Source organism: Parafrankia colletiae (assembly GCF_001854655.1).
GTDB lineage: Bacteria > Actinomycetota > Actinomycetes > Frankiales > Frankiaceae > Parafrankia > Parafrankia colletiae.
This window is the reverse complement of sequence record NZ_MBLM01000160.1, coordinates 1-48,400: the sequence shown is the minus strand read 5'-3', so window position 1 is coordinate 48,400 and position 48,400 is coordinate 1. Positions and strand designations below refer to the sequence as shown.

The following is a 48,400-nucleotide window of genomic DNA, read 5'->3' as shown; positions in this document are numbered from 1 at the left end:
GCACAGATGCCACGCCGCCACGCCGTACCAACCCACCAGCCAGCACCAGCGGAAGATCAACCATCCAAGATCGACTTAAGCTTCACGGCATTGGGTCCTGGTGCGGGGACTCCCACCGGTCTGCGGGTTTCCGGCACCTCGATCGTGGATCGCTCGGGGGCGCCGGTGCGACTGCTCGGCGTGAACCGATCTGGTACCGAATACGCCTGTATCCAGGGCTGGGGGCTGTTCGACGGCCCCAGCGACGACGCCTCCGTGGCGGCCATCGCGTCCTGGAAGGCCAACGCTGCGCGGATCCCGCTGAACGAGACGTGTTGGCTCGGTATCAACGGCGCGCCCGCGCAGTACTCCGGCGCGGTCTACCGGCAGGCGATCGTCGATTTCGTCGGCCGGCTGAACGCTCACGGTATGGCGGCTGTTCTCGACCTGCACTGGGCTGCTCCGGGGACGGAGCATGCGACGGGTCAGCGGCAGATGGCCGACGCCGACCACGCCCCCGACTTCTGGCGGTCGGTCGCGACGACGTTCAGGGGAAACTCGTCCGTCCTGTTCGACCTCTACAACGAACCCCACGACATTTCCTGGGCCTGCTGGCGTGACGGCGGCGACTGCGGCATCGGCTACCAGGTGGCCGGTATGCAGGACATGCTCGACGCTGTCCGCAGCACCGGCGCCACGAACATCGTCCTGGCAACCGGCAACGGCTGGGGTGGTGACCTCACCGGCTGGCTGGCGAACAGGCCGACCGACCCGACCGGCAATCTGGCCGCGGGCTGGCACATGTACGACTTCGGCGGGTGCGTGACGGTGCCCTGCTTCGACGCCCAGATCGCGCCGGTCTCCGCCGCCGTCCCGCTGGTCGCGGGCGAGTTCGGAGACAGCGACTGCAACCACTCCTTCAGCGACCAGACGATGACCTGGCTCGACGCCCACAGTGACAGCTACCTGGGCTGGGCGTGGAACACCCACGACTGCAGCGGATTCCCCGCGCTGATCAGGGACTTCGCAGGCACACCGACCGCCTACGGCGAAGGCCTGCGCAACCACCTGGCCTCCCTCAGATAACTCCTCCCACCCGGCGAGCACCGGCCCCCTGCGTACCGGGTGGGCCGGTGCTCGCCAGTCCCTGGTCCCCGGTCGCCTGCGCCTCGGGTCGGCCGCGAGGAAATGGTCGACACTCCCGCTGCACGCATCTCGCCGCGAGAAAGCGGTCGCCGGACACGGCGCGGCTCGTCGGCGACGTGGCCTTTTGCTGCTGCCGTCGCTCTGACTGCCCGCACCCGAGAAGCAGTGAGGCAGGCAGAATTCTGTTCTGCTGTACCGGTGCCCGGCACGCCTGGCACCTTGGTGTCGGCAGCGGGGTGAACTGAACGACATTAGATCGCGTCGACGTAAGAATGGGGACCTCCTGGTCCGGAGAATTCGGTGGAGGTCCGATGAGATATTCGCGATTACTGGGTAGGCGCGTTACCGCGCTGCTCGCCACCGGGGCATGCGCTGTTTCGGTGCTGGCGGTCTGCGCTCCGTCCGCACACGCGGCCCCGAGGGCGGGCGCCGTCGCGTCCCCGACGATCACCGTGCCGGCGGCCGGTAGCCACGGCTTCCCGTTCCAGGCGGAGGAACCGGCGCTTCTCGCCGCCAAGGGGTATGTGGAGCGTGAGTTCCTGTTCGGTGGCACGGCTACCGCCTACAACAGGAACGGCGTGTTCGGGTCGGATGGGCGCTGGCAGGTGACTCCAGGCACGCAGGCTCCCTATCAGAGCCGCATGCTGGTCCGTTATCCGGCGGACCCGGCGAAGTTCAACGGGACCGTCCTGGTCGAGTGGTTCAACGTCAGTGGCGGCATCGACGCGCAGGTGGACTGGACGACCATGCGCGAGGAGATCCTGCGCTCCGGCTATGCCTACGTCGGAGTCTCCGCCCAGCAGCTCGGCATCAACGCGGCGGGAGAATACCCCGGCCTCAAAGCCTGGGACCAGGCTCGATATGGAACCCTCAACCACCCTGGCGACCAGTACTCGTACGACATCTTCTCGCAGGCGGCGCAGGCACTGCGCACTCCGAACGGGCCGAACCCGCTGGGAACACTGAAATTCAGGAAACTGCTCGGGGTCGGCGAGTCCCAGTCCGCGATGCGTCTGACGACCTACGTCAACGCGGTGGCTCCGGTGGCCCGGGTGTACGACGGGTATCTCATCCACAGCAACATGGCGGTACCGACGCCGCTGAGCGCCGACCCGTCCGAAAGGATGCCCAACCCGACTCTCATCCGCACCGATCTGAGGGTGCCGACCTTCGTCGTGCTGACCGAGACCGACATGACGCTCCATGTGACAGCCCGGCAGCCGGACTCGGCGACTGTGCACACCTGGGAGCTCGCCGGCACCTCCCATGCCGACCAGTGGCTTCTCACCACCGGGCAGCCCGTGTACGAGCGCATGTTCGGCAAGCCCGTTCCGCCCCGGGACTGCGGGGCGAACACGGCGCCGATCAACGATGGCCCGGCGCACTACTCCCTGAACGCCGCACTGTCGGCCATGAACCGGTGGATACGCGGCGGGCCCGCGCCGGCCACCGGCGCGCTCCTCGCCATGGAGGGCAGCACACCGGTCCGTGACCCCGCCACCGGGCTCGCCCGCGGCGGCATCCGGCTTCCTGACGTCGCGGTGCCCACCAGGACCCTGTCCGGACAGCGCTACGCCGAGGGCCTGGCGGCGCTGTTCTGCGGACTGTTCGGTGCGACCGATCCATGGAACGGCGACGCCGACCCCTGGGACAGGCACAACGCGGGCGACCCGTCCAACCCGACCGCGCCGCAGACCGCGGAGCCGGTGCTCAGCCAGCTCTACCCGACCCACGCCGACTATGTGAACAAGGTGCGGGCGGCGGCGTGGACGTCGGTGTTCCGCGGTTTCCTGACGCCTGCGGATGCCAGGACCATCGTCACCGCGGCCAGTAACTCCACCATCGGCGGCTGACCGGGCCAGCGGTACCTGGAACCCGGCCTGCGACGGTGGGCCGCCGGCAGTCCACCGTCGAGGGCCGCCGTCCGGCCGCGGCGTTCACCCGTGCCGGGCCGCGGGGACGCCGCCCGCGAGCAGGTCCGCGCCCTGCCCCTGCTCGACGACGGTCCCCTCGCGCAGGACGACGACGCGGTCGGCCGCGCGGATCGTGGCAGGTCGATGTGCGATCACGATCGTGGTGCGGCCGCGGCGGACGGTGCGCAACGCTGTCTGCAGCGCGCGCTCGTTCTCCGCGTCGAGGTTGGAGGCGGCTTCGTCGAGTATCAGGATCGGGGTGTCGCGCAGCAGCGCCCGGGCGATGCCGAGGCGCTGCCGCTCGCCGCCCGAGAGCCGGGCGCCGTTCTCACCGACGTGGGTGGCGTAGCCCTGCGGGAGCGCGGCGACGAACGTGTGGGCGCTGGCGGCGCGGGCGGCCGCGACGAGGTCGTCGTCGGTGGCGTCGGGCGCGCCCAGCCGTAGGTTGTCCGCAACCGAGGCGTCGAAGAGGTGCACGTCCTGCGGCACGACGCCCACCAGGCGGCGCAGGTCCTCGAGGCGGTAGTCACGCAGGTCGTGCCCACCGATCGTGATCGAGCCCGTGTCGACGTCCCAGTGACGCAGGAGCAGGTTGGCGCAGGTCGACTTCCCTGCCCCCGACGGGCCGACGAGGGCGACCATCTCGCCGGGCCTCACCGTGAACGTGACGTCATGGAGCACCGGACGGTCCGCCTCGTAGCCGAAGACGACCCCGTCGAAGGCGACCGAGCTGTCCGCGGCTTTCGGGGAGACCGCGGCCGTGTCGGGGACCACCGCGGGCTGTTCGATCAGCGCGAGGACCCGGTGGGCGCTCGCCCGCAGCGGCGCGAGAGAGGCCGCGATCGCCGTGGATTCGACCACCGGACGTAGTGCCCCGGCGACGAGCATGACCGCGAGTGCGCCGGTCGCGATGGTCACCCCACCGCTCCCGGTGCCGGCGGCAGCGGTGACCACGATCATCAGTGTGAGGATCACCGTCGCGGCGGTGAGCAGGTCGGTCACCGCGGTCTGGGCACCTTCGGCGCGGGCCTGCCGGCGTTGGAGGCTGATGTAGCGGCGGGTGCTCGCCGCGACGCGGTCCGACCAGGAGTCCACCCGGCGGGCGAGCAGGAGCTCGGTCATGCCGCGCACGCCGTCCACGACGTCGGCGTTGAGCACGCCGAGCGATGCGCGCAGGTCGGTGGCCCGCGCGTCCGCCCACCGGGCGAACAGCGCCGGCAGGACCGAGACCGCGAGCACGCCGACGGCGAACACGATCGCGACCAGGGGGCTGATCGTCGCGAGGGCGACGGCCGAGGCCGCCGAGACCAGGGCGGCGGCGAACGCCGTCGGGGCGAGATGGGCGAAGAACTGTTCCAGGAGCTCGACGTCGGCCATGGTCACCGCGGCGACCTCGCCGGTCCGGCGACCCTGCAGCCGGTGCGGGGTGGAGCGCTCGAGGCCGTCGTACACCCCCAGCCGCAGCCCGGCCTGGTGGCGCCAGGCGAACGCATGGGCGTAGTGCAGGTTCACCCATTGACCGGTGGTCGCCGCGACGAACCCGGCGAGCAGGGCGAGGCCACCGGCCCGCAGATCGGCGACGGATCGACCGTCACCGGCGGCGCCGACCACCCACCCGCCGGCCGCGGCCGCGACCACCGCCCCGGCGTACTGGGCGACCGCGCCGATCAGGGTGACGGCATAGAGCCCGCGGTTGCCGGCCCGCCGCAGCACGTCGAGGAGCGGGCGGCGGGAGCCCGACCGGAATGTGGGGTTCATGCGGCGGTCTCCTGGGCGGTGACGAGGCGGTGGTAGGCGCCCCGCGCGGCGAGAAGTGCGGTGTGGTCGCCCTCCTCGACGATGCGGCCGTCCGCCATGACGATGATCCGGTCGACGTCGCGCACCGTTGACAACCGGTGCGCGATGACCAGCGTGGTGCGGCCGGCCGCGAGTGCCTCGAGTGCGGTGTGGATGGCTGCCTCCGTCGCGGCGTCGACGTTCGCGGTGGCCTCGTCGAGGATGAGAATCGGGGCGTCGGCGAGCAGCGCCCGGGCGATCGCGAGGCGTTGGCGCTGACCGCCGGACAACCGCCCGCCCGCCTCGCCGATGACGGTGTCGTAGCCGGCGGGCAGCTCGCTGACGAACGCGTGGGCGCCGGCGGCGGCCGCGGCCCGACCGAGGTCGGCCTCGCTCGCGTCCGGCCTGGTGAGCAGCAGGTTCTCGCGGACCGTCCCGTTGAACAGGTGGGTGCGCTGGGACACCATCGCCACCTGCGACCGCACCTGGTCAACCGGCAGCGTGCGGATGTCGACGTCGCCGATGCACACGCGCCCTGCTCGGGCCGGGCCGGCCGTGCCCGGCGTCGACGCCCGCGGTTCGGGCATCTGCGGTTCGGGCGTCTGCGTGGCGGCTGCCTGCGGGTCGGGCCTCGGCCGGTCGGGGTCGGCGAAGCGGACGAGGAGGCTGGCCAGTGTTGATTTGCCCGCGCCCGAGGCGCCCACGATCGCGACGCGCTCGCCAGGCGCGATCCGCAGCGAGACGTTGCGCAACGACGGCGTCCGTGCACCGGGATAGGTGAACGTGACGTCCTCGAACGCGACCGCCGGTGCGGCCGCGAGCGCGGGGCTCGGGCCTGGGGGAGTGGTGCCGCGCGGGGCGGCGGGTGTGCTGCCGGGCCGGACGTCGGGTGCTGGTGCCTCGAGGGCGAACAGCGCGTCGAGGCGGCGGGCGGCGCCGGCGGCGTCATAGGTGGTGTGGAACGACTCGGCGAGTACCGCTATGGGCCGCAGCGCCTCGGCGGACAGGACCAGGGCGAGGAAGGCCGCGTGCACCGCCAGGCCGCCGTCGGCGAGCCTGGATCCGGCAGCCCACGCGACGGCCGCCATACCTCCGACGATCGACGCTGTGAAGATCGCGCCCGCGATCAGCGCCACCGCCATCTCACGGACCCACGTGGCGATGAGACGCTGACCGAGGACGTCCAGCTCGTCGCGCCGGCGCCGGCTCGCCCCGAACACCTTCAGCGTCGCCATCCCCTGCATCGTGTCGAGCACCGCCGACCCCAGTGCGATCGTCGCGGTCATGCGCTCGTCGCTGCGGTCTCCGATCACGCCGAGCCACAGCTGGGGTCCGGTCACCGCGGCGAGCGCGAAGGCCAGCACGACCAGGCCCAGCCAGCCATCGGTCACCGTCAGTGCGACCACGGCGCTCAGTGGTGTGCCGATGCCGGCCACGAGCGCGGGGATGTATCGGCTGAAGTAGCCCTCGAGGGCTTCGACGCTGTCGACGAGGGTCGCCGTGACGTCACCAGCCCGGTCGCCGGCGAGGTGGACCGGGCCGAGCTCGGCGACCTTGGCGAACGCCCGCTCACGGATGGCGATCTTCGTCGCGCCGGCCGTGCGCGCCCGCGTCTCCTCGGCGGCGAACAGCAGGGCCGCCCGCGCGACGACCAGGCCGATGATCCAGCCGAAGCGACCTGCCTGGTCGGCGACCCCGTCGCCACGCAGGATCGTGACCAGGACGTCGGCGAGGAGGAACGCCTGGGCGACGTAGGTCGCCCCCACCGCCAGCCGGATAGCCGTGGTCGCGGCAGTGAGAGCGCCAGCACCCCGCGCGTACCGCAGGATTCCCGCCACGGTCGCACCTCCTCGGTCTGATGTCGCCGAGCTGTCGTCCCGGCGCTCCGACTGTGACCGACTGATGGTCAGTCAGTCAAGATGCGGCCATGAGAAGATGGCGGCGTGCCCCGCACCAAGCCGCCTGACGTACGCCGCAACGACCTCCTCGACGCAGCCGAGGAGGCGTTCCTGGAACGGGGGATCGGTGCGACCACGGTCGACGAGGTGGTGGCCCGCGCGGGCGTGGCGAAGGGCACCTTCTACCTGTACTTCCGCTCGCGCGACGAGCTGATCGCCGCGGTGCAGCGCCGCTTCGGCGAGGCGTTCTCCGCGCAGCTGGCGGACGCGATCGCGAAGGCCGACAGCTGGACCGAGAAGATCGACAGCGCGGTCCGTGCCTGCTTCCACGACTTCACCCACGCGAAGGACCTGCACGACGCCCTGTTCGCGTCCGTGACCAAGACGGAGAACGACGAGTTCGTCGACACGTTCGCCGACCTCGTCCGCACGATCCGCGAGCTGCTGGCGGCGGGGGTGGAAGCCGGGGCCTACCGGGTCGACGACGTCTCGACCACCGCGCTGCTCCTGTTCAACTGCATGCATGGCGCGTTCGACGCCGTGTGGCAGGCCGACGAGTACCGGGACGAGAGCCGCATCGTCCTCGCCACCCAGACGCTGTTCCGCCGGGTGCTCGGCCTCCCCGACCCCGAACCGGCCCGTACCTGACGGCGCCGGTGAGCTGTCAGGGCACGGGGCTCAGGTCGACTGCTCGTGCTCGGCGGCGACGACGGCACCGGCCTGGGTGCCCTGGCTGGGCAACCGGCTGGTGTCGCCGGCCAGCAGGTCCCGGATCTCGGTGAGCAGCCGGGCCTCGTCACTGATCGCGGGCTCCGCCTCGGGTTCCGGGTGCCCTCGTCGGCGCAGCTCGTTCGCCTTGGCGATCGGCAGAACGACGACGAAGTAGACGGTCGCCGCGACGATCAGAAACGTGAACAGGGCGTTGAGGAACAGGCCGTACCGGAAGACGCTGTTGTTGATGGTGAACTGCAGGCCGGCGAAGTCCGGCTTGCCGCCGATCGCGGCGATCAGCGGGGTGAGCACGTTGTCGACCAGGGCCTTCACGACCGCGGTGAAGGCGGTGCCGATGACGACCGCCACCGCGAGGTCGACGATGTTGCCCCGCATGAGGAACTGCTTGAACCCGGTGAGGCCGGGCCGGATGAGTCGGGTGGTCGGCTCGACGACCCCTCGGCCACGGTCGACGAACCTCCTGAAACCGAACACGGGCGCTCCCTGACCTCCCAAGGGGGACATTCCGGCGGGGCAGGACCTCGGTGGACGCCGCGGTCGGTGCCGAGTCCGGTTATCTCCGGCGGAAGCGGGATCTAACCCGACGGGACGCAGCGTGCCGCGTCCCGGGTCTGACGGCCATCGATCTGGACGGCGTGGTGTCGATCCGGGGTCGGATCGACGAGCGGGACGGCGCGAGGAGTCCGTACGCCGACCACCGGCCGGTCCGTCTGGGCGTCGATGGCGAGCCAGGTGGGTCTGCTCGACGTCGCAGCGGAACACCGCCTGCTCGATCCGCCGGCGCCCGGCCTCGACGCCGACGTAGGCGTCGGGAGGGGGGTTCCAAGGGAATCTCCCAGCAGCCGGATGGCGGCTCTAGCGTGGGTGCCATGACCACGAAGGCCGAGGTGCGGCAGTTCCTGATCTCCCGCCGCGCCAACATCACGCCGAAGCAGGCCGGCATCCCCGACGGCTTCGGGAGGCGGCGTGTGCCCGGTCTGCGCCGGGGAGAAGTCGCCATGCTCGCCGGGGTCAGCCTCGACTACTACACCCGGCTCGAGCGGGGGAACCTCTCCGGGGCATCGGAGAGCGTGCTCAGCGCGCTTGCCCGGGCGTTGCAGCTCACCGACGCCGAGCGGGAGTACCTGTTCGACCTGGCGCGCACGGCCCCGACGACCGCGTCGGCGCGCAGCCGCAGACCGGTCGCCAGTTCGGTGCGGACCTCGGTCCAACGGGTGCTGGACCATATGACCGTCCCGGCGATCGTGCACAACACCAGCCAGGACATTGTCGCGGCGAATCTCATGGGACGGGCGCTGTACGCACCGCTGTTCGACACCGAGGGTGTGCCGAACATCGCTCGGTTCGTCTTCCTCGACCCGCGTTCCCGGGACTACTTCGTCGACTGGACAGGGGTACGCCGCACGCAGGCGGCGATAATGCGCCTCGAGGCCGGTCGGAACCCCCTGAACACCGAACTCACCGCGCTGATCGGCGAGCTGTCGACCCGCAGCCCGCAGTTCCGTCAGGACTGGGCGCGCCAGGACGTGCACGAGCACCGCACCGGAGTGAAGTCGTTCCGGCATCCCGTCGTCGGTCTGACAGAGGTCGTGTTCGACGTGTTCGAGATGGCCGGCGAAGCCGGCCTTCTGATCGTGACGTACAGCCCCCCGCCGGGCACCGCGACCGCTGAGAAGTTCGCGCTGCTGGCGAGCTGGGCTGCAAGCCGGGAACGCGACGAGCAGCAGGGGCACGGCACTGCGTCCGCACAGATACCGATCAGCACCGTCCCCTCCGCGGCCGTCGACGACTGACTGCCGCCAGCCCCGTCAAAGGAGTCGGTATGACGATCGGACGCCTTCCGCTGCTGGCGGTGGCTGTCGCCTTCCTCGTGGCGGCCTGCGGGTCGGACTCGCCCCCTCCTGCTCCGATCACCGGCAGTGAGGTGGGTGTGGCGGCCCCCTCCGCTGCCGCGTCCGGACTGGTACCGGTGACCCTCGCCATCCCGGCGGGAATGGACGCCGCGCCGCTGAACACGCAGCGACAGGCGCTCGTGCCCCCCGGCTGGACCCTGTCCGTGTTCGCCCGGGTCCCCTCGGCCCGGCATGCCGCCTGGGCTCCGGACGGCACCCTGCTCGTCTCGGTGCCGGAGAACGGCACCGTCACCCGGCTGGAGCCCGACGGACGAGGCACCGCGACCGTGTCCGCGCTGCTGACCGGACTGAACCAGCCGCACGGCCTCGCGTTCGCCGACTCGACCCTGTACGTCGCCCAGAGCGACCGGGTGGACGCCTACACCTACGCGGAAGGACAGGCCACGAACCCGCGCCCTGTGGTCACGGACCTGCCCAACGCCCGCAGCCCCGACCTGCGCGGAAGATACGCCCATGCCCTGAAAAGCGTCGCCGTGGGCCAGGACGGATCGGTCTACGTCTCCGTCGGGTCGACCGGCAACATCAGCGTCGATGATCTGACGGCGACACCACCGCGGGCCTCGATCCTGCGGGTGCCACCGGGCGGCGGGCCACCGGAGCCGTTCGCCGTGGGCGTCCGCAACGGCACCGCCCTCGCCGTCGCCCCCGACGGGGCGGTCTGGACCGCGGTCAACAACCGGGACAACATCCCGTTCCCGTACGACCGCCCCTACGGCGACGACTCGGGATCAGCGCAGGGGCGAGTGATCGACGAGTATGTCCGGGACCATCCGGTCGAGCCCTTCGCGAAACTCGCCCCAGGGCGGAACCTGGGCTGGCCCTACTGCAACCCCGACGCCGACGTCGACCCCGGTGTCCGCGGTTCGCGCCAGGACTTCTCCGACGTGCCGTTCGCCCGTGACGTCCAGCTGAACCCGGACGGCCAGCTGCTCGACTGCGCGGCACTCCCGCCGGTCGAGCAGGCACTGCCCGGCCATTCCGCACCGCTCGGCCTGTCGTTCGTCGACGGGGACCTTCCGGGCGACTACGCCTCCGGTGCACTGGTGGGCGTACACGGATCGTGGAACGCGTCGCCGCCGCGGGCCCCGGAGGTGTCGTTCTTCCCCTGGCGCGACGGCGACCTGGGCGGGCAGCAGACCCTGCTAGGCGGATTCCAGGCCGCGGACGGCTCCCGTTGGGGCCGCCCGGTAGCCGCGATCGCAGGACCCGACAGGGCGGTCTACATCACCGACGACGCCGCCGGCGCCGTGTACCGGCTGACTCCCCCCGCACGCTGAACGAGCCGCGGTGTGCTTCTCGGAGGACGCCGGTGAGCGCGACAGCAGCGTGTAGCGGTACCGGACGGGGAAGTGGCACCTGACGGGGAGACTTCCGTTCACCGCCCGCCTACGATGTTCGCATGAACCCATTGCGCCGGATTCTGCTCGGCGCGGGTCAGCTGCCCGCGCCGTTGCGCGACGCACTCGAAGCGGAAAAGCTGGTTCTGTTGGCGGAGGGCCTGCCCGGATCGATCACCTATCGTCATTATCGGGCGCCCGGGCAGCGGTCCAACTGGCGGAAGGAGGCTGTGACCGGTGCGATTGCGGTGACCGCCATCCGTCTTGTGGTCTGGGCCGGGCGGGGAAAAAACATTGACGTGCCACTCTCCGGGCCGTTTCTGGCCGCGATCGATGTCGGTCTCGAATCCCCGGACCAGGTGCGGTTCGCCTACGACGCCGGGAAGTTCAGTCCGGTCAGGTCCGGCACCGTGGAGGTGCGGCTACGGACCCCCCGGGCCGCCGACGTCGTCGCACTGCTCGCGCCGTAGCGGCGGCGTAGCGGCGGCCGTTGGCCGCGTCCGGTTCGCGGGCCCACGGCAGCCGGTCACCGCGGGCGGTCGGTGCCTCTGGTGAACAGGGCGACGCACAGGACGAGAAGCGGCCCGCAGACCAGCAGCCCGGCCTCGGGGCCGACCAGCGTCCACAGTCCGCCGGCGGTGATCGTCGCGACGACCCGGCCGGCGCTCTGCAGTCCGGCGAGCGCGCCGAACACCGCCCGGTGTGTCTCCGGTGGGGTGAGCCGCCCGGCGCCGGTGTACTCGGCGGCGTCGACCGCGCCGGCGGCCGTGCCGGCGAGCAGGAAGCAGACGGTCATCGTGGTCAGGTCACCCTCGCCGGCGAAGGCGAAACCGGCATAGGCGCCGAGCAGGAGGGCCGCGCCGGTCGCGATCACCCGGCCGGCCCCGAAGCGGTCGGCGAGCCGGCCGCCCCACACGGCTGCGGCGGCGGAGGAAAGGTGGAACAGGCCGTAGAGCACGGCCACCGCCTGGAGCTGGCTGAGTCGTCCGGCGCCGTCGGGCAGCAGTTTGCTGGCGCGCAGCAGCAGAAGCACGGCCGCGATGTTGGACGCCTCGTAGCAGGTGATGCCGAGCGTGAGCCGGCGCAGAGCCGGCTGGCGCAGCAGCGCGAGCTCGGGCCGGGTCTGGGCCGCGGCACCGTGGTCGAGCGCGTTCCGCCCGCTCAGCGTGCCGTGCGCGCTCACCGCGATCGCGGCGACCACCGGGACCAGCGCGAGCAGGATCACTGTCCGCACCTCGACGAAGGCCAGCAGCAGTGCTGCCGCGAGCGCGCCGAAGGCGGCGCCGAGGGCTCCCACGGAGCGCTCGAAGCCGAGCCGGGCGCCGAGCTGGCCCGGAGCGGAGGTCGAGCTCGCCACCTCCAGCAGTGGTGGGGTACCCAGCCCGCGGGCCACCCACGATCCCGACCGGCACGCCCCGGCCTGCCACACGGCGTTGCTGCCGGCCAGGAAGGCGGCGGCCAGCGCAAGCCCGGCGTTCCCGGCAATGGCGAACGGCCCGCGCAGGCCGGGCCGGCGGTCGGCGAGCTTCGTCGCGCCGGCACGGGCCGCGGTACCGCCGGCGCGCCCCGCCGCCTCGATGCCGGCGAGCGCGATCGGCGCGGCGCCCAACGTTCCGGCGATGAACGGTGCGACGACCGCTGTCGTGCTCTCCAGCCCGACGGCGGAGAACAGCAGCGGTAGCCGCGCGTGCGCGAGCGAGGCCGGTCCTTGACCTGCCGCAGCGGCGGGCGGGCTCGTTGCGGGGGCGGCGGGAGGCTTGTTGTCTGCGCGGCCTCGCGGCGCGGCGGGAGGCGAAACCGACACGCCGGGATCGTACGGCGCTTTCCCTCGGCAGGGGACGGGTCCTGCCTTGTCGGTCAGCTGACGGGACTCCGACGAACCTGGGCGCCACCGGCCGACTCCGCCCGCCTGCCCGCGGCGCGGGCCTTCCCGACCGCCGTTCCGTTCCGTTCCGGTCCGGTCCGTCCGACAGCGTGGCGCCGCCACCCGACGGCGGCCCCGACATGGGTTTCCGTGCGACCCGCACAATGCGGCGGGAAGTACGCTGCCCGGAATGCTCCCGGGACGGCACGTTTACGTCGTCATGTGCCCGGGAATGGCCGAGCCACCGCAGGTCGGCCGACCTGCGGATGCACGGTCCGAGGCCGACGTGATGCGACTGTCGGTGCGGTGGCCGGGCACCGTCCGGCTTTGAACGTCTGCTGTCCACGAGTCGCTTTCGACGGCTCGATGTGGGGTGGTGAAAACGGCCTATGGGAATCAGACGAGCCCGTCGACCCCGTGAACCTCATGGAGCCGGCCGGCATCTCTGTCAGGATCTCTGCCGGCATCCCGGCCGCGACCCGGGAACAGCCGGATCCGCCGGTGGTGCCCCGAGCCGTGATGCTCCGAGCAGCGGTATCCCGAAGCGCCGGTGCGGTCGGTCCGCGGTGGTCGGGGTGGGAGCGCTGGTGCTGGCGGCGGTGCTGGCCCTGGGCGCCTGCGGTGGTTCCGGTGCGGGAGGCGGCGCCGGCCCGGTTCGGCTGACCTGGTACGTCTACAACGAGTCGTCCGGTGCGTTCGCGAAGGCGGCCGCGGACTGTTCGGCCGGGTCGAACGGGCGGTACACGATCGGCGTGAACGTGCTGCCGAACGATTCGGACGGGCAGCGCCAGCAGCTGGTACGGCGGCTCGCCGCCGAGGACTCGTCGATGGACATCCTGGCGCTGGACGTGACCTGGACCGCCGAGTTCGCCGAAGCCGGCTGGGCGATGCCCTTCCCGGCGGCGCAGGCCAGGACGCTCACCGACGGGATGCTGCCGGCCGCGGTGGAGACCGGCACCTGGGAGGATCAGCTCTACGCGGTGCCGCTGAACACCAACGCCCAGCTCCTGTGGTACCGCAAGGACCTGGTTCCGCAGCCGCCGCGCACCTGGGACGAGATGCTGACGGCAGCCCGGCGGCTGGCGGAGGAGGGCAAGCCGCACTACGTCGAGGTACAGGGCGCGCAGTACGAGGGTTACACCGTGCTGTTCAACTCGCTGGTGGCATCGGCCGGCGGGCAGATCCTCAACGACGACGGCACCGAGGTGGAGCTCGGCGCACCGGCGGAGCGGGCCGTCGAGGCGATCCGGGCGCTGGCGGATTCGCCGGCTGCCGACCCGTCCTGGTCGAACCAGCGGGAGGACGACAACAGGCTCGCCTTCGAAACGGGTTCGGCCGCCTTCCAGCTGAACTACCCGTTCATCTATCCGTCTGCGCGGCAGAACAACCCGGAGCTGGCGGAGCAGATCGGCTGGACGCAGTGGCCGACGCTGGTGCCCGGGCAGCCGTCCCACAGCACGATCGGCGGTTACAACCTGGCGGTCGGCGCCCACAGCCGGCACCAGGCCGAGGCGGCCGACGCGATCGCGTGCATCACCGGCCGGGACAACCAGATCCGCAACGCGATCGACGGCGGGCTTCCGCCGACTCTCGAGGATCTCTACACCGACCAGAGGTTCATCGACGGTGGCTACCCGTTCGCGGCGGCCATCTACACGGCGCTGCAGAACGCCAGCGTGCGGCCGCAGACGCCGGCCTACCAGAGCGTGTCGCTGCAGATCGCGCACACGCTCTCACCGCCCTCCTCGGCGAGTACCGGCAGGCTTTCGCAGCTGCGCGGGGCGATCGCCGACGCCCTCGAGTCGAAGGGACTGGTGCCGTGACCGTGGCTGTGGACGGAGCGGAGCGCGGCAACGGGCGCGGTTCGCCCGAGACGGAGAGACAGGGGAACGAAGCGAAGAGGCGGGGGAGGCGGGGGAGAGCGCCGCTGTCGGCGCGGGCACGGGCCGAACGCCGGCTCGGCTGGGTGTTGTGCGCGCCGGCGGTCATCGTCATCCTGGCCGTGACCGCCTATCCCGTCGGGTACGCGGTCTACCTGTCGCTGCAGCGCTATGACCTGCGGTTTCCCGCCGACTCCGAGTTCGTCGGGCTGGCGAACTACGGGACGGTGCTGTCCTCGTCGCTGTGGTGGCAGGCCCTCGCGGTGACGGCGGTCATCACGGTCATCTCGGTGGCGATCCAGTTCGTGCTCGGGCTGGCGCTCGCGCTGGCGATGCACCGGGCGATGATCGGCCGCGGCCTGATCCGGACGGTGATCCTGATCCCGTACGGGATCGTGACCGTGGTCGCCGCCTTCGGCTGGCGGTACGCGTGGACGCCGGACACCGGCTACCTCTCCGGTCTGTTCGGGGACGCCGCCCCGCTCACCGAGCAGGTCCAGGGCATCGGCGTGATCGTGCTGGCGGAGGTGTGGAAGACGACGCCGTTCATGGCACTGCTGCTGCTCGCGGGGCTGGCGCTCGTCCCGGAGGACCTGCTGCGGGCGGCGAAGGTGGACGGGGCGACCGCCTGGCAGCGGCTGATCCGGGTGATCCTGCCGTTGATGAAACCGGCGATCCTGGTCGCGCTGCTGTTCCGGGTCCTGGACGCCTTCCGCATCTTCGACAGCATCTACGTGCTGACCGCCGGGGCGTACGACACCCGGTCGGTATCGATTCTCGGCTACGACAACCTGTTCACGGCGCTGAACCTGGGCGTCGGCTCCTCGTTGTCGGTGCTCATCTTCCTCGTCGTCGCGCTCGTGGCGTTCGTGTTCGTCAGGGGATTCGGAGCCGCCGCGCCTGGTGGGGAGGACCACCGCTGATGACCACCGTCACCTCGTCCGCCGCCGCTCCCACCCCTGCCCCCGCCGGCCGCCGTGCGGGCGCCGCCCGGCGCCCGTCACGGGACCGCACCGCGTTGGCGGGCTGGTCGGCCGCGAACCTTGTCATCGTCGCACTGTCGCTGGTGCCGCTGTTGTGGCTGGTGTCGCTGTCCTTCAAGACCCCGGGCAGCATCACCGACGGCCATTTCATCCCGCGGGAGTGGACCCTCGAGAACTACCGGGAGATCTTCGGCGAGTCCCTCTTCACCCGGGCGCTGCTGAACAGTCTGGGGATCGCGCTCATCTCCACCGTGCTCGCGGTGGCACTCGGCGCGATGGCTGCCTACGCGATCGCCCGGCTCGCCTTCCCCGGCAAGCGACTGCTCGTCGGCCTGGCCCTGCTGATCGCCATGTTCCCGCAGATCTCCCTGGTCAGTCCGCTGTTCAACCTGTGGCGCCAGATCGGTATCTTCGACACCTGGATCGGGCTGATCATCCCCTACCTGACGTTCTCCCTGCCGCTGGCCATCTACACCCTGTCGGCCTTCTTCCGGGAGATTCCCTGGGATCTGGAGAAGGCCGCACAGGTCGACGGAGCCACCCCGCGGCAGGCGTTCCTGCGGGTCATCGCCCCGCTGGCCGCGCCGGGCATGGTGACCACCGCGATCCTCGTCTTCATCTTCTGCTGGAACGACTTCCTGTTCGCGATCTCGCTGACGTCGACGGAACAGTCGCGGACGGTTCCGGCCGCCATCGCGTTCTTCACCGGTGCGTCGCAGTTCGCCCAGCCGATCGGGTCGATCGCGGCGGCGGCCGTCGTCATCACCATCCCCATCATCGTTTTCGTCCTGCTGTTCCAACGTCGGATCGTCGCCGGGCTGACCTCCGGCGCGGTGAAGGGATAGGCCCGGCCATGGCGGACATCGTTCTCGACCACGTCACCAAGAGATACCCCGACGGCCGGCTCGCGGTGGACGACGCCAGCCTCTCCATCGCGGACGGTGAGTTCGTCATCCTCGTCGGCCCGTCCGGGTGCGGGAAGTCGACCACCCTGAACATGATCGCCGGCCTGGAGGACATCTCCTCCGGCGAAATGCGGATCGGCGGGAAGGTGGTCAACGACCTGGCGCCGAAGGACCGCGACATCGCCATGGTGTTCCAGAGCTACGCGTTGTACCCGCACATGTCGGTGCGGAAGAACATGGGCTTCGCACTGGCACTGGCGAAAAGGCCGAAGGAGGAGATCAACCGGAAGGTCGAGGAGGCCGCCCGGGTACTCGACCTCACCGAACACCTGGACCGCAGGCCGGCCCAGCTCTCCGGTGGGCAGCGGCAGCGGGTCGCGATGGGCCGCGCCATCGTCCGCTCGCCGAAGGCGTTCCTGATGGACGAGCCGCTGTCCAACCTGGACGCCAAACTGCGGGTACAGATGCGCACCGAGGTCTCCCGCATCCAGAACCGGCTCGGCACGACGATGGTGTATGTCACCCACGACCAGACCGAGGCGATGACGCTGGGCGACCGGGTGGCGGTGCTGCGAGCCGGGCGGATCCAGCAGGTCGGCACGCCGACCGAGCTGTACAGCCGGCCGGCGACCGTGTTCGTCGCCGGTTTCATCGGCTCACCCGGGATGAACTTCGTGCCGGCGACCGTCGAGGAGGGGGAGCTTCGCACCCCCCTCGGGACGATCGTCCCGGACGAGCGGCAGCGGCGGCTGCTGGAAGGCTGGAACGGAACGACGGACGGCAGCCGTTCGCTGATCGTCGGCGTGCGGCCCGAGCACTTCGAGGACGCGGCCCTGGAGCAGGTAAAGGACCGTCCAGGACTGCGGTTCACGGTCATGGTGGACGTGCTGGAGCGGCTCGGCTCCGACAGCTACGCCTACTTCACGCTGGCGGGCGGGCGCGCCCGGACCGCCGACCTGGACGAGCTGGCCCACGACGCCGGCACGGTCGACCTGTCCAGCAGAGCGGAGCAGGTTGTCGCCCGGCTGGACGCGACCAGCCGGATCCGTGAGGGCGAGAAGGCCGAGCTGTGGCTGGACGCCCACCAGCTGCACCTGTTCGCCCCCGACACCGGCCGCAACCTTGATGCCCCGGCCACGGCCTGACGCGGCCGGGGCATGCCGGCAGCCCCACGCAGCCCTCGGCCTCGGCCCTGCCAGGAATGCTAGGGAAGGAGCCAGTCGACGGGTTGGGCACCCTGGCCGAGCAGGTGGTCGTTGGCGCGGCTGAAGGGCCGGGAGCCGAAGAAACCACGGTCCGCGGAGCGCGGCGACGGGTGGGCGGACTCGATGGTCGGGGTGGAGGGCAGGAACGGGCGCAGGCTACGCGCGTCGGCACCCCAGAGGATCGCGACCAGCGGGGTGCCGCGGGCTGCCAGAGCGCGGATCGCCTGCTCGGTGACGTCCTCCCAGCCCCTGCCCCGATGCGCACCCGGCTGGCGCGGCGCCGTCGTCAGCACCCTGTTCAACAACAGCACCCCCTGCCGGGTCCACGGCGTGAGGTCACCGTTCGTGGGCCTGGGCACGCCGACATCCGCGGACAGTTCCTGGAAGATGTTCACCAGGCTGCCCGGTAGCCGGCGCACCTCGGGCGCGACCGCGAAGCTGTACCCGATGGCCATGCCCGGAGTCGGGTAGGGATCCTGCCCGACGACGAGGACGCGGACGTCGTCGAAGGGCTGCTGGAAAGCCCGCAGCACATGCTCGCCCGCCGGCAGGTAGCTGCGCCCCGCCGCGATCTCCGCGCGCAGGAAGTCACCCATGGCGGCGATGCGGTCCGCCACCGGCTCCAGGGCCTTCGCCCAGCCTGGTTCGAGGATGTCCTGCAGAGGTTGTGCCGGCATGGCTGATCACCCTATCGGGGGTGCTGCGCCCCGATGCAGGGTCGTGCCGCGCTGCCCGACGATGCTGCCCGACGATCAGAAGGTGACGCTGCCGGTGGGTGATTCGCCGAGGCGGAAGCAGGTGTCGTTGTCGCGCAGGTAGCCGAAGGCGAACGCCTGGGCGCGCTGGCGGGGCGTGCCGTGGGCGCCGTCCGAGGTGGCGGTCTCGCGGTCGAACCAGCCACGGTCACGGGTGTCGCCGAGGTTGAAGAACAGCAGGGCGCCGGAGAACGCGTCGCCGAGGTCGAGCCGGTCGGCGTCGGTGGCGAGGCGTGCCTGGCTGCCGGCGAGGCAGTCGGCCTGGTTCTCCTCCGCGCGGGACACGACTCCGACGCGGCCGGAAAGGGTGGACGCCCGATGGGCCAGTTCATGCATGATCACGTACATCGGGTAGGACGGGCCGCCGACGTCGTGCAGCTCGGTCATGAAGTCGACGCTGTAGGCGATGGTGTCGTCGGCCGTGCAGTAGAGGGCGTTGCTGGCGAACGCGGCCGGGTCGGATTCGCCGGCCGCGCAGGCGATGGGGGGGATCTCGCCGTCGCGGTAGGCGATGTAGCGGGGCGCCGTCCACTGCCTACCGAGTTCGCCGGTCCAGTAGGTGTTCACCGAACCAGGGCAGCCCGCCGGCTCGGAGATGATCGCCTCGACGTCCTGAACCGTCTCGACGGGGCCTCCACAGCTCCCGGCGGGTGCCTGCTGGTCCGCGGACGCAGCGCCGTCTCCGGCGGTCGTCGACTCCAGCCCGGCGCATCCCGCCAGCAGACTGCTCCCGAGTACAGCGGCGAGCATGCTCGCCAGGACCGTGCGCCTGACCCCCATACCGCTACCGTATGGGCCCAGGCGGACGAATGGTCCGGTTCGTCGGCGCGCAGACAGCTCCGCCGGGCCTCCGGCGGCCGGTCTCGTCGATCGGCTCCGCCGGCCGACCGGCCGCGGCCGAGGCCTTCCGGGCGGCGGGCGACCGTGGTGAAAGTCGATGGCTGGTCGCCTGCCTGGGTTCGCACATCACGTCCGGATTTTGGTTTAAAGGTGGTACTTTGCCGCCATAGCCTGCGTTTTGCCTGGGCGGAACCTCGCGACCAGCGAACCTGACAGCCGCCCGGAATCTCCCGGGAGGAACCATGCGTGCGAAGGGTCCGATCGGTCCGTTAGCGATGGCGGCCGTCATCTTCGTCACCGCGATTGCTGCTTGCTCCACAGTCAGCACCGGTAGCGAGGCGGTCGCCTGTAACAGCCCCGGTGTGTCTGCCGACGAGGTGAGGATCGGCTTTGTTTTCTCGGACTCCGGCGCGGGCAGTGGTGCGCTGTCTCCGTCCCGCGCCGGCGTCGACGCGCGACTCGGGCTGGCGAACGAGGAGGGCGGTATCCACGGCCGGAGGATTGAGTACGTCATGCGTGATGACGAGACCTCGCTCTCTCGGAACGCACGTGCTGTGAAGGAGCTCGTCGGGAAGAAGTCCGTGTTCGGACTCGTCGCCGCCACGGTGACGCTCAACGACGCGATGGTGCAGCTTGACGAGCAGCAGGTGCCGGTTGTCGGGCTGGCCGCCGAGGCCACCTGGGCCGCGCATCCGAACATGTTCAGCTTCATCTACACGGACTCACCCGGGGCCGTTGCCCGCTACGTCGGGTCGACCGGCGGGACCAGGGCAGGCATCGTCATCACCGGCACGGCACCGTCGACGCTGGAGCTCGCGGCGAAGTACACGGACTCACTGCGCGCGGTCGGTGTCGCCTCGGAACTGGTTCCTTTCTCCGCGGCGAGCGACAGCCCCGTGCGCACGGTGCGGCAGCTCGCGGAGAAGGGAGTGAACGCGCTGATCGGACTTTCGACGCTGGATGATCTGGCCGCGATCATGCAGGCCGCTCGCGATGAACACCTGGACCTCGCCGCCAGCGTGGCGCTGAGTGGCTATGACCGGCAGTTGCTCGCCACCACAGGCCCGAAGATCTCCGGGCTGTCGTTTCCCGTGTACTTCCGCCCCTTCGAGGCTGGTGGAGCCGCCATCGACCGTTATCGCGAGGCGGTCGCCAGGTTCGCTCCGGAGATCGGGCAGCCTGATCGACAGATGGCGATGTTCGGCTACATCTACACCGACATCTTTCTGCGGGGCCTGGAGCTGGCAGGCTCCTGCCCGACCCGTGAGGTCTTCATCAGCGCGCTGCGCAACGTCACACATTATGACGCGGGCGGCCTGATCTCCCCGGTCAGCTTCCGTGACAACGCCGGAGAATCCAACCCCTGCGCCGCGATCGTCCAGATCAACGCGGCCGGAGATGCCTTCGATGTGGTCAGGGAACGTATCTGCAGCGACGGCGTCGGCTGACCGGCAGGCGTGGGTCAGGCCGGCGAGGTGGGCTGGCGAGCCGAGCCGAGCCGAGCCGTGGCGTGGCGAGTCGGGTCGGCGACATCTGGCAGGGCGACGCCGGGACGGCTGGACCGGCCCGAGTCGTCCCAGGCGGCCTCCACCCGTCCGCTATCTCATGCAAGACCTCTTGCATGAAATGGCGGGCGGTGCGACTGTCATCGGTGACATCCACTGGTTCGGCACTTCTGGAGGCGGCGTGACGACCTCGGAGCTCTCCGCGGGTCCGATGGACCCCACGCGCGACGACCGCAAGTCGGCGGCCCTGGCAGCCCAGCGTGTGCACGCCGATGCCGGTGCGCGGGTCGTCGGCAACTTCCGGGTGGGCCGTGAGATCCTGCGCAGCGGCCAGATGCGCCAGGCCGGCGCGGGTTCCGACCAGATGAACCCGGATGACGAGTTCTGCCCGGTCTTCTTCCTCGACGGCGACACCCATCGACGGCGACGTACGTCGATCGCCCGCTTCTTCACCCCGAAGGCGATCAGCTCCCGCCACCGCCTGGTCATGGAGCGCACCACCGACGAGCTGCTCACCAGGGTGCGGGCCGACGGGACGGGGCGGCTCGACGAGCTGAGCTACAAGCTGGCCGTCGCGGTCGCCGCGGAGATCGTCGGCCTGACGAACAGCAACCAGGCCGGTATGGCGAAACGCATCCAGGCGACCCTGCTCGGCACCCGGCTACGCGGCATGCATCCCGTCGTCCGCTTCGGGGCGCAGGCCGTGACCGCCGTGCATGGGATCCGCTTCCTCCTCCACGATGTGCGCCCCGCGATCAGAGCCCGCCGGGAGCAGCGGCAGGAGGATGTGATCTCCCATCTGATCGAGGAGGGCTACCCGGACAAGGCGATCCTCATCGAGTGCATGACCTACGCCGTGGCCGGCATGGTGACGACCCGTGAGTTCATCGTGATGTGCGCCTGGCACCTGTTCGACGACGATGCCCTGCGCGCCCGCTTCATCGCCGGCGACGAGGCCGACCAGGTCGCGATCCTCGAGGAGATCCTCCGCCTCGAGCCGGTCGCCGCGATGCTGCACAGGCGCGCCACCGAGGACGCCGACCTGGGAGTGGACGCCGTCAGGGCGGGTGAGCTGGTCGCGGTCAACATCCGGGCCGCCAACGTCGACCCGGAGACGGTGGGTGCCTGCCCGCACGCCCTCGACCCCGATCGTGCCGGCCGGGAGAAGGTGGTCGGCTCCTACATGAGCTTCGGCGACGGCAGCCACCGGTGCCCCGGTGCGCAGGTGGCGATCGCCGAGACCCGGGTGTTCCTGGACGCGCTTCTGCGCCTGCCCGACATCCGCCTCGAACGCGCCCCGGACATGACCTGGTGCGACGGGCTCATGAGCTACGAGCTGCGCGGCGCCGTCGTCACCTGCTCGCCGGCCTGACATCACCAGACCGAGATCACCCGGCTTCGTGACCAGGCGCCTGAACCGTTGGACAGTCAGTCAGGCCGAGCCGGGCCGGCGTGGACGGGGGTGCGGTGAGCGCCGCGGCGGCCATGTCGAACAGGTCGGTGACGTACTCCTCGTAGGAGACGTCGCCGCCGGTGCCTGGAAACGCAGGTTCCCCGGTGCCTGCGGCGCGGAGCTCACCGAACCCGGCGAGTGCGGCCAGGCAGAGGCGGACCAGGTGCGCCAGCCGCAGCGTCCGCAGCGGGCCGGGAACCCCTGCCAGCTGGTCGAGGATCGCCACGGACACCTCGTGCCCGACCGGGCCTGCCGGCCTGCCGCCGGCCCACCACGGGTGACGGGCCGGCGGATGGGAGCTGAACCGGCCGAGGAAGCCCACGTAGTGGCTGCCCGGTCGGCGGGCCTCCTCCGCCAGCGGGCGCATCAGGACGTCGAACAGCCCACGGACGGTCCTGTCCTGGTCGTGGGCGCGGAACGTGGCCAGCAGCTCGGCCCGCCGCCGGTCGAGCGGCGGGACCCGGTGGGCGACGATCGCCTCGAGCAGGCCCCGCTCGCTGCCGAAGTGGTACTGCACGGCGTTGTTGTTGCCGTTGCCGGCGGCCCGGCAGATGTGCCGCAGCGACACAGCTTCCAGGCCGTGCTCGGCGTAAAGCCGTTCTGCTGCCAGCAGGAGCCGCAGCCGTGCCTCCTGGGACCGCGGTCCGGAGGCCGCCATCTCCCGCCCTGAGTCCGTCTCCTGCTCTGAGTCCGTCTCCCGCCCCGCCTCGACCGAGGTCAGCTCCGGCGACGGGACGGGCGGTGAAGGGGCAGACGGCGACGGGACGGGCGGCGACAGGACAGGCCGCGACGGGACGGACGACGATGCTGGCAGCATGACTAACAGTATTCGGCCTGGTGCCCGTCACCCTCGCTCGCCTCGTCGTCGACGACGCCGAGCTCGGTCAGCAGGCGGGCGCGCAGGGCGGTGAATGTCGGGTCGGCTCGGTGGCGTGCCCCGCCGAGCCGGACCGGCTCGTCCAGGGAGAGCCGGCCGTCGGTGAGGACGGCGACCCGGTCGGCGAGCAGGATCGCCTCGTCGACATCGTGCGTCACGAGCAGCACGGCCGGCCGGTGGCGGCGGCACAGGTCACGCAACAGACTGTGCATGCGGATCCGGGTGAGCGCGTCGAGTGCGCCGAACGGTTCGTCGAGCAGCAGCAGGCCGGGGGAGCGGACCAGCGCCCGGGCGAGTGCCGCCCGCTGGGCCTCCCCGCCGGACAGTGTCGCGGGCCAGGCCCGTTCCCTGCCGCCGAGCCCCACCTCGGCGAGCGCCGCGGTAGCCCGGGCGCGGGCGTCCCGGTGCCGCAGGCCCAGTTGCACGTTGTCCAGGACCCTGGCCCAGGGCAGCAGCCGCGGGTCCTGGAAGACGACCGCGTCGCGTTCGGGAACGGTTGCCTGCCCGGTGGCGTCGGAGTCGAGCCCCGCGAGGATGCGCAGCAGCGTGCTCTTGCCCGAACCGGACCGTCCGAGCAGCGCGACGAACTCGCCTGCGGCGATGTCCAGATCGATGCCGGCCAGTACCTCGCGCCCGGCGAACTCGCGACGCACGCCGCGGACGCGCACGGCGGGCTGGGAGGCGCCGTCGCCCGCACGCGCCTGCGGAGCTGTCGCCGCCGGGGCAGCTGCCGCCGGGGCGGTCGCGGTCGGGGTGGGCACCGTTGTGGCGGGGGCGGTGGTCATCTGGCCTCCAGGCCGCGGCGCCACACCAGGGTGCGGCGTTCGAGCAGGCGGACGAGAGCGTCGGAGAGCAGCCCGAGGATGCCGTAGACGGCGAGGCCGACGACGATGATGTCGGTCTGGCCGAACGTGCGGGCCTGGTCCATGAGATAGCCGATTCCGCTGGAGGCGTTGATCTGCTCGCTCACCACGAGGATCAGCCACGAGATCGTGAGCGCGAACCGCAGGCCGACGAGGAACCCCGGCAGGGCGCCGGGCAGGACCACCCTGCGGATCAGCCCGAGGCGGCCGAGCCGGACGGTGTGGGCCAGCTCCACGAAGCGACCGTCGACGCCGCGGATCGCTGCGAAGGTGTTGATGTACACCGGGAACGCGGTACCCAGCGCGACCAGGAACACCTTCACCTCCTCACCGATGCCGAACCACACGATCGCCAGCGGCACCAGGCCGAGGATGGGAACCGCGCGCAGGATCTGCACGGGCGCGTCGACCAGGTCCTCGCCGAGCTGGAACAGCCCGGACACCAGGGCGAGCACCAGCGCGACGGTGACACCGAGCGCGAGTCCCAGCGCGACCCGCCGCAGCGAGATCACCAGGTTGTCTCCCAGCGTGCCGTCGGCTGCCAGGGAGTAGCCGGTGTGCAGCACCGTCCACGGCCCGGCGAGGACGTCCTCACGGATCCATCCCGTGGACGAGCCGACCTGCCAGATCGCCACCAGCAGCGCCGGGCCGAGCAGCCGACGCAGCGACTTCGGTACCGGCCGGCGGGGTGGCCGGTCCGGGTCGGCGAGCGCCAGCGTGACGCTGCCCGGCCCGCCCGTGGCGGGAGCGGCGGCGGCCGCGGAAGCGGAAGCGGAAGCGGTGGGAGCGGTGGCGGTGGAAGCAGCGGCGGTGGCGGTGGGAGCGGTGGAGCCGGGGGCGGCGCCGACATCGTCGGCGCCGCCACGGCTTCCCAACGCGAGCGAGGTCACGAGAACGACCCGCCCTCACGGGCCTCGGACTGAGCGCCGTCGACACCGACCGGGATGTCACCGGCGATGGTGATCCGGTGCATCACCCGGTCGAAGTCCAGGTGGCCGTAGTCGGTCGGGACGAGGTGGGCGGTCGCCCGGTTGTCCCAGAACGCGATGCTGTCGGGCTGCCACCGGAACCGGACCGTGTACGCCGGGGTTGCCAGGTGGTTGAAGAGCAGGTTGAGGACCTGCTGGCTCTCGGTGTTGGACAGCTCGACGATCCGCTGGGTGAAGTTCGGGCTGACGAAGAGAACACGCTCGCCCGTTTCCGGATGCACTCGCACCACGGGGTGGACCGTCTCGTAGCGCGTGCTGGTGAACAGTTTCTGCAGCTGGCTGCTGTCGCCGCGCTCCAGGTGGATCTGGTTCACGTGCACCGCGTGCAGACCGTCGATGAAGCTCCGCAGCGGCTCGGAAAGCGTCTCGTACGCGACGGCCAGATTCGTCCACTGGGTGTCGCCGCCGTAGGGCGGAATGACCACGCCGCGCAGGATCGAGCCCATCGGCGGGTTGTGGACGAACGTGACGTCCGTGTGCCACAGGCTGCGGACCTGGAACCCGCTCTTCAGGCCGGCCGAGTAGGCCTGCGAGTCCAGCGGGAAGATCTCCGGGTGGCCCTCGAGCGTCGGCAGCGTCGGGTGCCCCGGGGTGACCTCGCCGAAGTGCCGACCGAACGCGATCTGCTGGGCCGGGGTGACATGCTGGTCGCGGAAGAACACGACCTTCCACTTCAGCAGTGTTGCCCGGATCTCCGCGACGACCGCGGGCTCGAGCGGCTCCGTCAGGTCGACGCCGAAGATCTCGGCGCCGATGTACCCGGACAGCGGGCGGACATCAAGGCCGACGGCGGATGCGGTCTCGGTCTCGTTCGCGATGGTCACTGCTGGGCCTCCTGTACGGCAGAGTTGTAACGGACGTCGAAAACCTTGGAGATGTCGACCTTCCGGGGAAGGACACCGCTGCTGAAGAAGAGATCGGCCAATTTCTGCGCGCCGCCGATACTGGTCGGGCCGATGGGGACGAAGGTCGACGGCACACTCGTGTCCACCAGCAGCTTGGCGGTGCCACGCGGAACGTTCAGCTGCTCGACGTAGTACCTGTCGATGTATTCGTCGGCGTGGCCGTTTCGCCAGGAGACGGCCTTCACCCAGCGCCCCACGAAGTCACCGAGAGCGGCCTGCTTCGCCGGGTCCGACAGCACCTTGTGCGTCGTGATCAGGTACTGCACGACCGGAGAGGCGTCGGCGCCCTCCACCCTGCGGGCGGTCGGATTGGCCTGCAGGTAGGTCGTGGCGAGCGGCTCGGCCGTCACACCGGCGTCGACGTCACCGCGGGCGAGCGCGTTGGGGATGTCGGTGACCGCCAGACTGACGACGTCGACATCCTTCTGCTGCAGGTCCACGGACTCCAGCGAACGCAGCAGATAGGCCTGCAGAATGGTGCCGGTCGTGATGGCGACCTTCTTGCCCTTCAGGTCCGCGACCGAGCGGATGGTGCTGCCCGGCCTGGTGGCGAGGACCAGCTGCCCCGATGGGTTGTGCCAGGCGGCGATCACCGCGAGGTCCTGGCCGGAGGCGGCGGCGATCACCGGTGGGGTGTCGGCGACGTAGCCGACGTCGACCGCGTTCGCCCGGAACGCCTCCAGCAGCAGCGGGCCGGAGGCGAACGTCGACCAGTCGACGGTGTACGGCGTGCCGGTGCCCTGACCGGACAGGTCGAGGGCGGGCTTGAGCGTCCCCTGGTCACCGACGCGTAGCTCCGTGTCGGCCGGGATGGTCGTCGGGTAGCTGGTTGCCGGTGTGGCCGCCGTGCCGCCGGAGCCGGAGCCGGCGTCCGAGCCGCAGGCGGCCAGTGCGCTGACGGCGAGAAGAGCGGACAGGGCTGCCAGGGCAACCGTGCGGCGCGGCCGACCCCGGCCGGCCCGGAGGGCAGGCGTGAACACAGGACTCCTCGTGGAGGTGGAATGCCGCGCGGCGCCCTGCGCGGTGAAGAGGTGCACCCGAGGGGACGGGGCTGGCGCCTTGACCCGCTCACTGAAGCAGTTAAGTCAGCCGTTTGTCAACTTAGTCGGTCGAGATACTGCCCTTATGTTTCAGGATGATCTGCACGGGGTGCGGCGGGGTGCGGCGGGGTGCGGCGGGTTCGGCCATGGCGTCACCGTCAGCTGAGCTGGCATCGAGAAGCTCGCCCGTTGCCGACTGCCGGCGGGCATGGACAACGCGGCCAGGCAGGGCCGTGCGCTCGACGGCGACGGCGACGGCGGGGGCGCTTGGTGCTTCCTCGCGACAGGCTCGGTCAGGAGAGGACTTCCCCGGAGCCGTGGGCGGACCCGCGTCCGCTGGTTCGGAGACCACCAGGAGCCAGCGGAGCCACAGGGGCAACCGGGGGACAGGCATCCGGGCCCGCCCCCGGACGCCTCCGTTCGCCGTGCCCCGTTCAGGCAGGACGGCTCGTCGCAGGCCGGGTGGGTCGCGTCAGGTGTTGGTCACGCCGGGGTAGGGGGGCTGCGTGGGCGGCCGGTAGTGGCCGTCGACGACCCGCTGGATCTGCTCGCGGAGTTCCTTCTCGTCCGTGCCGGAATCCGTGCCGCTGAGCCTTATCGGTTTGATTCCGGCGAGGAGGCCCGCCGGCTGGTAGTCGCCGACGATGACCGGGACCACCGAGCGGCCCTGCCCGGCGGGGTCGTTGCGCCAGGCCTCCATCCAGACAGCCTGGGCCCTCGGGTGGGCCGCGAGGTTCGCCGAGACGATGACGATGGTCCGCTCCGCGACCGCCATCGCTTCCTGGAGCTGCCAGGTGACGTTGTCCGCCGCCTGGATGTCCCAGGTCTCGATGTGGACCTTGTAGGCCTTGTCCTTCTCCAGCGCGTGGGCGATCCACGCGCCCCAGCCCTCGTCCTCCTCGGCCGCCGCGATCAGGAAGTCCCATCGGACCGCGTTGTCGGGGAGGGTGTCGCCGCTGCCTGCCCCGGCGGTACTCGTGGCCGGGGTCGGGGCGGGGATGCCGTCTCCGTCATCGGGCGCCTCAAGCGTCCAGAGGCGCTCGCCGGGAACGGTGAGCCATGCTGTTCCGCTGAACTTGGGCACCCGGACGTCCACCTCGCGATAGGCGCCCGGATCCAGCCCGAGCAGTTCCTGGGCCGTGGTGTCGCCGTAGAACTCCGACGACATGATGACCGCGAGATTCACCGAGGGGTTGGCCGTGAACACGGCGCGGATGGGCGGCGAGTCGATCAGTCGGCAGCCGACGATGACCGCGTCCCCGGCCCAGCCGGTCCTGTCCTTGACGACGTCACCGTGATGAAGGGACAGCCGCAGCCGGATGCGGCCGGACGTGGTGCGAGTCCGGTTGTAGCTGCGCAGGCCACGGCGTACCTCCTCGACGAAATCCGCCGCGATCACCGCCTTCGGGACGTCGCCGGAGACCACGGCTACCAGGCCGTCGCCGGTGTCCTGACGGGTGACGGCCGACGCGGGGATCCTGGCGTCGGCAAGTGCGTCGTTGACGATGTCGCGAAGGCCGTCGCGGATTCCCAGCTGCACCATGACACCGTTGCGGCTGTAACCGACGGCGTCGAGCACGATGACGGTGCCGGGCAGGGGCAGCCGGCCGCGGGTGCCGTGGCGGCTCTCGGGCCTCGTTGGCCGGGCGTCGGCGTCGGCGTCGGCGTCGCCGGCCGTCAGCCGGACCTCTGCGCGCCGGGCCTCGGCGAGGCCGGCCCCGAAAACGGTGTTCGCCGGGTAGAGCCGCTGCGCCAGCTCGAGAATCCGCAGCCGGCCGCCTTCCACCAGGCCATCGCCCAGGGCGTCGTTCACCGCCTCCCACCGAGCGGCCGCGGTGTAACCGGCAGGCAGGGCGCCCCTGCTGAAACCGGCCTGCGCGAGCAACTGGTCGGCGGCCCGCGGTTCGTAGAAGACGTTCGCGAGTTCCGCGACGTCCTCCACCCGGAGCCGGCGAAGCCGCCTCACCTCGTCTGTCATGGAACCCCCCGTGCGTGCCAGGACGACGTGCCTGCTGCCCACCGCCAGCTGTCACACCGCCGGGTCGGCTGCGTGACGCACCGGTCGCGATCGGCGCGATCGGCGCGATCGTACCGCCGGCGCGCGAAGCCGGATGGCCGGCGCCTGCCCGTTGTCCAGCCCGAGCGGGAAGCGCGACCGGACGATGCCGCAGATCAGCACGGTCACCGCGTGAGAGGAGAACGGATCGTGTTTCCTTGCCGACAGGCGAGGCCGAAGGCGTCTCCGGAGATCAGCGGGATCGGGCGGTGCGAGCCGCCTGCCCGCCGCGCCGAGCGGCTGTCGCCGGCGGTTCGACGGGAAGCGTCCAGACCAGGTCGATCGACTCGTCCGGGCGCAGGGCCTGCCAGACCGCCCGCAGGACGTTCAGCCGAGCGGTGGCGCGCGCCGGCAGGTCCGGCGGGAAGGACGGGGCGTCCGTGCGGTAGAGCTGCCACGCTGACGCGATGTCGGCGGGGTTCGGCGGCACGTTCTGCTCGACCGCGCCGTGAACGGCGCCGGCGACGATCTCCGCGAGCCGGATCTCGCGCTGGTTGGCCCGCTTCAGGTCACGGGAACGCTGATGACTGTCGTGGCGGAGCCGGCCGGCCACGACGGACATGCTGCCGAACATCGCCCCGGCGGCGATGCTGCCCCAGACGCCCCGGCGCAGCCTGAACTCGTGCTCGGCCACGAAGTGCGCCAGGTCGTGCGGCACACTGAACGTCCGGTCGTAGGAGTGCATCCGCAGCGACACGCCGTCCGGGCGTTCGACGGTGGCGACAGAGCCGCCTTCGCCGCCCTTCGGGCCGTCGAGCCGGCAGAAACTCACGCGCATTCTGTCAGCCTGAAGCCCCGCCCGCCGGCTGGCGAACCGTTTTTCTCCGCCGTGCATGCGCCGCGGCGCTGCCGGACGCGTGGCGCCGGGCAAGGGCTCGTTCGGCTGGACGTCAGCGGCCGAGAAACCGTCGGACGTCGGCGGCGTCCGCGCGGAGCGAGGCGGTGACCTCGTCGGACAGCGGGGCGAACGGGGTGAGTTCGACGGTGCCACCCGGCATCGCCCAGGTGGCGACCGCCTTGCCGTCGACCAGCGCGATCGGCCGGAAAATGCCGTTGGTGGTGACGACCGACTGATGCCCACCGACGATCCAGTCCCGCGAGACCCAGCCGTGCAGGACCGGATCAAAGCTGCCCAGCAACCTCGGTGCCGGCAGGGCGGGCGCCGGCGCCGGAGCCGCACTCAGCCTGCCTGCCGGTCCCGACCGTTCGCGCAGGTCGATGAGGCTGTTCCCCAGGTCGATCAGGTGGTCGCCGGCGGCGGTGAGACCGCGCCGGATGTCGCCGACCGGAAGGCCGGCCCAGCGGGCGGTGTCGGCAGGCGTGGCCGGTCCGTGGCCGGCGAGATAACGCCCTACCAGCTCGGCCAAAGCGGTATCCCGGTCCACGGCAGGCGGACCACCCAGCCAGTCCCGCACCAGAACGAAGGCCTGCTCGCCACCGTCGACGACCGGCCCCCGCACCACCAGACCCCGACTCGACGCGAGAACCATGATGTAGACGAGTGCCTGCCGCTCGGTCCGCACACCGGCCGCGTCCAGGCGTTCCTTCAGCCGGGCGCGCACCAGGGGCCCTTCGCCGGCCAGGGCCCGCTCGACAACGGTGACACCGTGGTCGGCCTCGGCCGCGGTCAGACCTTCCTGCGCCAGGCGCCGTCTGATCTGGGCCGCCATCCGGGGTGCGGTCAACGCGTGTAACCACCAGTAGTCCTGGGAGCGCACCAGGTGGAGAGTGCCGCGGTTGAGCCAGGTGACGACGATCGACCGGTCGACGGACAGCGCGTCGTCGACATCGCTGGCGTGCAGCCCGTCCGTCCGCGACCGGACGGCCAGTCGCATCCCTCGCCCGTCCTGCGCCTGCACCGCGAGGAGCCGCTCGACGACGTCGACGACGCGCGGCGCGCCGCGGTCGGTCAGGCCCTGCGCCCGCAGTCGACGGGCCGCCACCTGCCCGCCCGGGGAGCTGCCCGGCGAACCGCCGTCGCCGCCGTCCTGGCCGTCGCCGTCGCCGTCCGTCATTCGACCAGGCTGCCATGCCGCCGCAGAGGACGAGGAGCCGGCAGGCCTGGCGCCTGCCGGCTCCTCGCACCTACATGATCAGTGGAGAACCTGGACGGGAACTACTTCTGGATCCACAGCTCCTCGGGGAGCAGTGAGCCGAGGCCGTACTGGGCGAGGCCGCCGACCTTCTCGCCCGAGACGGCGCCGAGGGCGACCCGCTGGAGGAAGATCCCCGGCGTGACGTCACCCAGCCGCTGCTGGACGGTCTCGTAGGCGCTCCGGCGCTCAGCCTCCACCGTCGAGGTCCGGCCGGTCATCAGAGCCTCGTTGAGCTCGGGGTCGTTGACACCGGGCACGTTGACGGCCGAACTGCCGTTGAAGGCCGACCACAGCCGCGGTTCCGGGTCCCGGAAGAACGCCGATGTGACGTAGGTGTCGAAGTCGTGCGTCACGCGCAGTTTGGCGATCTCGGCGAGCTGGACGACCTTGACCTCCACCTTGACGTTCTTGAAGCTGCTGAGCTGGGCCTGCACGTTCTCGGCGATCGCCCGGTTCTCGGAGCTCGGGAAGCTGGTGAAGGTGAAGGACACCGGCTTGCCCTCGGCGGCCAGCTCGTCGAACAGGCGCTGCGCGAGCTCCCGGTCGAAGCGCCGCAGCGGCTCCTCCGAGTAGAAGGGGGAGGAATCGTCGAACAGCGTCTCGGCGGGCTGCCCGTCGCCTTCGTAGACGGCGAGGTTGAGCGACTCAAGGTCGATCGCCGCAGCGACCGCCTGACGGGCCCGGATGTCGTCGAAGGGCGCCCGGCGCATGTTGAGCGTCATCAGGATGCCGCCGTTGACGGGCTTGAGGATGCTCGGCAGGCCGTCGTCGGCGGCCTTGTGGAGGTTGACCCAGTCGGATTCGATGGCGATGTCCGCGCCTCCGGTGAGCAGGGTGTTGTAGCGCTGCCTCGCGTCGACAGCCGACCGGATCGTGAGGCTGTCGAGGTAGGGCCGCGGCGCGTCCCAGTAGCGGGCGTTCTTGACCAGGTCGATGTCGGCCTGCCGGGTCCACTTCTTCAGTGTGAACGGACCGGCGCCGATCGGATTCGCCTCGAATGCCTGAGGGCCACCCTGCAGGGCTGCGGGAGAGGCGATCCAGTTCAGTCCCGTTCCGAGGACGACATCGGCGAAGTTCGGCATCGGGGCGGTCATCGAGACCTTCAGGGTGGTGGCGTCCACCACCTCCGTGGAGGCGATCGCCATGGCGTCCCCGCGGTAGACCGAACCGACCGCGGGGTCCTTGTGGCGTTCCCAGCCGGCCTTGACCGCGGCGGCGTCGAACGGGCTGCCGTCGGAGAAAACCAGCCCCGGACGCAGCCGCAGCTCGAAGGTGGAACCGTTGTCGCTGGTGGTGAAGGACTGGGCCATCTTGTAGACGACCTCGCCCTTCTCGTCGTCAATCATCAGCGTGCCGTACAGGGCGTTACCCAGGACAGCCGTCGCCGCGTAGGCGTTTCCGAGTTTGGCCGGGTCCAGGCTGCTCGTCTCGGCCAGCATGAGGATCCGCCCGTGCCCGCCCGCGACCGGGTCCCCGGCGGCGCCCGAGGTGGTGGCGGGGCCGCCATCACCACCGCCGTCATCGCCACCACCACCGCACGCGCCCAGGAACAGCGCCATGCAGCACATGGCGGCGGTGGCGAGTAATCGCCTCGTACGGATCATTGTCGTCCTCTCCAGTTTTCGGATGTCCGGATTGTCGAAACGGCGCTCGCCTCCGGGCGGTGTGAGGGCAGCCACCGCCATGAGCCGGCACGGGGGTCGCCCGCGCGCAGTCCACCCCGTGTCCCCCGGCAACCGCGTTGCCCCACCTCGGCCGGGGCGGGGCAACGCGGATCACCGTGGCATTTCGCCAGTCGCGGGGCATGGGTGGATCGGTCGGATGCGCCTCCAGGGCCGTGGGGAGTGAAGTGTGTCACGCGTTTTTGGTGAAGTCAAAGTCTACTTTCACGCATGACCAGCTAGCTCGTAAAGCGAGAACGACGTTCTACATCGGGACGTACTGGAGGGTTCCCGCAGTGGGCCGGTTCGGCGACGGCCGGCCTCCTCGTGACGGCGGTGGCGACGGAGCGGTGTGCTTCCGGGGTCCGGTCAGGGACGAACTCGGCACCGCCCCTGGCGGCGAAGCGCCCGATGTCTGCACCGGTCTGCGCCGATCTGGTGGCTTTCCGGGAGAACAGATGGCACAACTGAGTCGGCCCCTCGCCGCGTCGCCGTCCTGAGATGAGGTCGCTACATGTCGCACATGCAGTCTGTCGATCTTCAGGTGCCGGTGCCGGTGCCGGCTCGGGATGGCGAGGGGCAGGGCTGGCAGCTGGCGGCGAGTGTGTACCTGCCAGGTGACGATGCGCTGGCGCACTGTCCGCCGGTGCTGGTGCTCTTCCCCGGAGGTGGATACAACCGGCGCTATTTTGACCTTCCGGTGCCGGGCTTCAGCCAGGCGGCTCACCATGCCAGCCGGGGAACCGTCGTCGTGGCGATCGATCACCTCGGGGTCGGCGAGAGCAGCGTCCCGCCCATGGAGGTCACCACCCTGGCGGCGGTCGCCACGGCAAGCCATTCAGGCGTCACCGCAATCCTTGAGGGCCTGCGCAGGGGCACGCTCGCCCCCGACATCAGGCCGGTCGACGTCGCGTGCGTCGTCGGCGCGGGTCAGTCGCTGGGCGGGCACGCCCTCGCCGTGATGCAGGCCGACCATCGCACGTTCGACGGCGTGGCGATGCTGGGTAGCAGCATGACCGGCACGGCACCGCCCGTGCGGCCCGGCCAGCCGGAGATGGTCCCCCCGGATGATGCGACTCCCGAGGAGGCGGCGCTGTTCGCACTCGCGAACACCGACTGGACCTGGGTGTTTCACTGGGAGGCCATAACATTGGCTGACGCATCACGCCGGCCCCGTGATCTCGCCTCGCTGGTCGCAGCCGACGTCGCCGACGGGCTGCCGGGCCGTCGAAGCGCCCCGCCATGGGGCAGCCTCACCTATCCAGGTTTCGGAGCCGTGTCGATGTTGCCCGGTGTGGTGGCCGCCGAGGCCGCCCGCATCGATGTGCCCGTCCTTCTGGCCACCGGCGAACGGGACGTCTGCCGCCCCCTGGGCGAAGAGATCGCGGCGTTCGGAACGGCCACAGACATCGCCGTGTACGTCGTGCCGCGCATGGCACACATGCACAACTTCGCCACCACCCGTGCGCTGCTGTGGGAGCGGCTCGACGAGTTCGTGACGCATGTGGCCCGCATGACTGCGACCAACGTGACCCACGCCGGTCCGCGGGCACGAGACGTCCGACGGCCTGATGCGCGTGACCGTCGGTTCGGTCAGAGTGCACGCTAGAGAAACTGTCCGGGGTAGGCGCTCCCGTCTGCTCGGGGTGCTGACATTCTTACAACGTCGGTCGAGGAGGATGAGTCCTCGCCGTCACGGATCGGGAGTCCCCATGGTGAAAGAACCCAGACGGCGGCGCTGGAGTGCCAACGACGTTCCGGACCTGAGCGGACGGACGGCCGTCATCACCGGCGCGAACTCCGGGATCGGATTCGAGGCCGCCAAGGTGCTCGCCGGCCGCGGGGCGACGGTCGTGCTGGCCTGCCGTAACCCGGTCAAGGCACAGGACGCCCTGAACACCATCCGAACCGCCACCCCCGAGGCGGACGTCTCCGTGCTGGAGATGGATCTGAACTCCCTCGCCTCGGTGCGCAAGGCGGCCGAGGCGCTGCGTGCCGAGCGGCCGGTCATCGACCTGCTCGTCAACAACGCGGGCGTGACCTTACTGCCCTACGGCCTGACCGCCGACGGCTTCGAGCTGCATTTCGGAGTCAACTACCTCGGCCACTTCGCCTTTACCGGGATCGTCCTGGACGCCGTTCTGGCCGCGGACGCCGGCCGGATAGTCACGGTCGGCAGCAACGCGCATCGCATGGGGAAGATCGACTTCGACGATCTCCACTTCGCGGAGGGCTACCGGCCGTTGCGGGGCTACGCACGCTCGAAGCTCGCGAACCTGCTCTTCGCGTTCGACCTGCAGCGCCGCCTGGAGGCGGCGGGTTCCTCGGCCCGATCCCTCGCCGCGCACCCCGGCGGCGCGAACACGGAGATCCTGCCGTCCGTCGGCCCGGTCAGGCGAAGGCTCAAGCGGGTGGCCGACCGCATCCCCAACCCGATCGTGCACTCCGCGCACATGGGGGCCCTGCCCACCCTGCGCGCGGCGACCGACCCGGCGTCGAAGGGCGGCGAGTACTACGGCCCGCGTGGCCTGCTCAAGATGACCGGCCCGCCCGTCCTGGTCAGGCCGAGCACCGCGTCACGCAGCGCCGAGACCGCCGAGCGTCTGTGGGAGCACTCGGAGCGGCTGACCGGGGTGACCTACTCGCTCTGAGGCATGCCAGATCGGCCCGCGAGCTCCCCCGTCGTCGCTGCCGCGGCGACGGGGGCGGGGTCCGCCATGAGGCAGACTTGACGGGTGACCGACGATGATCCGTACCGCTGGCTCGAGGACGTCGGTGGGGACGCCGCGCTCGCCTGGGTGCGGGAGCGCAACACCGAGGCGTTCGCAGAGCTGACCCGTTCCGACACCTTCGCCGCGCTGCGCGACGAGATCCGCGAGGTGCTCGACGCGGACGACCGGATTCCCTATCCGGTCACACGCGGCGGATATCTCTACAACTTCTGGCGGGACACGGCCCATCCGCGTGGCCTGTGGCGTCGCACGACGCTGGCGTCCTACCGGGAGGCCGCCCCGGACTGGGAGATCGTGCTCGACGTCGACGCGCTCGCCGCCCGCGAGGACGAGAACTGGGTGTGGCACGGCGCGCAGGTGCTGCGCCCCGACCACCGGCTGGCGCTGGTCGAGCTTTCCCGTGGCGGTGCTGACGCCGGGGTGATCCGCGAGTTCGACCTGGTCGCCAAGGCGTTCGTGGACGACGGCTTCCTCCTGCCCGAGGCCAAGAGCATGGTCGGCTGGATCGACGAGGACCGGATCTACGTCGGCACCGACTTCGGTGAGGGCTCCCTGACGTCGTCCGGCTATCCGCGGGTCGTCCGGGAGTGGCGGCGCGGCACTCCGCTCGAGGACGCCGTCACCGTGTTCGAGGGCGAGCCGGACGACGTCTCGGTCGGCGCCTACCACGACCCGACCGAGGGTTTCGCCCGCGACTTCGTCCACCGCAGCGTCGACTTCTACCGCGACGAGACGTACCTGCGTACCCCGACCGGACTGGTCCGTCTCGACGTCCCGGACGACGCGTACACCTCGGTCCACCGGGAATGGCTGCTCATCGCCACCCGGTCGGAGTGGGTCGTCGGCGAGGACACATACCCGGCCGGCGCCCTGCTCGCCGCCGACTTCGACGCCTTTCTCGCCGGGCGACGGGAGCTCACAGTCCTCTTCGAACCGGACGAGCGCACCTCGCTCGCCGGCCACGCCTGGACCCGCAACCATCTGATCGTCGCCACGCTGCAGGACGTGAAGAGCCGGCTGACCGTGCGCACTCCGACAGCGCGGGGATGGACGTCGGCGCCGCTGGCCGACCTCCCGGACACCGGCTCCGCCGACATCTTCGACACCAACCCCGACGTCGACGACGAGTACTACCTCAACGTCAGCGGCTATCTCCAGCCGGCGTCGCTGTACCGCGGAGACATCGGCGCGGAGCCCGAGATCCTCAGGCAGGCGAGGGCATTCTTCCCGGCCGAGGGCCTTGCAGTCAGCCAGCATTTCGCCGTGTCGGCCGACGGAACCCGCGTTCCCTACTTCGTCATCGGCAAGAAAGAACCCGGGCCGACGCTGCTCTACGGGTACGGCGGTTTCGAGGTGGCGCTCACACCCGGCTACAGCGCCACCGTCGGGCGCGCCTGGCTGGCCCGCGGCGGTACCTACGTCGTCGCCAACATCCGCGGTGGCGGCGAGTACGGGCCGAAGTGGCACCAGGCGGCCCTCCGGGAGAACCGGCTGCGCGCCTATGAGGACTTCGCCGCCGTGGCCGGAGACCTCGTCGACCGTGGCGTCACCACCCCGGCCATGCTCGGCATCGAGGGCGGCTCCAACGGCGGCCTGCTCACCGGCGTGATGCTGACCCGCTATCCGGAACTGTTCGGCGCCGTCGTCTCCTCGGTACCGCTGCTCGACATGCGCCGCTACCACCAGCTGCTCGCCGGAGCCTCGTGGATCGCCGAGTACGGGGACCCCGACGATCCGGCTGCCTGGGCGTCCATCAGCGAGTACTCCCCGTATCAGAACGTCCACCCCGGACGGCCCTACCCGCCGGTGTTCATCACCACCTCGACCCGGGATGACCGCGTCCATCCCGGGCACGCGCGCAAGATGGTCGCACGGCTTCGCGAGTTCGGCTACGACGTCCGCTACTACGAGAACATCGAAGGTGGTCACGGCGGCGCAGCCGACAACGAACAGGCCGCCCACCGGTCGGCCCTGATCTACGAGTTCCTCTGGCGCACCCTCAAACCCGCCCCGGCCGGGGCCGAGTAGCGGTCAGGTGCTCCAGATGCCGGTGGCCGCGGCGGTCCGGACGTAGTCGGTGAAGTCCGTCGCGGGACGTCCGAGAACGTGCTGGACGTCGTCGGTGGTGTAGGAGTTGCGCCCGTCCAGGCCGTGGCAGATCAGCTCGGTGACGAGGGTGACGTAGTCCGCCGGGATGCCCGCGGCCGCCAGGCCCGCCGCGTAGGCCTCGGCGGTGAGGGGGCGGTAGGTGATCTCCCGGTCCGCGGCGCGGCTGATCTCCGCCGTGGCGTCGGCGAAGGTGAGCAGCCGGGGGCCGGTGAGGTCGTAGATCCGGCCTGAATGCTGGTCCGAGGTGAGGGCGGCGACGGCGACGTCGGCGATGTCGTCGGCGTCGATGAACGGCTCTGCCACCGTGCCCGCGGGCAGGGCGACCTCGCCGCGGCGGACAGCGCCGTCCAGGTAGTCCTCGCTGAAGTTCTGGTCGAACCAGCTCACCCGCAGGATCGTCCACGCCGCGCCCGACTCCTGGACGGCATGTTCGCTGGGCAGCACCGCGTCCTCGCCGCGCTGCGACAGCAGCACGACGCGGCGCACCCCGGCCCGGACCGCCGTCTCGCAGACGGAACGGACCGCCGGAGCCGCGGCGGGAAACGAGAGATCCGGCGAATAGACGACGTACATCGCCTCGATCCCCGCCACTGCGGCTGCCCACGTCGCCGGATCGGTCCAGTCGAACGGCGGTGTGCCGGACCGGGAGCCGATGCGGACCGGTAACCCACGAGCGCTCAGCCTCGCGGCCACCCGCCGGCCGGTCTTCCCTGTCCCGCCGAGCACGAGAGTTCCGCCTGCCGCCGGATCGCCGGCGGACGGGTAAGGATCGGCTGAAGTCGCGATGTTGGTCATGGCGGCCATCCTCGCCGACCGGCCCTCGGGGATCCACCGGCCTCGGGGAGCCACGCGTCACCGGGGCGCTCATCCGGTCGGAGCGGAGCTAGGGCACCTCCCACAGGCGGATGCTCTCGTCCCAGCTACCGCTGGCGACGGTGCGCCCGTCCGGGGAGAACGCGAGTGACGCAACGGTGTAGGTGTGGCCGGTCAGGGCCGGCCCGAGAGGCTGGGGAGCAGCGGGGTCGGTGATGTCCCACATCCGCACAATCCCGTCGTGGGACCCGCTGGCCAGGGTGCGGCCGTCCTGAGAGAGGGCCACCGCCCAGACAATGCCTTTGTGGCCGGTCAGCGGCCGTCCCCAAAGCTGTGGAATGGCGGGGTCCGTCACATTCCACAGGCGGACGAGTGCGTCCTTCCCCCCAGTGACGAGCATCCGGGTATCCCTTGAGAACGCCAGTGTGTGGACGCCGCCGACATGACCTTCCGGCAGTGGGCCGAGTGGGAGAGGGCGAAGCGGATCACGCACGTCCCACAGTTTCGCGCTACCGTCCTCGCTGGCGGTGGCCAGGGTTCTTCCCTCCGCGGACAGTGCGACCGAGTAAACCAGGCGCTTATGCGCGGGGAAGGGATTATCGAAAGAGACCGGCGCCTTCGGGTCGGTGACATTCCACAGCTGCACCGTGCCGTCAGCGCCGCCGACAGCCATGACCTGAAGATCTGTGGCGCGACCGGCGTCCGACACGAACGCAACCGCGTGCAGAGACTTCGCGCCCCCTGTCAACGGGGCGCCGAGAGAATGAGCGTGGGACGGGTCCGTGACGTCCCACAGGCGTACTGTTCCGTCCTTGGCGGCGGTGGCCAGGGTCCGCTTGTCGGAGGAGAAGGCCACCGAGATAATCCCGCTGGTGTGTCCTTCCAGAGGGGCGCCGATCTGGTGCGCATGAGACGGATCACTCACATCCCACAGTCGCACTGTCTTGTCCAAACTGCCGCTGGCAAGCGTGAGCCCGTCCGTGGAGTACGCCACCGCTGTTACCCAGCTGGTGTGCCCTGTCAGAAGACCGATCTGGCGGGACGCGGGGCCACACCGACTGGCGGCGAGGAAAACGACGGCGGCAAGCGGGAGCAGCAGCCCGGCGGCGGCGACGACGCCACGCCGGTGTAGGTGCAGGCGCGGCCGTATGGAGCGGCGGTGTGAGCGCGCGGGCTGCCTGAGCTGGGCGGTCCGCCGCCGTCCTACCCGGGACGGAGCCGACCCGTCATCGGTCTCGATCGCTGCGGGAAGATCCGCGGCTGGGGCTGGGGCTGGGGCTGCAGCTGCCGCCACGGCGATCGGGGGGGCTAAGCGGCCCTCCGCGGCAGCCCGGACGTCGTCGTCCAACTGGACTCGGATTCCCGACTGGCCGAGCCAGCCCGTTCCGTAGCTGTCCGCGGCCGCCCCGGCGAGATCGACCGCGAACGCCCTTGCGGAGGGTGGTCGGGACTTCGGGTCCGTCGCCAGTGTCCGCAGAATCACGTCGGCGACCGCCGGCGGGACTCCAGCCGGGCGTCGAAGGCCGCGATCGGACGGAGGTGCCGGGCGTTCGCCGGGCACTGGTTCGGCCAGGTCTCCCTCGAAGGGGGACCTGCCGGCCAGCAACAGGTAGAGCATCATGCCCAACGCGTACAGATCCGTGGCTGATCCAAGCCGGCCGCGCACGATCTGCTCGGGCGCCATGAACAGCGGAGTACCGATGACCGCGCTCGCGGTGCCCGCCGACCCGAACACCCGCTTCGCGATCCCGAAATCCACCACCTTCACCTTCCCGGCAAAGTCGAACATCACATTGTCGGGCTTGATGTCACGGTGCAGAACTCCACGCGCATGGGCGTATGACAGGGCCCCGGCGACCGCGAGGCCGACCGCGCAGAACTCCTCCTGCCCCATGCCCGCCTGCCGGCGGGAAAGACTCCCGCCGGCAAGCATCTCCATGACGATCACATCGAGATCATGGGCGTGGGCGGAGTCGTGGACACGGACGATGTGCGGATGGTCAAGGCTGGCCGTGATCCGCGCCTCGCTGGAGCCGAAGGACCGATGGGGCCCGCCGGCGGGCAGCACCTTGATCGCTACCTCGCGTTGCAGGCCGCGGTGCCAGCCCGCCAGCACCAGCCCGAAGGATCCCGCCCCGATCTCGTCGCCGAGGTCGTAACCGGGCAGCGCCGCCGCCACTCTTGCCCGGTCAAGAAACATTGCCCGGGGTCTCCTCGCCGAGACGTGGGCGACAATCGCGCGTGACCGGTTCCGGTCCGCCCTTCTGCCAGCGCATGGCGCCAAACTCTAGCCAGGCACGCCGTCGCCTCCCGTCACGGGTGCGGGCGGCGAACGAGGGGCTCGCCGGCATTCACATCCGCGCGTACGGCCGGCTGCCTGGCATCGCAGGTGCGACCCTGCTGATGATCAGGTCGATGACCTGCTGCTCATCGAGGCGCTCCGTCGACCGCCGGGCCCGGAGACGAGGGCGGCTCGGCAAGGTCGGAGAGCTGACGCCACAGCAGCTGTTCGACAGGTGACGCAGGCAGGTCCAGACGGACCTGCTCGGGATGATGGGGAGGAGTCCGAGGCGTGGGCCGGTCTCGCGCCGGTTCGTACCGGACGCCGGTGTAGGCGTAGGCCGTCATCGCTCCGATGGCGTCGAGCTCACGGCCGATCGCTGCCAGCAGGCGCCGCATCCCAGTGGTCATGCAGAGATGCTCAGGGGTGGTGCTTATGGGAGACTTGCGTGGCGATGAACGCCGGCCGGGGGCACGCCGTCGGGCCCCCGGCGCCGATGATCTGTCACACCGTCCCGCCGGGCTTCACCCCCGCGCCGCGTGCCACTGCCCGGCTGGCGCGCGGGGCAGGCCGACGTCGGCCAGGTGCAGGATCCCGGGCCTCGCGTCCCTGACGTTGAAGGCGGCGTTGACCGCGGGCAGGGCGGTCATGGTGTCCCACTCGTGGTTGCCCCAGTGGTCGGGCGGAATGAAACGGATCCGGGTGTCGATCCCGGGCTCACCGTCGATGACCACGCGGTACTGGTCGTCGCTGAACTCCCAGCCCTCGTTCAGATGCTTGGTCAGGTACCAGCGGAACTTCATCTGAATGATCGTGCTGCCGTCCAGCCTGCCGTTCCAGCCGACCTCCAGAGCGGCGTTCGTGCCCTTCTCGATGGTCATGTAGCCCAGGTCGACCGTCTGCGAGGCGGTGGCGTAGGCGAGGAAGAACTCGATGTCGTCGAGCGTGTACTCCAGGGCGTGCGCCATCCGCTGCACGGCCTCCTCAGCCGGCATCATCCACAACTTCGCCATTTCGGCGATCTGCGGTGTGGTGCCGGTGAGGGAGATGCCCATGGCCTCCCAGGTCTCCTTCGACTCGTAGACGGAGCAGTCGGCTGACTCCAGGATGGAGATCTTCCGTACGTCCCGGCACACGCCGGTCATGGCCGTCACCATCGTGTTGATCCACCCGGGGCTTATGCCCGTGATGTAGAGCGAGCTGCCCCCGCGGGCACAGGCCGCCTCGAGCCGCTCCTTCGTCGCGCCCTTGACTCCGCCGACGTTGAAGAACAGGTTGGTGCTGACCACATCCACGCCCGCTTCAAGCAGCTGCAGGACATGGTCGAGATCGGCCATGAAAGGTGTGTAGACGACGGTGTCCGCCTTGAGTGCGACCAGGGCGTCGACATCATCGGTCGCCGCGACGCTGCACGGTGGCCGGCCGCACAGCGTTCCCGCGTCGGTGCCGACCTTGTCCGGCGACCAGGCGTATACACCGACGAGGTCTAATCGCGGGTCGTCGAGTATCGCCCGTAAGGCCAGCTTGCCGACCTTGCCGGTGGTCCACTGGATGACACGGAGCTTTTCCATACGCCTGCCCGTCCTCCCGCTTGATGCATCCTGCTGCTAAACAGTTGTATAACGGCGAGGTGTAGGTCGGGAAGGGGTTCCGCAAAGCCTGGCTCCTGGCTGTCGGCCGGTCGGCGGGCCGGTGTGTCCTGTAGCGGGCCGGCACCCACAGGAGCCCGTCCGACCTGGCCGCGAGGATGCGTCGAGGTTCGTCGTGCTGCGGTCCGTCTGCGGTCCGTCCCGCCAGTGGCCTGCCGGGACATCCCCCCGGCAGGCCTGCCGGAGCCGGCCCGTCTGCGGCTGCCTGCCGAACAGGTCGGTTATCTGACCACCACCCGGACGCGGGCGATGTTCTGGACGAGTCCGTAAGGTGCCTTCCCGTCACCGTTGCGTTCGGATGTCACCCGGACCACCGGGAAATAGGTGCCGGTTCCGGCGAAGGTGTGTGTCGTGGTCGTCCGCACCGACTCCGCGGCGCTGTCGACAGCTGACTGTTCCGGATAACCACCCCTGCCGTCGAAGTCCCATTCGATCCGCACGATCTTTCCCCCGTTCGGGGGTACCGTCGCCGTCGCGGAGAGAACAACGGGCTCGCCGGCCTTCGCGTCGACGCGAACCGCCGGTGGCCTGACATCGCGGGTTCCGGCCCGGCTGACGGTCAGGTCAACGACCGGCTGTACACCCCGGCGCCCTTCCGCGTCGGGTGCGAGATGTACCTGCGCATCGCCGTCGACGGTGTAACCGCTGCTGGCCGGCGGCGCTGTTCCGTTGGTGACCCAGGAATCCAGATCGAGGAGCGCCTGCTGGGACTCACCGCCATAGCTGACGATATGCGTCCCGGCGGCGGCATCACGGGGCGAGCTGTGCACCGCGTTGTCCACATACCACAGGCGGTAGTTGTTGTTCAGCTCCGCGCCGAGTGTGTTCTGTGCCTGTTTGTGATACCAGTCCGCGGGCCAGGGAAACGCCTCGACGTCCAGCGCGGAGGCGATCATGATCATTTTTCCGTGGAACGTGCCGGTCGGCACCGCACCACTCGCAGCCTGGGCGAACGTCGGCCCGGCCAGCATGGGCCGCTGGGGGTACAGCGGCGTGCCATCGGCGCCGCGGTACTGGTTCCAGCCGTACATGTCCTGCGACGGCACCTGGTGGCGCTGGTAGTACTGCAGCGCGAGATGCCAGGAGTTGTCGAGGCGCACGTGGTCGCCCGGCCTGATCGAGCCGGTCGTACCAGGATCCGCGTCGCTCCGGAAGGTCACCTCGGTACCGTTCGCGCCGCCGATCAGAACGGATGCGCCGGCCGCAGTGCCGCTGGTGATGACAAGGTCCGCCCCGGTCAGGTCACCGGCTGGCACACCCGAGAGCCGCAGCCCCGTCGGCGGGTCCCCGACGAGACCGGTGACCTCCGCGTCGTGGCGGATCCGCGCGGCGCTGACCGACGACGTGGGATCGGTGCCGGCATAGCCGGGCTTCGTCCAGAAGTCGTCGACATAGGTGGGGTCGAGGATCCGGACGCCACCGGCCACCGCGTAGAAGGCCCCGCCGTCCATCTCGGCGTGGTCCCACCAGCCGCGGAGCGGCAGCCCGATGCGGGTGACCTCCCGGAGTACCGACCGCTGCTCCTCGTCGAGGCCCGCATAGGGGTCGCCGCTGCCGCCGGGTTCCAGCGCGTCCACTATCTGGGGAAGTTTGTCACGCAGAACGCGCAGCGCCAGCAGCTGCGCGGTCATGCTGCTCGGAATGGCATTGGGAGTACCCGGCACCATGGGAACGCCACCGTCCCACACGCCCTCGGTGCTCTCCAGCGCGCCGATGGTCTGGTAGGCACCGCCGCTTGCGCCGTAGATGTATCCGCGGGGGCGCGCCGAGTCGGCGTACACCTGGGCCGCCACGACCCGTGAGAAGGCCGCCGCCGCCGCGTTGGCGCGGTAGCCTCCCAGCTCCGCTGCCTTCGGCAGGCCGCCGGCGTTGTTCGTGCGCACGAGATACGCGCCGTTGGAGAGAGCGAAGGCTATTGTCTGGGCCCCGGCCTCGTCGGTGGTCAGAGTCGGATAGGTGTACTGGAAGAAGCGGCCCGCGTACCGCTGCGGGAAGTAGAAGGCGAACGTCGCCTCCGTTCCGCGGAATCCGCCGTGCACGTACCGAAAGTCGACCGTGACCTTCGTGTCCGGGTCGGTGACCGACCGGCGCTCGTCCCTGTCCACATAGGGCTGGTTCAGCTTCGGGTCGATGCATGAGCCGGTGACCACGGGAGTTCCGTCCTCCCTGGCTGTACACGGCCTGCCGGTCAGGGGCGTCGCGCCGATCTGTAAAGGCCTGCCGACATCGGTCTTCCAGGTCCGCTGAGCGGCCGCGGCCGGATCTCCCGCGTCGGGCTTCCCGCCCGAGGTGCAGGCGGTCGCGAGCACTCCGGCGATGAGCACGGTCGCCGGCCCGGCCAGCAGCTGGCGCCGACGACCGGCGCCGACGGCACCTCCTGGCCTCCGCCTCTCTGGTGGCGAGGCGGTGCCACGCTCCGTGCCGCCGGGTGCTGGTGCGAACAGCGCCATCAGCATGCTTCCTTCGTTTCGGGCGCCTTCTCGGCGCGTCTCGGTGACGTCTGGACGGACTGCCTGCCGGCAGCGGGTCGCCTCGCGACTTGTGGCCCGCCCGTGCCCCTGGCCGCGATCAGCGGTGTGGCGGACCAGTGTCGCCCTTGGCGATCTTCGTTCGATGCGAAAACTGAGTGAACCATAAGAAATTGGCGCATCGCAAGGAGTCAAAGCTGACTAAGTAGTATATTTCGGGCATATAACATCACGATGTTTCATGTTCACTCGAACTCGGCATGAGAGATGCTCCTTGCATGGCATCGACAGCCGGCCGCGCCCGTGGTCGCTACGCCCGGACGACCGGCCGCCGGCGCGAGATCGCGCAGGCGGTCCTCGACCTCGTCCTGGAGAAGGGGCACTCGCAGGTGACGATCGCCGACGTCGCCCGGCGCGCCGGCGCCAGCGAGGCCACCGTCCTCTACCACTACCCGAGCAAGGATCATCTCCTCGTCGCCGCCGTCGAGCGGGACAACGAGCTGGCCGTCGCCGAGGCCGAACGCAACGGAGTGCCGCCCGACGCCGGCCTGCCCGGACTCGACCTCGACGCGCTCGGCGCCCATGTCCAGGCCGCGATCGGGAGGGAGCCGGTGATGCGTCTACGCGTCGTGCTCGGCGGCCTCGCCGCTATCCCCGGCCACCCCGCGGAGGACTTCCTCGGCCGCCACCGACAGATCGCCGTCGAGACCTACGCGCGGCTGGTCGCCGACCGTCAACGCAGCGGGCAGGCCCACCCCGGCCTCGATCCGGTCGAGGTCGCCCGGCAGTTCGTCGCCACCTGGGACGGGCTTGCTGCCCAGTGGCTCATCGCCCGGGACTTCGATCTCGGAGCCACCCTCGTCAGCGCGTTCCGCAGGCTCTCCGGCCAGAACTGGATGGATGCGACCCGGGCCATGCTGGAGCCGACGACCGGCATCTGAGCCTCCGTGAGGCGGTGTCCGCTGCTCGACAGCGGCCGCACGGCCGCCACGGCCACACTGGGCCGGTGAGCGCGGCGCACGATCCGTCATCCGACGACCCACCGGCGCCCACCGTGACGGTGCGGGCGCTGCCCGGGCAGTTCACCGAGGCGTTCGGCGTCGCCCTCCTGCCCGCGGTCCTGGTCGGAACGGTACTGGCCCTGGCCCTGGACCTGTCGGGCGACGCCGGGGCGGGGATCGCGGCGGCCGGGTGGCTGCTGCTCACCCCGCTGCTGTGGTGGGGCACGTCGATCCGCTTCGAGCCCGCGCAGCTGGTCGTCACCCGCCCCTGGCACCGGCGTCGCATCGCCTGGTCCGAGGTTTTCCACGCGACGTGGGCCAACACGTCGGACCCCGAAAGCGGCGACCGGGAACGGTGGGCGGGTGTCGTGGTCCAGCGCCCGCGCCGCGGCGGTCCACCCGTCACACTGGACGACGCCCCGGCCCGGTTCGGGGACTACCGCCGATGGCGGCGGGCGAACCTGCGGACCCGCCGACTGCCGATCACCTTCCCCGAGCGCCGGCCGCCGACCCCGAACGCCCCACCACAGCTCGACGACGTACCGCGGGGACGGCTCGAGCGTCACGCGCAGCGCGTTCGCGCCGTCGTCCGCGAGCAACTCGCCGCCCACGGCCACCCCCTGCCCTGATCCCGTGCCGAATTCAGGCCGACAGGGCACTGGCCGATCCGGCCGCCTATGCTGCGGCGCTGCCCCGCCTCCACTCAGGTCGGGCTTTGTAGGCTGGAAGTCATGGGCGAGGGCGACGGGATGGCCGGGGCGGAGCCGCGTACCGGTGCCCAGCCCGAGATACTGACAGTCGCCGATGTCGCGGCGTGGCGGGCCTGGCTGGACGTGAACGAGGCCGTCTCCGACGGGGTGTGGCTGCTGCTGGCGAAGAAGGGCACCACCTCTCCGACGTCGCTGAGTTACGAGCTAGCCCTGCACGAGGCGCTGTGCAGCGGGTGGATCGATGGGCAGAAGAAGAGCGTCGACGCGGCGACCTTCCGCCTGCGGTTCACCCCACGCCGCAGGAACTCGCTGTGGTCCCTGCGGAACACCGGACTTGTGGCGCGCCTGATCGAGGAGGGTCGGATGCGTCCCCGCGGGCACGCCGAGATCGATCGTGCGAAGGCCGACGGACGCTGGGATCGGGCCTACGCCGGAGCGGCCACGGCGACGGTGCCCGACGACCTGGCTGCCGCACTGGCCGCGTCACCGGCTGCCGGGTCGGCGTTCGCGGAACTGAACCGCCGAGACCGCTACGCCGTTCTGCATCGGATCCTGGCAGCGCCGAGTCCGTCCAGTCGGGCGAACCGCCTGGCGAAACTCGTCGCGATGCTCGAACGCGGGGAGCCGCTGCACCCGCAGTGACCGGGACGAACACCGCTCTCGGCCACGGCGCTGGGACCTGACGGCGCTGACGGCTCTCGCACGCGAGCGTGCTCGGTCGCGAGGCGCAGGCCGGGTCAGAGGGAGCTCGCATAGCCGGCGGTGACCCGCATCGTCTCGCCGGTGACGAAACGCGCCTTCGCCGAGCAGAGGTAGAGCATCGCGTCGACGATGTCCTGCTCGTTGCCCTCCAGATCAAGGAACTGGTGGTGCCGGTGGCCCTCGATCATCTGCGGGGTGAACTCCTGGCGGATGGTGTCGGTGACATGCAGTCCCGGAGCCAGTGCGTTCACGCGAATGCCCTCGGGCCCGAGTTCGCGCGCCCAGGCGAGCGTGAGGCCGCGCACCGCTGCCTTCGTCGCCCCGTAGGCGCCCATGCCGTTGAACGCGGCCGACGAGGAGATGTTGAGGACGTTGGCGCCGGGCCGGCCCTGCATGTGCGGGCGCACGGCGAGCGTTCCGATCATCACGCCCATCACGTTCACGTCGAAGAGGCGGCGCAGCTTGGACACCGGGAGCTTCGCCCATGCGGTGCCGTACTCGAGCGAGTGCAGGCCGGCGTTGTTGATGAGGATGTCGACGCCGCCGTCCACGGCGGCGACGTCGGTGAGCACCGGGTCCCAGGCTGCTTCGTCCGCCACGTCGAGGCGGTAGGCCGAGGCCTGACCGCCGGCCTCGGTGATCTCGCGAGCGGCCTTGTCGACCGCGGCCTCATCGACATCGGTCAGGACCGCATGCGCACCGAGGTCGGCGAGTGCCCGACCGAACGCGCGCCCGAGGCCGCGCGCGCCGCCGGTGATGAGGGCGACGCGCCCCTCGAACTGAGTTGCCACATCAACCACGACCGCCTCCGCAGGTCAGAAGATTTAAACTCAGTCAAGTTATAGCCGGGCGGGCGGGCGCACAACGCCGGCAGCATCGCACCGGCGGCCTCCGGCGCGGCGGACGGGGTCAGGAGCGCGTCGAAGCTCTGACCGCCGCCCAGGCCTGCGGTGCGCCTGGCTACCGGCCCGGCACCGGACCGCGCCGGATCCAGATGGGCAGTCGTCCTACCTGGACCCCCACTGGCGGGCGCTGCGGGACACCGGCTACCGGCTGCGTCGACTGGCTGCGCGGCACAGCCGAACCAGTTCGCTGCTGTTACCTTCAACCACTGACTGTTCCGATACTGTTCGAATCGCGGGCCATTGATCCCGTGATATGGCGAGAATTATCTTTCGGCGCCAGATTCCGTCCGACATCTGCCGATGCGGAGTACTGATGCGCCTTTTCCCCCGTCCGGGCCGTGTTCTGCTCGCGGCCATCCTTGCCCCAATGCCGTGAAGCGTAGTTTGATCTTGCCGGGATCTGGTCATGCTGCGCGCGGGGCGAGCGGGTGGACCCGGATCGTCGGCGGGCCTGGGTGG

Annotated in this window: 39 protein-coding genes; 18 read left to right on the top strand and 21 right to left on the bottom strand. The window is 70.5% G+C overall.

The annotated features are described in order from the left end of the window. Nucleotides 1-144: 144 nt before the first annotated feature. Complete coding sequence (locus CC117_RS29660) at nt 145-1,065, top strand: glycoside hydrolase family 5 protein (RefSeq protein ID WP_084133010.1); 921 nt, start codon at nt 145-147, stop codon at nt 1,063-1,065. A 371-nt stretch (nt 1,066-1,436) separates the two neighbouring features. Continuing rightward, on the top strand, nt 1,437-2,978 hold the full coding sequence (locus CC117_RS29655; RefSeq protein WP_241830544.1) for an alpha/beta hydrolase domain-containing protein: 1,542 nt from the start codon (nt 1,437-1,439) through the stop codon (nt 2,976-2,978). Nucleotides 2,979-3,062: 84 nt separating this feature from the next. Here the strand turns inward: CC117_RS29655 and CC117_RS29650 are convergent, their stop codons facing one another. After that, complete coding sequence (locus tag CC117_RS29650) at nt 3,063-4,796, bottom strand: ABC transporter ATP-binding protein (RefSeq protein ID WP_071090337.1); 1,734 nt, start codon at nt 4,794-4,796, stop codon at nt 3,063-3,065. Next, on the bottom strand, nt 4,793-6,652 hold the full coding sequence (locus tag CC117_RS29645; RefSeq protein ID WP_071090334.1) for an ABC transporter ATP-binding protein/permease: 1,860 nt from the start codon (nt 6,650-6,652) through the stop codon (nt 4,793-4,795). The genes CC117_RS29650 and CC117_RS29645 overlap by 4 nt, the downstream gene beginning before the upstream one ends. A gap of 105 nt (nt 6,653-6,757) precedes the next feature. Between CC117_RS29645 and CC117_RS29640 the strand changes: the two genes are divergently transcribed. Further along, nucleotides 6,758-7,360, top strand: a complete 603-nt coding sequence (locus CC117_RS29640) for a TetR/AcrR family transcriptional regulator (protein WP_071090332.1) — start codon at nt 6,758-6,760, stop codon at nt 7,358-7,360. Between the two features lie 30 nt (nt 7,361-7,390). Here the strand turns inward: CC117_RS29640 and mscL are convergent, their stop codons facing one another. Continuing rightward, a complete protein-coding gene (mscL, locus tag CC117_RS29635; protein WP_071090329.1) occupies nt 7,391-7,918 on the bottom strand; it encodes a large conductance mechanosensitive channel protein MscL in 528 nt (175 codons plus the stop codon). A gap of 50 nt (nt 7,919-7,968) precedes the next feature. On the opposite strand from mscL, the gene CC117_RS29630 reads away from it, so the two are divergent. The 3 genes from CC117_RS29630 to CC117_RS29620 all read left to right on the top strand — a co-directional run bounded on the left by CC117_RS29630 (nt 7,969) and on the right by CC117_RS29620 (nt 11,164). Beyond that, nucleotides 7,969-9,237 (top strand): helix-turn-helix transcriptional regulator, encoded by a 1,269-nt coding sequence (locus CC117_RS29630; RefSeq protein WP_116287928.1) that lies wholly within the window; start codon nt 7,969-7,971, stop codon nt 9,235-9,237. Between the two features lie 29 nt (nt 9,238-9,266). Beyond that, nucleotides 9,267-10,634, top strand: a complete 1,368-nt coding sequence (locus tag CC117_RS29625; protein WP_071090324.1) for a PQQ-dependent sugar dehydrogenase — start codon at nt 9,267-9,269, stop codon at nt 10,632-10,634. Between the two features lie 122 nt (nt 10,635-10,756). Beyond that, complete coding sequence (locus CC117_RS29620) at nt 10,757-11,164, top strand: hypothetical protein (protein WP_071090321.1); 408 nt, start codon at nt 10,757-10,759, stop codon at nt 11,162-11,164. A 56-nt stretch (nt 11,165-11,220) separates the two neighbouring features. Here the strand turns inward: CC117_RS29620 and CC117_RS29615 are convergent, their stop codons facing one another. After that, nucleotides 11,221-12,498 (bottom strand): MFS transporter, encoded by a 1,278-nt coding sequence (locus CC117_RS29615; RefSeq protein WP_071090318.1) that lies wholly within the window; start codon nt 12,496-12,498, stop codon nt 11,221-11,223. 635 nt (nt 12,499-13,133) lie between these two features. Between CC117_RS29615 and CC117_RS29610 the strand changes: the two genes are divergently transcribed. Genes CC117_RS29610 through CC117_RS29595 form a run of 4 tightly spaced genes read left to right on the top strand, consistent with a single transcriptional unit; the run spans nt 13,134 to nt 17,471 of the window. After that, nucleotides 13,134-14,381 carry an ABC transporter substrate-binding protein gene (locus CC117_RS29610; RefSeq protein WP_071090361.1) on the top strand — a complete coding sequence of 416 codons (1,248 nt, stop codon included), beginning with the start codon at nt 13,134-13,136 and terminating at the stop codon, nt 14,379-14,381. Beyond that, nucleotides 14,378-15,361: a carbohydrate ABC transporter permease gene (locus CC117_RS29605; protein WP_084133008.1), complete on the top strand. Its 984-nt coding sequence runs from the start codon at nt 14,378-14,380 to the stop codon at nt 15,359-15,361. Before CC117_RS29610 ends, CC117_RS29605 begins: the two co-directional genes overlap by 4 nt. Then, entirely contained in the window at nt 15,361-16,266 is a 906-nt protein-coding gene (locus tag CC117_RS29600) for a carbohydrate ABC transporter permease (protein ID WP_241830542.1), read from the top strand. The genes CC117_RS29605 and CC117_RS29600 overlap by 1 nt, the downstream gene beginning before the upstream one ends. Before the next feature lie 8 nt (nt 16,267-16,274). Beyond that, on the top strand, nt 16,275-17,471 hold the full coding sequence (locus tag CC117_RS29595) for an ABC transporter ATP-binding protein (protein ID WP_071090315.1): 1,197 nt from the start codon (nt 16,275-16,277) through the stop codon (nt 17,469-17,471). 59 nt (nt 17,472-17,530) lie between these two features. Here the strand turns inward: CC117_RS29595 and CC117_RS29590 are convergent, their stop codons facing one another. Then, nucleotides 17,531-18,208, bottom strand: coding sequence for a uracil-DNA glycosylase (locus tag CC117_RS29590; RefSeq protein ID WP_071090312.1), 678 nt, complete (start codon nt 18,206-18,208; stop codon nt 17,531-17,533). Nucleotides 18,209-18,283: 75 nt separating this feature from the next. Beyond that, on the bottom strand, nt 18,284-19,066 hold the full coding sequence (locus tag CC117_RS29585; protein ID WP_071090310.1) for a neutral zinc metallopeptidase: 783 nt from the start codon (nt 19,064-19,066) through the stop codon (nt 18,284-18,286). A 302-nt stretch (nt 19,067-19,368) separates the two neighbouring features. Here CC117_RS29585 and CC117_RS29580 point away from each other — a divergent pair, with 302 nt between their 5' ends. Further along, entirely contained in the window at nt 19,369-20,574 is a 1,206-nt protein-coding gene (locus tag CC117_RS29580) for an ABC transporter substrate-binding protein (RefSeq protein ID WP_071090307.1), read from the top strand. Nucleotides 20,575-20,812: 238 nt separating this feature from the next. Next, nucleotides 20,813-22,003, top strand: a complete 1,191-nt coding sequence (locus CC117_RS29575; protein WP_071090352.1) for a cytochrome P450 — start codon at nt 20,813-20,815, stop codon at nt 22,001-22,003. Between the two features lie 16 nt (nt 22,004-22,019). Here the strand turns inward: CC117_RS29575 and CC117_RS29570 are convergent, their stop codons facing one another. The 9 genes from CC117_RS29570 to CC117_RS29530 form a co-directional block, all read right to left on the bottom strand. Beyond that, on the bottom strand, nt 22,020-22,742 hold the full coding sequence (locus CC117_RS29570; RefSeq protein ID WP_084133007.1) for a TetR/AcrR family transcriptional regulator: 723 nt from the start codon (nt 22,740-22,742) through the stop codon (nt 22,020-22,022). Nucleotides 22,743-22,903: 161 nt separating this feature from the next. Next, nucleotides 22,904-23,746 (bottom strand): ABC transporter ATP-binding protein, encoded by an 843-nt coding sequence (locus CC117_RS29565; RefSeq protein ID WP_071090304.1) that lies wholly within the window; start codon nt 23,744-23,746, stop codon nt 22,904-22,906. Next, entirely contained in the window at nt 23,743-24,714 is a 972-nt protein-coding gene (locus tag CC117_RS29560) for an ABC transporter permease (protein ID WP_084133006.1), read from the bottom strand. Before CC117_RS29560 ends, CC117_RS29565 begins: the two co-directional genes overlap by 4 nt. Next, entirely contained in the window at nt 24,711-25,637 is a 927-nt protein-coding gene (locus tag CC117_RS29555) for a TauD/TfdA dioxygenase family protein (RefSeq protein WP_071090301.1), read from the bottom strand. Before CC117_RS29555 ends, CC117_RS29560 begins: the two co-directional genes overlap by 4 nt. Then, the gene (locus tag CC117_RS29550) at nt 25,634-26,698 is read right to left on the bottom strand and encodes an aliphatic sulfonate ABC transporter substrate-binding protein (protein ID WP_071090298.1); all 1,065 of its coding nucleotides are present in this window, start codon (nt 26,696-26,698) and stop codon (nt 25,634-25,636) included. The genes CC117_RS29555 and CC117_RS29550 overlap by 4 nt, the downstream gene beginning before the upstream one ends. Before the next feature lie 532 nt (nt 26,699-27,230). Then, nucleotides 27,231-28,736, bottom strand: coding sequence for a TIR domain-containing protein (locus CC117_RS29545; protein ID WP_131803158.1), 1,506 nt, complete (start codon nt 28,734-28,736; stop codon nt 27,231-27,233). 271 nt (nt 28,737-29,007) lie between these two features. Further along, nucleotides 29,008-29,592: a hypothetical protein gene (locus CC117_RS29540; RefSeq protein ID WP_241830541.1), complete on the bottom strand. Its 585-nt coding sequence runs from the start codon at nt 29,590-29,592 to the stop codon at nt 29,008-29,010. 112 nt (nt 29,593-29,704) lie between these two features. Continuing rightward, on the bottom strand, nt 29,705-30,829 hold the full coding sequence (locus tag CC117_RS29535) for a winged helix DNA-binding domain-containing protein (protein ID WP_084133004.1): 1,125 nt from the start codon (nt 30,827-30,829) through the stop codon (nt 29,705-29,707). Nucleotides 30,830-30,930: 101 nt separating this feature from the next. After that, complete coding sequence (locus CC117_RS29530) at nt 30,931-32,514, bottom strand: ABC transporter substrate-binding protein (RefSeq protein WP_071090289.1); 1,584 nt, start codon at nt 32,512-32,514, stop codon at nt 30,931-30,933. A gap of 571 nt (nt 32,515-33,085) precedes the next feature. Between CC117_RS29530 and CC117_RS29525 the strand changes: the two genes are divergently transcribed. From CC117_RS29525 to CC117_RS29515, 3 genes are all read left to right on the top strand, one after another. Next, nucleotides 33,086-34,180 (top strand): alpha/beta hydrolase, encoded by a 1,095-nt coding sequence (locus CC117_RS29525; protein WP_071090287.1) that lies wholly within the window; start codon nt 33,086-33,088, stop codon nt 34,178-34,180. A 103-nt stretch (nt 34,181-34,283) separates the two neighbouring features. Then, nucleotides 34,284-35,222: an oxidoreductase gene (locus CC117_RS29520; RefSeq protein WP_071090284.1), complete on the top strand. Its 939-nt coding sequence runs from the start codon at nt 34,284-34,286 to the stop codon at nt 35,220-35,222. Nucleotides 35,223-35,306: 84 nt separating this feature from the next. After that, on the top strand, nt 35,307-37,331 hold the full coding sequence (locus CC117_RS29515; RefSeq protein WP_071090282.1) for a prolyl oligopeptidase family serine peptidase: 2,025 nt from the start codon (nt 35,307-35,309) through the stop codon (nt 37,329-37,331). A 3-nt stretch (nt 37,332-37,334) separates the two neighbouring features. Here the strand turns inward: CC117_RS29515 and CC117_RS29510 are convergent, their stop codons facing one another. The 5 genes from CC117_RS29510 to CC117_RS29490 all read right to left on the bottom strand — a co-directional run bounded on the left by CC117_RS29510 (nt 37,335) and on the right by CC117_RS29490 (nt 44,605). Beyond that, nucleotides 37,335-38,207 (bottom strand): NAD(P)H-binding protein, encoded by an 873-nt coding sequence (locus tag CC117_RS29510; RefSeq protein WP_198542032.1) that lies wholly within the window; start codon nt 38,205-38,207, stop codon nt 37,335-37,337. A gap of 88 nt (nt 38,208-38,295) precedes the next feature. Beyond that, entirely contained in the window at nt 38,296-40,425 is a 2,130-nt protein-coding gene (locus CC117_RS29505; RefSeq protein ID WP_071090278.1) for a WD40 repeat domain-containing serine/threonine protein kinase, read from the bottom strand. A 227-nt stretch (nt 40,426-40,652) separates the two neighbouring features. After that, complete coding sequence (locus CC117_RS29500) at nt 40,653-40,916, bottom strand: DUF6059 family protein (protein ID WP_131803157.1); 264 nt, start codon at nt 40,914-40,916, stop codon at nt 40,653-40,655. Nucleotides 40,917-41,030: 114 nt separating this feature from the next. After that, nucleotides 41,031-42,077 carry an NAD(P)H-dependent amine dehydrogenase family protein gene (locus tag CC117_RS29495; protein ID WP_071090273.1) on the bottom strand — a complete coding sequence of 349 codons (1,047 nt, stop codon included), beginning with the start codon at nt 42,075-42,077 and terminating at the stop codon, nt 41,031-41,033. A gap of 299 nt (nt 42,078-42,376) precedes the next feature. Continuing rightward, nucleotides 42,377-44,605, bottom strand: a complete 2,229-nt coding sequence (locus tag CC117_RS29490; protein WP_407673610.1) for a hypothetical protein — start codon at nt 44,603-44,605, stop codon at nt 42,377-42,379. Nucleotides 44,606-44,901: 296 nt separating this feature from the next. On the opposite strand from CC117_RS29490, the gene CC117_RS29485 reads away from it, so the two are divergent. From CC117_RS29485 to CC117_RS29475, 3 genes are all read left to right on the top strand, one after another. After that, nucleotides 44,902-45,564 (top strand): TetR/AcrR family transcriptional regulator, encoded by a 663-nt coding sequence (locus tag CC117_RS29485; RefSeq protein ID WP_071090267.1) that lies wholly within the window; start codon nt 44,902-44,904, stop codon nt 45,562-45,564. Nucleotides 45,565-45,629: 65 nt separating this feature from the next. Beyond that, nucleotides 45,630-46,253, top strand: coding sequence for a permease (locus tag CC117_RS29480; RefSeq protein WP_241830540.1), 624 nt, complete (start codon nt 45,630-45,632; stop codon nt 46,251-46,253). 102 nt (nt 46,254-46,355) lie between these two features. Then, nucleotides 46,356-46,976, top strand: coding sequence for a YdeI/OmpD-associated family protein (locus CC117_RS29475; RefSeq protein WP_071090261.1), 621 nt, complete (start codon nt 46,356-46,358; stop codon nt 46,974-46,976). 95 nt (nt 46,977-47,071) lie between these two features. Here CC117_RS29475 and CC117_RS29470 read toward each other — a convergent pair whose 3' ends face one another. Further along, nucleotides 47,072-47,836 carry an SDR family NAD(P)-dependent oxidoreductase gene (locus CC117_RS29470; RefSeq protein ID WP_071090258.1) on the bottom strand — a complete coding sequence of 255 codons (765 nt, stop codon included), beginning with the start codon at nt 47,834-47,836 and terminating at the stop codon, nt 47,072-47,074. Between the last annotated feature and the right edge of the window lie 564 nt (nt 47,837-48,400).

Bases quoted from the DNA above. Each gene is read 5' to 3' on its own strand.
- CC117_RS29545 (WP_131803158.1), bottom strand. From the start codon at position 28,736: ATGACAGACGAGGTGAGGCGGCTTCGCCGGCTCCGGGTGGAGGACGTC.
- CC117_RS29510 (WP_198542032.1), bottom strand. From the start codon at position 38,207: ATGACCAACATCGCGACTTCAGCCGATCCTTACCCGTCCGCCGGCGAT.
- CC117_RS29655 (WP_241830544.1), top strand. From the start codon at position 1,437: ATGAGATATTCGCGATTACTGGGTAGGCGCGTTACCGCGCTGCTCGCC.
- CC117_RS29600 (WP_241830542.1), top strand. From the start codon at position 15,361: ATGACCACCGTCACCTCGTCCGCCGCCGCTCCCACCCCTGCCCCCGCC.
- CC117_RS29620 (WP_071090321.1), top strand. From the start codon at position 10,757: ATGAACCCATTGCGCCGGATTCTGCTCGGCGCGGGTCAGCTGCCCGCG.
- CC117_RS29500 (WP_131803157.1), bottom strand. From the start codon at position 40,916: ATGACCACTGGGATGCGGCGCCTGCTGGCAGCGATCGGCCGTGAGCTC.
- CC117_RS29485 (WP_071090267.1), top strand. From the start codon at position 44,902: ATGGCATCGACAGCCGGCCGCGCCCGTGGTCGCTACGCCCGGACGACC.
- CC117_RS29585 (WP_071090310.1), bottom strand. From the start codon at position 19,066: ATGGGGGTCAGGCGCACGGTCCTGGCGAGCATGCTCGCCGCTGTACTC.
- CC117_RS29525 (WP_071090287.1), top strand. From the start codon at position 33,086: ATGTCGCACATGCAGTCTGTCGATCTTCAGGTGCCGGTGCCGGTGCCG.
- CC117_RS29595 (WP_071090315.1), top strand. From the start codon at position 16,275: ATGGCGGACATCGTTCTCGACCACGTCACCAAGAGATACCCCGACGGC.
- CC117_RS29535 (WP_084133004.1), bottom strand. From the start codon at position 30,829: ATGACGGACGGCGACGGCGACGGCCAGGACGGCGGCGACGGCGGTTCG.
- CC117_RS29570 (WP_084133007.1), bottom strand. From the start codon at position 22,742: ATGGCGGCCTCCGGACCGCGGTCCCAGGAGGCACGGCTGCGGCTCCTG.
- CC117_RS29540 (WP_241830541.1), bottom strand. From the start codon at position 29,592: ATGCGCGTGAGTTTCTGCCGGCTCGACGGCCCGAAGGGCGGCGAAGGC.
- CC117_RS29505 (WP_071090278.1), bottom strand. From the start codon at position 40,425: ATGTTTCTTGACCGGGCAAGAGTGGCGGCGGCGCTGCCCGGTTACGAC.
- CC117_RS29530 (WP_071090289.1), bottom strand. From the start codon at position 32,514: ATGATCCGTACGAGGCGATTACTCGCCACCGCCGCCATGTGCTGCATG.
- CC117_RS29495 (WP_071090273.1), bottom strand. From the start codon at position 42,077: ATGGAAAAGCTCCGTGTCATCCAGTGGACCACCGGCAAGGTCGGCAAG.
- CC117_RS29590 (WP_071090312.1), bottom strand. From the start codon at position 18,208: ATGCCGGCACAACCTCTGCAGGACATCCTCGAACCAGGCTGGGCGAAG.
- CC117_RS29580 (WP_071090307.1), top strand. From the start codon at position 19,369: ATGCGTGCGAAGGGTCCGATCGGTCCGTTAGCGATGGCGGCCGTCATC.
- CC117_RS29520 (WP_071090284.1), top strand. From the start codon at position 34,284: ATGGTGAAAGAACCCAGACGGCGGCGCTGGAGTGCCAACGACGTTCCG.
- CC117_RS29625 (WP_071090324.1), top strand. From the start codon at position 9,267: ATGACGATCGGACGCCTTCCGCTGCTGGCGGTGGCTGTCGCCTTCCTC.
- CC117_RS29565 (WP_071090304.1), bottom strand. From the start codon at position 23,746: ATGACCACCGCCCCCGCCACAACGGTGCCCACCCCGACCGCGACCGCC.
- CC117_RS29490 (WP_407673610.1), bottom strand. From the start codon at position 44,605: ATGGCGCTGTTCGCACCAGCACCCGGCGGCACGGAGCGTGGCACCGCC.
- CC117_RS29475 (WP_071090261.1), top strand. From the start codon at position 46,356: ATGGGCGAGGGCGACGGGATGGCCGGGGCGGAGCCGCGTACCGGTGCC.
- CC117_RS29650 (WP_071090337.1), bottom strand. From the start codon at position 4,796: ATGAACCCCACATTCCGGTCGGGCTCCCGCCGCCCGCTCCTCGACGTG.